Annotated in this window: 50 protein-coding genes and 2 pseudogenes; 34 read left to right on the top strand and 18 right to left on the bottom strand. The window is 75.6% G+C overall.

Going from position 1 to position 56,514, the window contains the following annotated elements:
• From LY71_RS24325 to LY71_RS21065, 10 genes and pseudogenes are all read left to right on the top strand, one after another.
• Positions 1–174 (top strand): annotated as a pseudogene (locus LY71_RS24325) (methyl-accepting chemotaxis protein); the annotation flags it as partial.
• Positions 175–333: 159 nt separating this feature from the next.
• Entirely contained in the window at positions 334–2,700 is a 2,367-nt protein-coding gene (locus LY71_RS21105) for a chemotaxis protein CheA (RefSeq protein ID WP_106281460.1), read from the top strand.
• 1 nt (position 2,701) lies between these two features.
• On the top strand, positions 2,702–3,154 hold the full coding sequence (locus tag LY71_RS21100; RefSeq protein WP_211297463.1) for a chemotaxis protein CheW: 453 nt from the start codon (positions 2,702–2,704) through the stop codon (positions 3,152–3,154).
• Between the two features lie 174 nt (positions 3,155–3,328).
• A complete protein-coding gene (locus LY71_RS21095) occupies positions 3,329–4,228 on the top strand; it encodes a hypothetical protein (RefSeq protein ID WP_106281458.1) in 900 nt (299 codons plus the stop codon).
• 296 nt (positions 4,229–4,524) lie between these two features.
• Positions 4,525–5,643, top strand: a complete 1,119-nt coding sequence (locus tag LY71_RS21090; RefSeq protein WP_106281456.1) for a protein-glutamate methylesterase/protein-glutamine glutaminase — start codon at positions 4,525–4,527, stop codon at positions 5,641–5,643.
• On the top strand, positions 5,640–6,464 hold the full coding sequence (locus LY71_RS21085) for a CheR family methyltransferase (protein WP_106281453.1): 825 nt from the start codon (positions 5,640–5,642) through the stop codon (positions 6,462–6,464). Before LY71_RS21090 ends, LY71_RS21085 begins: the two co-directional genes overlap by 4 nt.
• The gene (locus tag LY71_RS21080; protein WP_281261628.1) at positions 6,461–6,850 is read left to right on the top strand and encodes a response regulator; all 390 of its coding nucleotides are present in this window, start codon (positions 6,461–6,463) and stop codon (positions 6,848–6,850) included. Before LY71_RS21085 ends, LY71_RS21080 begins: the two co-directional genes overlap by 4 nt.
• The gene (locus LY71_RS21075; protein ID WP_245888168.1) at positions 6,847–7,371 is read left to right on the top strand and encodes a chemotaxis protein CheX; all 525 of its coding nucleotides are present in this window, start codon (positions 6,847–6,849) and stop codon (positions 7,369–7,371) included. The genes LY71_RS21080 and LY71_RS21075 overlap by 4 nt, the downstream gene beginning before the upstream one ends.
• Positions 7,368–7,730: a response regulator gene (locus LY71_RS21070; RefSeq protein ID WP_091116089.1), complete on the top strand. Its 363-nt coding sequence runs from the start codon at positions 7,368–7,370 to the stop codon at positions 7,728–7,730. Before LY71_RS21075 ends, LY71_RS21070 begins: the two co-directional genes overlap by 4 nt.
• The gene (locus tag LY71_RS21065) at positions 7,727–8,218 is read left to right on the top strand and encodes a hypothetical protein (protein WP_106281450.1); all 492 of its coding nucleotides are present in this window, start codon (positions 7,727–7,729) and stop codon (positions 8,216–8,218) included. Before LY71_RS21070 ends, LY71_RS21065 begins: the two co-directional genes overlap by 4 nt.
• A 113-nt stretch (positions 8,219–8,331) precedes the next feature.
• On the opposite strand, the gene LY71_RS21060 is transcribed toward LY71_RS21065, so the two are convergent.
• Positions 8,332–8,787: an ATP-binding protein gene (locus LY71_RS21060; protein ID WP_106281448.1), complete on the bottom strand. Its 456-nt coding sequence runs from the start codon at positions 8,785–8,787 to the stop codon at positions 8,332–8,334.
• Positions 8,788–8,960: 173 nt separating this feature from the next.
• On the opposite strand from LY71_RS21060, the gene LY71_RS21055 reads away from it, so the two are divergent.
• Positions 8,961–10,721 (top strand): SpoIIE family protein phosphatase, encoded by a 1,761-nt coding sequence (locus tag LY71_RS21055; RefSeq protein ID WP_106281446.1) that lies wholly within the window; start codon positions 8,961–8,963, stop codon positions 10,719–10,721.
• On the opposite strand, the gene LY71_RS21050 is transcribed toward LY71_RS21055, so the two are convergent.
• From LY71_RS21050 to LY71_RS21035, 4 genes are all read right to left on the bottom strand, one after another.
• Positions 10,718–11,641: an alpha/beta fold hydrolase gene (locus LY71_RS21050; protein ID WP_106281444.1), complete on the bottom strand. Its 924-nt coding sequence runs from the start codon at positions 11,639–11,641 to the stop codon at positions 10,718–10,720. The genes LY71_RS21055 and LY71_RS21050 overlap by 4 nt on opposite strands.
• Before the next feature lie 17 nt (positions 11,642–11,658).
• Positions 11,659–12,426, bottom strand: a complete 768-nt coding sequence (locus LY71_RS21045) for a ZIP family metal transporter (RefSeq protein ID WP_106281442.1) — start codon at positions 12,424–12,426, stop codon at positions 11,659–11,661.
• 148 nt (positions 12,427–12,574) lie between these two features.
• Positions 12,575–13,762 (bottom strand): ATP-binding protein, encoded by a 1,188-nt coding sequence (locus LY71_RS21040; RefSeq protein ID WP_106281490.1) that lies wholly within the window; start codon positions 13,760–13,762, stop codon positions 12,575–12,577.
• Positions 13,763–13,816: 54 nt separating this feature from the next.
• Positions 13,817–14,416 carry a TetR/AcrR family transcriptional regulator gene (locus tag LY71_RS21035; protein WP_106281440.1) on the bottom strand — a complete coding sequence of 200 codons (600 nt, stop codon included), beginning with the start codon at positions 14,414–14,416 and terminating at the stop codon, positions 13,817–13,819.
• 69 nt (positions 14,417–14,485) lie between these two features.
• Between LY71_RS21035 and LY71_RS21030 the strand changes: the two genes are divergently transcribed.
• From LY71_RS21030 to ppk2, 7 genes are all read left to right on the top strand, one after another.
• The gene (locus tag LY71_RS21030; protein ID WP_106281438.1) at positions 14,486–15,223 is read left to right on the top strand and encodes a GAP family protein; all 738 of its coding nucleotides are present in this window, start codon (positions 14,486–14,488) and stop codon (positions 15,221–15,223) included.
• 39 nt (positions 15,224–15,262) lie between these two features.
• A complete protein-coding gene (locus tag LY71_RS21025; protein ID WP_211297462.1) occupies positions 15,263–15,643 on the top strand; it encodes a nuclear transport factor 2 family protein in 381 nt (126 codons plus the stop codon).
• 92 nt (positions 15,644–15,735) lie between these two features.
• Positions 15,736–16,104: a phage holin family protein gene (locus LY71_RS21020; RefSeq protein ID WP_106281436.1), complete on the top strand. Its 369-nt coding sequence runs from the start codon at positions 15,736–15,738 to the stop codon at positions 16,102–16,104.
• Positions 16,105–16,178: 74 nt separating this feature from the next.
• Complete coding sequence (locus LY71_RS21015; protein WP_211297461.1) at positions 16,179–21,089, top strand: NAD-glutamate dehydrogenase; 4,911 nt, start codon at positions 16,179–16,181, stop codon at positions 21,087–21,089.
• A gap of 211 nt (positions 21,090–21,300) precedes the next feature.
• Positions 21,301–22,641 carry an alkaline phosphatase gene (locus LY71_RS21010; RefSeq protein ID WP_106281434.1) on the top strand — a complete coding sequence of 447 codons (1,341 nt, stop codon included), beginning with the start codon at positions 21,301–21,303 and terminating at the stop codon, positions 22,639–22,641.
• A 144-nt stretch (positions 22,642–22,785) separates the two neighbouring features.
• Complete coding sequence (locus LY71_RS21005; RefSeq protein WP_106281432.1) at positions 22,786–23,502, top strand: lysophospholipid acyltransferase family protein; 717 nt, start codon at positions 22,786–22,788, stop codon at positions 23,500–23,502.
• 20 nt (positions 23,503–23,522) lie between these two features.
• A complete protein-coding gene (gene ppk2 / locus LY71_RS21000) occupies positions 23,523–24,545 on the top strand; it encodes a polyphosphate kinase 2 (protein WP_245888167.1) in 1,023 nt (340 codons plus the stop codon).
• 48 nt (positions 24,546–24,593) lie between these two features.
• On the opposite strand, the gene LY71_RS20995 is transcribed toward ppk2, so the two are convergent.
• Positions 24,594–26,027, bottom strand: a complete 1,434-nt coding sequence (locus LY71_RS20995) for an amidase (protein ID WP_245888165.1) — start codon at positions 26,025–26,027, stop codon at positions 24,594–24,596.
• 167 nt (positions 26,028–26,194) lie between these two features.
• Between LY71_RS20995 and LY71_RS20990 the strand changes: the two genes are divergently transcribed.
• From LY71_RS20990 to LY71_RS20980, 3 genes are all read left to right on the top strand, one after another.
• A complete protein-coding gene (locus LY71_RS20990; RefSeq protein ID WP_106281430.1) occupies positions 26,195–27,967 on the top strand; it encodes a DEAD/DEAH box helicase in 1,773 nt (590 codons plus the stop codon).
• A gap of 135 nt (positions 27,968–28,102) precedes the next feature.
• On the top strand, positions 28,103–29,056 hold the full coding sequence (locus tag LY71_RS20985) for a cyclase family protein (RefSeq protein WP_106281428.1): 954 nt from the start codon (positions 28,103–28,105) through the stop codon (positions 29,054–29,056).
• Between the two features lie 19 nt (positions 29,057–29,075).
• On the top strand, positions 29,076–30,734 hold the full coding sequence (locus LY71_RS20980; protein WP_106281426.1) for an AMP-binding protein: 1,659 nt from the start codon (positions 29,076–29,078) through the stop codon (positions 30,732–30,734).
• A gap of 61 nt (positions 30,735–30,795) precedes the next feature.
• Here LY71_RS20980 and LY71_RS20975 read toward each other — a convergent pair whose 3' ends face one another.
• A complete protein-coding gene (locus LY71_RS20975; RefSeq protein ID WP_245888163.1) occupies positions 30,796–33,399 on the bottom strand; it encodes a SpoIIE family protein phosphatase in 2,604 nt (867 codons plus the stop codon).
• Positions 33,400–33,558: 159 nt separating this feature from the next.
• Positions 33,559–34,305 carry a peroxide stress protein YaaA gene (gene yaaA, locus LY71_RS20970; protein WP_106281422.1) on the bottom strand — a complete coding sequence of 249 codons (747 nt, stop codon included), beginning with the start codon at positions 34,303–34,305 and terminating at the stop codon, positions 33,559–33,561.
• A 205-nt stretch (positions 34,306–34,510) separates the two neighbouring features.
• On the opposite strand from yaaA, the gene fdhA reads away from it, so the two are divergent.
• The gene (gene fdhA / locus LY71_RS20965; protein ID WP_106281420.1) at positions 34,511–35,728 is read left to right on the top strand and encodes a formaldehyde dehydrogenase, glutathione-independent; all 1,218 of its coding nucleotides are present in this window, start codon (positions 34,511–34,513) and stop codon (positions 35,726–35,728) included.
• Between the two features lie 84 nt (positions 35,729–35,812).
• Here the strand turns inward: fdhA and LY71_RS20960 are convergent, their stop codons facing one another.
• On the bottom strand, positions 35,813–36,964 hold the full coding sequence (locus tag LY71_RS20960; RefSeq protein ID WP_170121428.1) for an SPL family radical SAM protein: 1,152 nt from the start codon (positions 36,962–36,964) through the stop codon (positions 35,813–35,815).
• Here LY71_RS20960 and LY71_RS20955 point away from each other — a divergent pair.
• Together LY71_RS20955 and LY71_RS20950 are read left to right on the top strand one after the other, a co-directional pair.
• A complete protein-coding gene (locus LY71_RS20955) occupies positions 36,915–37,781 on the top strand; it encodes a TSUP family transporter (protein WP_106281416.1) in 867 nt (288 codons plus the stop codon). The genes LY71_RS20960 and LY71_RS20955 overlap by 50 nt on opposite strands.
• A 62-nt stretch (positions 37,782–37,843) precedes the next feature.
• Entirely contained in the window at positions 37,844–38,845 is a 1,002-nt protein-coding gene (locus tag LY71_RS20950; RefSeq protein WP_106281414.1) for an NAD-dependent epimerase/dehydratase family protein, read from the top strand.
• Between the two features lie 10 nt (positions 38,846–38,855).
• Here the strand turns inward: LY71_RS20950 and LY71_RS20945 are convergent, their stop codons facing one another.
• Positions 38,856–41,366: an EAL domain-containing protein gene (locus LY71_RS20945; RefSeq protein WP_106281412.1), complete on the bottom strand. Its 2,511-nt coding sequence runs from the start codon at positions 41,364–41,366 to the stop codon at positions 38,856–38,858.
• A gap of 280 nt (positions 41,367–41,646) precedes the next feature.
• Between LY71_RS20945 and LY71_RS24760 the strand changes: the two genes are divergently transcribed.
• The 5 genes from LY71_RS24760 to LY71_RS20925 all read left to right on the top strand — a co-directional run bounded on the left by LY71_RS24760 (position 41,647) and on the right by LY71_RS20925 (position 45,930).
• Positions 41,647–41,736, top strand: coding sequence for a putative leader peptide (locus tag LY71_RS24760; protein ID WP_425433037.1), 90 nt, complete (start codon positions 41,647–41,649; stop codon positions 41,734–41,736).
• A gap of 46 nt (positions 41,737–41,782) precedes the next feature.
• Positions 41,783–42,676 (top strand): TauD/TfdA dioxygenase family protein, encoded by an 894-nt coding sequence (locus tag LY71_RS20940; protein ID WP_106281410.1) that lies wholly within the window; start codon positions 41,783–41,785, stop codon positions 42,674–42,676.
• Between the two features lie 178 nt (positions 42,677–42,854).
• On the top strand, positions 42,855–43,787 hold the full coding sequence (locus tag LY71_RS20935; RefSeq protein ID WP_245888161.1) for a glycine betaine ABC transporter substrate-binding protein: 933 nt from the start codon (positions 42,855–42,857) through the stop codon (positions 43,785–43,787).
• A 14-nt stretch (positions 43,788–43,801) separates the two neighbouring features.
• Entirely contained in the window at positions 43,802–44,998 is a 1,197-nt protein-coding gene (locus tag LY71_RS20930) for a quaternary amine ABC transporter ATP-binding protein (RefSeq protein WP_245888159.1), read from the top strand.
• Positions 44,995–45,930: an ABC transporter permease gene (locus tag LY71_RS20925; protein WP_106281404.1), complete on the top strand. Its 936-nt coding sequence runs from the start codon at positions 44,995–44,997 to the stop codon at positions 45,928–45,930. The genes LY71_RS20930 and LY71_RS20925 overlap by 4 nt, the downstream gene beginning before the upstream one ends.
• A 39-nt stretch (positions 45,931–45,969) precedes the next feature.
• Here LY71_RS20925 and LY71_RS20920 read toward each other — a convergent pair whose 3' ends face one another.
• Positions 45,970–46,317: an ArsR/SmtB family transcription factor gene (locus LY71_RS20920; RefSeq protein ID WP_245888157.1), complete on the bottom strand. Its 348-nt coding sequence runs from the start codon at positions 46,315–46,317 to the stop codon at positions 45,970–45,972.
• A 104-nt stretch (positions 46,318–46,421) separates the two neighbouring features.
• Here LY71_RS20920 and arsM point away from each other — a divergent pair, with 104 nt between their 5' ends.
• Both arsM and LY71_RS20910 read left to right on the top strand, forming a co-directional pair.
• Positions 46,422–47,192, top strand: a complete 771-nt coding sequence (arsM, locus tag LY71_RS20915) for an arsenite methyltransferase (RefSeq protein ID WP_106281400.1) — start codon at positions 46,422–46,424, stop codon at positions 47,190–47,192.
• Between the two features lie 29 nt (positions 47,193–47,221).
• Positions 47,222–47,629, top strand: coding sequence for an arsenate reductase ArsC (locus LY71_RS20910; protein WP_106281398.1), 408 nt, complete (start codon positions 47,222–47,224; stop codon positions 47,627–47,629).
• A gap of 1,012 nt (positions 47,630–48,641) precedes the next feature.
• Here the strand turns inward: LY71_RS20910 and LY71_RS20900 are convergent.
• The 3 genes and pseudogenes from LY71_RS20900 to LY71_RS20890 form a co-directional block, all read right to left on the bottom strand.
• On the bottom strand, positions 48,642–49,622 hold the full coding sequence (locus tag LY71_RS20900) for a helix-turn-helix domain-containing protein (RefSeq protein WP_245888174.1): 981 nt from the start codon (positions 49,620–49,622) through the stop codon (positions 48,642–48,644).
• Between the two features lie 121 nt (positions 49,623–49,743).
• Positions 49,744–49,953, bottom strand: a pseudogene (locus tag LY71_RS24580) (STAS domain-containing protein); the annotation flags it as partial.
• 26 nt (positions 49,954–49,979) lie between these two features.
• Positions 49,980–50,789 carry an exodeoxyribonuclease III gene (locus LY71_RS20890; RefSeq protein ID WP_106281392.1) on the bottom strand — a complete coding sequence of 270 codons (810 nt, stop codon included), beginning with the start codon at positions 50,787–50,789 and terminating at the stop codon, positions 49,980–49,982.
• A gap of 188 nt (positions 50,790–50,977) precedes the next feature.
• Between LY71_RS20890 and LY71_RS20885 the strand changes: the two genes are divergently transcribed.
• Positions 50,978–52,564 (top strand): LCP family protein, encoded by a 1,587-nt coding sequence (locus tag LY71_RS20885; RefSeq protein WP_106281390.1) that lies wholly within the window; start codon positions 50,978–50,980, stop codon positions 52,562–52,564.
• Positions 52,565–52,574: 10 nt separating this feature from the next.
• On the opposite strand, the gene LY71_RS20880 is transcribed toward LY71_RS20885, so the two are convergent.
• Together LY71_RS20880 and LY71_RS20875 are read right to left on the bottom strand one after the other, a co-directional pair.
• Positions 52,575–52,958 carry a VOC family protein gene (locus LY71_RS20880; RefSeq protein WP_106281388.1) on the bottom strand — a complete coding sequence of 128 codons (384 nt, stop codon included), beginning with the start codon at positions 52,956–52,958 and terminating at the stop codon, positions 52,575–52,577.
• Entirely contained in the window at positions 52,943–53,239 is a 297-nt protein-coding gene (locus LY71_RS20875; RefSeq protein ID WP_106281384.1) for an ArsR/SmtB family transcription factor, read from the bottom strand. The genes LY71_RS20880 and LY71_RS20875 overlap by 16 nt, the downstream gene beginning before the upstream one ends.
• A gap of 114 nt (positions 53,240–53,353) precedes the next feature.
• Between LY71_RS20875 and LY71_RS20870 the strand changes: the two genes are divergently transcribed.
• Positions 53,354–53,548, top strand: coding sequence for a hypothetical protein (locus LY71_RS20870; RefSeq protein WP_106281382.1), 195 nt, complete (start codon positions 53,354–53,356; stop codon positions 53,546–53,548).
• Positions 53,549–53,597: 49 nt separating this feature from the next.
• Here the strand turns inward: LY71_RS20870 and LY71_RS20865 are convergent, their stop codons facing one another.
• Positions 53,598–54,809 carry a fibronectin type III domain-containing protein gene (locus tag LY71_RS20865; RefSeq protein ID WP_146146197.1) on the bottom strand — a complete coding sequence of 404 codons (1,212 nt, stop codon included), beginning with the start codon at positions 54,807–54,809 and terminating at the stop codon, positions 53,598–53,600.
• Positions 54,810–55,032: 223 nt separating this feature from the next.
• Here LY71_RS20865 and LY71_RS20860 point away from each other — a divergent pair, with 223 nt between their 5' ends.
• The gene (locus LY71_RS20860) at positions 55,033–55,233 is read left to right on the top strand and encodes a hypothetical protein (RefSeq protein WP_106281378.1); all 201 of its coding nucleotides are present in this window, start codon (positions 55,033–55,035) and stop codon (positions 55,231–55,233) included.
• Between the two features lie 69 nt (positions 55,234–55,302).
• Here LY71_RS20860 and LY71_RS20855 read toward each other — a convergent pair whose 3' ends face one another.
• On the bottom strand, positions 55,303–56,514 hold the full coding sequence (locus LY71_RS20855) for an acyl-CoA dehydrogenase family protein (RefSeq protein WP_106281376.1): 1,212 nt from the start codon (positions 56,512–56,514) through the stop codon (positions 55,303–55,305).

The raw sequence follows: 56,514 nt of genomic DNA, 5'->3' as shown, positions 1-56,514 counted from the left end.
CGCTCGGTGCAGGAGGCCGCGCAGGGCTCCGGCCAGATCGCCGACAACATCTCCGGGGTCTCCACCGCCGCGGACTCCACCACCCAGGCCCTCACCCAGACCCGGACGGCCGTGGACGAGCTCGCCCGGATGGCCGCCGGCCTGCGCACCAGCGTCGCCCGCTTCACCTACTAGCCCACGCCCGGGGCCGGCCGACGGTCGGCTCCGGGTGCGGGACTGCCGATGACAGATCCCGACGACCGGCGCCGCCCGGGGTTCGCCTCAACACGGACCGGGCTCGCGTCGAAGACCCAGCGGGGTGCCCCACCCCGGACAGCGAGAGAGAAGGCAGCGGTGGACGGTCTGGACGACATCGTCGAGGAGTTCCTCGTCGAGAGCCACGAGAACCTCGACCAGCTCGACACGGACCTGGTGGCCCTGGAGCAGGAGCCGGACTCGCGGGAGCGGCTCTCGAGCATCTTCCGCACGATCCACACGATCAAGGGCACCAGCGGCTTCCTGGCCTTCAACCGGCTGGAGGAGGTCACCCACGTCGGGGAGAACATGCTGTCCCGGCTGCGGGACGGCGTGCTGTCCCTGACCCCCGAGCGCACCAGCGTGCTGCTGCTCATGGTCGACACGGTCCGCTCGCTGCTGACCTCCATCGAGACCACCGGCGGCGAGGGCTCGGTCGACGTCTCCGCCGTCGTGGCCGCCATCAGCGCCGCCATGGAGGACACCCCGGCGCCGGTCGCCCCTGCCCCGGTGCCCGCCGCCGCCGCGGAGCCCGCCGCCGCCGCGGAGCCCACCGCCCCGGCCGCGGCCGTGGTCGAGGCCGTGGTCGAGGCCGCCGTCGAGGTCGCCGTCGAGGACGTGCCCGACCTGTACGACGAGACCCACGACGACGTCCACCACGAGGACGCCCACGACGACGCGCACGAGGACGCCCACGGGGAGGCGCCCGCCGCCGGGGCCCCCGTCGCCGGCGCCGGTGCTCCCCGGTCCGACGCCCAGGGCGGTGCGCAGCGCCGCGCCGTCGCCGACTCGACCATCCGCGTCGACGTCGACCTGCTCGACTCCCTGATGCTGCTGGTCGGCGAGCTCGTGCTGACCCGCAACCAGATCGTCCAGTACGTCGGCCGCTCGACCGACACCGACCTGGTGCGCGCCTCGCAGCGGCTCAACCTCATCGCCAGCGAGCTGCAGGAGGGCGTCATGAAGACGCGCATGCAGCCGATCGACCACATCTGGTCCAAGCTGCCGCGCGTCGTCCGCGACCTCGGCATCCAGTGCGGCAAGACCGTGCGCCTGGAGATGGAGGGCAAGGACACCGAGCTCGACAAGACGCTGCTCGAGGCGGTGAAGGACCCGCTGACCCACCTGGTCCGCAACGGCGTCGACCACGGCATCGAGTCCCCCGAGCGCCGCCGCGCCGCCGGCAAGAACGCCGAGGGCGTGCTGACCCTGCGCGCCAAGCACGAGAGCGGCCAGGTCGTGGTCGAGGTCGCCGACGACGGCGCCGGGATCGACGCGGGCCGGCTCGGCGCCAAGGCCGTCGAGCGCGGCCTGGTCACCGCCGAGCAGCTGAGCCGGATGGGCCCGCAGGACGTCCTGCAGATGATCTTCCTGCCCGGGTTCTCGACCGCCGCCGCGGTCACCAACGTCTCCGGCCGCGGCGTCGGCATGGACGTCGTCAAGACCAACATCGAGGCCATCGGCGGCACCATCGAGGTCGAGTCCGAGCCCGGCCGGGGCACCGTCTGCCGGCTGCGGATCCCGCTGACCCTGGCCATCGTCCCGGCGCTCACCGTCGAGTGCGCCGGCGACCGCTACGCCATCCCGCAGATCAGCCTGCAGGAGCTGGTCAGCCTGGACGCCGAGAAGGCCGCCAACGCCGTCGAGGAGGTCGGCGGGGCGCCGGTCTACCGGCTGCGCGGCGAGCTGCTGCCGCTGGTCCGGCTCACCGACGTCCTCGGGCTGACCTCCGACCGGCACGACGGCCACGTCGTCATCGCGGTGCTGCGCTCCGAGGGCCGGCGCTTCGGCCTGGTCGTCGACCGGGTCATCAACACCGAGGAGATCGTGGTCAAGGCCGTCGGCGGCCAGCTCAAGGCGATCGGCCTCTACTCCGGCGCGACCGTCCTCGGCGACGGCACCGTGGCCCTCATCCTCGACGTGCAGGCCCTCGCCCGCCGCGCGCTGCGGACCGAGACCGCCGAGCGGCAGGAGTCCCGCGAGGCCGCGGCCGCCCGCAGCGTCGCCGCCGAGGGCGAGCGGCAGCGGATGCTGCTGGCCGCCATCGGCGAGGGCCGGCGCGTGGCCATCCCGCTGGACACCGTCACCCGCCTCGAGCAGGTGCGCGCCGAGTCCGTCGAGCGGGTCGGCAACCGGGAGGTCGTGCAGTACCGCGGCGCGATCCTGCCGATCGTGAGGCTCGACCGGCACCTGGGCGCCTACGGCACCAGCGACCGCGAGGTCCTCGAGGTGATCGTCTACAGCGACCACGGCCGCAGCGTGGCGATCGTGGTGGAGGAGATCCTCGACATCGTCGACGGCGGCGCCGCCGTCCGCAGCGACATCGACGACCTGGGCCTGCTCGGCTCCGCCGTCCTCGGCGACAGGGTGACCGAGCTGCTCGACGTCCGCGCGGCCATCCTCGCCGCCGACCCGGCGTTCTACGCCGCCGACCACACCCCCGCGTCCTCGCTGCTGGAGGTCTGACGTGACGACCCCGACCGACACCCCTCCCCGGGCCACCAGCGGCCAGCTGGCCACGTTCCGGCTCGACGGCGACCTCTACGGCGTCGAGGTCGAGCACGTGCAGGAGGTGCTGCGCAGCCAGGGCCTGACCCGGGTGCCGCTGGCGCCGCCGGCCGTCGCCGGCCTGATCAACCTGCGCGGCCAGGTGGTCACCGCCATCGAGCTGCGCGAGCGGCTGGGCCGCCCGCCGCGGCCGGCCGGCACCGACGCCGTCGTCATCGTCGTGCGCCTGCACGGGGAGGCGGTGAGCCTGCTGGTCGACTCGATCGCCGACGTCGTGGACGTCGACGCCGGTGACTTCGAGACCCCACCGGACACCCTCGACGGGCAGGCCCGCGAGCTCATCCGCGGCGCCTACAAGCTCGACGGGCAGCTGCTGCTCGCCCTCGACGTCCAGAAGGCCGTCGGCGCCTAGCGACCTCCCGGCGGTGACGCTCCGTCACTTCCAGGTCACCTGAACGGTCCCGCCACGCGGCCGTCGCCCTCCGCCCCTCCGGCGATCGGGTGACCGCCGCGTGGCGTTGCGCCGTGATCACCCCCAGCATGGACGGACCGCCACTTCCCGGGCGGTGCCGTCGGAGGGGGAGACGTGCCGTACTCGCTGGTCAGTGCCGCGACGCTGGGGTTCGACCTGGTGCGCCTACCCGCCGGCCGCGCCGTCGCCGACGTGCTGCTCACCGGCCTGGTCGCCGGGCCCCAGGAGGTCGGCGCGCTCGCCCGCGCCGCGCGCACCCACGGCGCCGACCGCGAGCAGCGCACCGTGCTCGCCGTCCGCACGCGGCGGGCCCGGGAGCTGGCCGCCGCCGTCCCGCAGCTGCGGTCGGGATCGCCCGCGCAGGGCGAGGACCGCACCGCCGTGCTCGTGGCCCAGCTCGAGCGGGGCACCATCGGCAGCACCGCCGCCCTCGAGCGGCTGCTCCGCGAGGACGTGCTCGGGCCGGAGCACGCCGCGCTGTCGCGGGTCGCCCCGGACGTGCGCGAGCAGGCCGCCGACGTGCTGGCCGACGCCGCGGTGGGCGCCTGGGCGGCCGACGTGCTGCCGCCGCTGGTCCGCCGCGAGCTGGTGCTGCCGTTCGCCGGCGTGGTCCGCGACGCGACCACCCGCGGCGCCGACGCCGACCTCGGCCCGGCCACGCCCGAGCTGCGGTCCCTGCTCGCCGTCGTCGCCGGCTTCGACGCCCGTGGCCGGGAGCGCTGGCGCGCCGCCGTCGAGGACGGCCGCGCCGGGCAGCGTCCCTGGGCCGCCGCGATGCACGAGGCCTCGTGGGCCGCCCACGTCGCCGGCCGCACCCGCACCCTGGCCACCGCCCAGCTGCTCGCCGTCCGCGCGTTCGTCGACGGCGGCTTCTCCGCGCACGACGGCGCGGTGGGCTCGTGGAACGCCCTCGCCGGCGTCGTCCAGGCGATGACCATGGGCGACCTGCTCGACAGCAGCGCCACCGGCGTCCTGCGCGCCCCCTGGACCCGCCTCACCGCTCCGCCCCGCTGAGGCCGGGTCCGCCCCTCCTGCTCCGGCCGAGGCGGGACCCGCCGCCCGGCGTGCGGGTCGGGCGGGTCGACATGTGCCCGCCGGTGCCCCGGTCACCCGACCTTCCGTAACGGTTCTCCCGCCGGGGTCAAGGCCGCCCGCCTCCCGGCCGACAACCTCCCTGTCAGGCAACGCCGCGCCCGGACCGACCCCGGGGCGCGGACGACCGGATTGCGCTCAACACGACGTCGCCCGGTGCCGAGACCCGAGGTGCGACCCCGCCCGGGGTGCAGCGCGCGGCAGCAGCAGGAGGACGTGTGGACCCGATCCGGGTGTTGGTGGTCGACGACTCCGTCGTCGTCCGCAAGATCGTGACCGACGTGTTGTCCGCGGACCCGGACATCCAGGTGGTCGGGACCGCGGTGAACGGCAAGCTGGCCCTCGGCAAGCTCGAGGCGCTCAAGCCCGACCTGGTCACCATGGACATCGAGATGCCGGAGATGAACGGCATCGAGGCCGTCCGCGCGATCCGCGCCGGCCGCAACCGCGTCCCGATCGTCATGTTCAGCACGCTCACCGAGCGCGGCGCCTCGGCGACCCTCGACGCGCTGTCGGCCGGCGCCAACGACTACGTCACCAAGCCGGCCAACGTCGGCAGCGTGGCGCAGTCGATGGAGAGCGTGCGCGAGCAGCTCATCCCGAAGATCAAGGCCCTCACCGGCCGCCCGGTCGCCGGGCTGCCGCGCCCGGTCGCCGCCCCCGTCGCCGCCCGGCCGCCGGCGCCGCGCACCGCGCCGCACAAGGCGCCCGCCGTCCTGGTCGTCGGCTCCTCGACCGGCGGCCCCGAGGCGCTGGCCAAGGTGCTCCCGACGCTGCCGGCGAGCCTGCCCGTGCCGGTGCTGCTCACCCAGCACATGCCGCCGGTGTTCACCCGCCAGTTCGCCCAGCGCCTGGACCGGCTCTGCGCCCTGCGGGTGGTCGAGGCCTCCGACGGCGCGCCGCTGCTGCCGGGCACCGTGCACCTGGCGCCCGGCGACTTCCACCTCACCGTCCGCGGCACCGGCCGCGGCGCCACCACGATGCTGTCGCAGGGCCCGCCGGAGAACTTCTGCCGGCCCGCGGTCGACCCGCTGTTCCGCTCCGCGGTCGCCGCCTACGACGGGGCCGTGCTCGCCGTCGTGCTCACCGGCATGGGCGCCGACGGCCGCGCCGGGGCCTCCGCGGTCCGCGACGCCGGCGGCACGGTCGTCGTCCAGGACCAGGCCACCTCCGTCGTCTGGGGCATGCCGGGCGCCGTCGCCTCGGCCGGCCTCGCCGACGAGGTGCTGCCGCTCGACCGCGTCGCCGAGGCCATCACCCGCCACCTCGCCCGCGCCACCCCCGGCACCCCGCCGCAGCCCGCCCACCTGACCCTCGCGACGGGAGCCCGACGATGACGCTCACCGCCACCCGGTTCGACTGGGTGCGCCAGCTGGTGCACCGGGAGAGCGCCATCGTGCTCGCCCCCGGCAAGGAGTACCTGGTCGAGGCCCGGCTGCTGCCCGTGGCCCGCAAGATGGGCCTCACCGACGTCGACCAGCTCGTCGACCAGGTGCGCACCCGGCCCCGGCCGGACGACACCCGGCAGATCGTCGAGGCGCTGACCACCAACGAGACGTCGTGGTTCCGCGACGGCGACCCGTTCACCGCGCTCACCTCGACCGTGCTGCCGGCGCTGCAGTCGGCCCGCGGCCCGGCCGAGCGGCTGCAGATCTGGTCGGCGGCCTGCTCCAGCGGACAGGAGCCCTACACGATCGCGATGCTGCTCGAGGACGCGATGCCCCACGCCGCGACGCGGGTCTCCATCACCGCCACCGACCTCTCCCGCGAGATGGTCGAGCGCACCCGCGCCGGCCGGTTCACCCAGCTCGAGGTCAACCGCGGGCTGCCGGCGCCGATGCTGGTCCGCCACTTCCAGCGGGCCGGCAGCGAGTGGGAGGTCTCGCCCACCCTGCGCCGGATGGTCGGCGCCCGCGAGTGCAACCTCGCCGCCCCGCTGCCGCGGATGGGCCCGTTCGACGTCGTGTACCTGCGCAACGTCCTCATCTACTTCGACCTGCCCACCAAGCAGGCGATCCTCCGCCGGGTGCGCGAGCTCATGCGCCCCGACGGCTGGCTGTTCCTCGGTGCTGCCGAGACCACTCTCGGCGTCGACGACTCCTGGAGCCGGGTCGTCGTCGGCCGCACCTCCGTCTACCGCCCGCTGAAGGGGGCATGACCGTGCGTGCACTGGTGATCGACGACTCACGCGCCATGAGGCGCATCGTGAGCGGGACCCTGGAGGGGTTCGGCTACGAGACGCGGCAGGCCGGCCACGGCCAGGAGGCGCTCGACGTCCTCCACGAGGGCTGGGTGCCCGACCTGTGCACCATCGACTGGAACATGCCGGTGATGGACGGCCTGCAGTTCGTCAACGCCGTCCGCGCCAACCCGGCCTGGCGCCCGGTGACCCTGATGATGGTCACCTCCGAGAGCGAGCACGGCCAGATCGTGCGCGCGCTGGCCGCCGGCGCCCACGAGTACGTCATCAAGCCGTTCACCGCCGACGCCATCCGCGACAAGCTCGCCCTGCTCGGCCTGCTGCCGCAGGAGGTCTCGCTGTGAGCGACCTCAGCGACGCGGGCCTGCGCCGCCGGGCCGGCGACCTGCCGCCGGCGACCGCCGAGCTGGTCGACGAGGCCACGGTCTGCGAGATCACCGAGCAGGCCTGGCTGGCCCTCGTCGGCGAGGACGAGGTGCTCGTCCCGCTGCCGGCCCCGCTGCCGGCCGAGACGCTGAGCTCCTGGGTCGAGATCGTCGGTCCCTGGACCGGCGCGGTCGTGCTCACCTGCGGCCGCGACACCGCCCTCGACCTCACCCGGGCGCTGCTCGGCGAGCACGCGCCCCAGGAGGTCGAGCAGGAGGACGTCGACGACGCCCTCGGTGAGCTCGCCAACGTCGTCGGCGGGAACGTCAAGGCCGTCCTCCCCGGCCCGTCGGTCCTCGGCCTGCCCGAGGTCGGCACCACCCCGCCGTCCGGCCGCGAGGCCGACTCCGTCCGCGTCGCCGTCCTGTGGCGCGGCTCCCCCCTCACCGTCCGCGTGCAGTCCGTGCTCGCCGAGCGAGAGAACGAGGTGCCCCTGTGAAGATCCTGGTCGCCGACGACAGCCGCGTGATGCGGCAGATCGTCATCCGCACCCTGCGGCAGGCCGGCTACGACGACCACGACATCGTCGAGGCCGAGGACGGCCGCGACGCCTACGAGAAGGTGCGCTCCGAGGGACCGGACCTGGTCCTGTCCGACTGGAACATGCCGAACATGACCGGCCTGGAGTGCCTGCAGGCGCTGCGGGGCTCGGGGTCGACCGTCCCGTTCGGGTTCGTCACCTCGGAGGGCTCGGCCGAGATGCGGGAGAAGGCCGCCGACGCCGGCGCGCTGTTCCTCATCGCCAAGCCGTTCACCGCCGACACCTTCACCGAGCACCTCGAGGGGGTGCTGGCGTGACCGCGCCGCTCACCGTGGTCCTGCCCGACGCCAAGGCCGTCAAGGACATGCTGTCGGGCCTCGTGGGCAAGCCGGTCGCCGTCACGCCGGGCAGCCCGGTGACGCCGACCCCGAAGGCCCCGGTCTCGGTCGCCGTCTACGTCAGCCCCACCATGGCCGTCAACGCGCTGTGCGTGATGGACCTGCCGCTGGCGGCCTGGACCGGCGGCGCGCTGGCCCTGCTGCCCCCCGGTGGCGTCCAGGACGCCGTCGAGGAGGACGGCGAGCTGACGGCGATGCTGACCGAGGCGCTGCACGAGGTCGTCAACGTGCTGTCGGCGCTGTTCAACGTGCCCGGCGCCCCGCACTCGAAGCTGCACGCCTCCTACGCGCCCGGCGACGACCTGCCCGGCGACGTGGCCGGCATGCTCGCCGCGTTCAACCGGCTCGACCTCAACGTCGAGGTCCCCGGCTACGGCAAGGGCCGCCTCTCCCTCGTCGCGCCCTGAGGAAGGACCCCGGGGCGGCGCAGGGACCCTGGTCCCCGCCGCCCCGGGCGCACCCACCAGCAGCCGCCCCGTGCCACCGGCCGGGGCGGCTGCTGCCCGTCCGGGGCCGGCTGTCAGGCGGGCGCCGCCGCGTGCTCCTCGATCGCCGAGGGCAGGCAGGCCCACACGTGCTTGCACCCGTCGTCGACGTACCAGCCGTGCGCGACCGACAGGCGGGCCACCAGGTAGAGCCCGAGGCCGCCCTGGGAGGGGTCCCGGTCGACGGCCGGCGCGGGCATGGTCTCGGCGTCACGGTCGCTGACGTCGAGCAGCCAGCCGCCGGTCCCGGCGACCACGGTGGCCACGACCGGGCACAGCCCGTGCCGCAGCGCGTTGGACGCCAGCTCGTCGAAGGCCAGGACCAGCCGGTCGGTCGCCGGGTCCTCGCCCTGGGGGAAGCCGATCGAGCCGAGGTGGTCCCGCAGTCCGGCGCGGGCGGCGGGCAGCTCGGCGATCCCGCCGAGGTCCCAGCGCCACAGCTCACCGCGGCCGTCGGGCAGCGGCCGCAGCGGCCACGTCAGTCGACCCATGTCCTCTCTCCGTCGCCGTCCCGTTGCTCGGACGACGTCGGGGTGCCCAGTCGGCCCGGAGCCCAACCGTGCGATCCGGGAATCCGGACGGAACCGGACCGGATCACTCGCTGGGGTGCCGGGGACGTGCCGCCGCACCGGGGCCCGCCGGCGGTGCGGCAGCATGGGGCCCCATGACCCCGGACGGCGCCACCCCGCCGCCCCACGAGCTCCTCGCGCAGGCCGTGGAGGGCATGGACCGGCCCCTGTTCGTGCTGGACGAGGACTGGCGCTTCCGCTACATCAACCCCGCCGGCGCGGCCGTGCTGGAGCGCACCGCCCCGGACCTCACCGGCCGGGTCGTGTGGGAGGAGTTCCCGGAGGCCGTCGACGGCCCGTTCGACCAGCTGTACCGCCGGGTCCGCGCCACCGGGGCGTCCGGGTCGACCGAGGCCTGGTTCGCCCCGCTGGGCAGGTGGTTCCGGGCCGACGCCTTCCTCACCCCGGCCGGCCTGGTCGTCACCTACGACGACGTCACGCTGCGGCGCCGGGTCGAGGAGGAGCGCGCCGCCGCCGTCGTGGCCCGGGAGGAGGCCGCCGCGCACGCCGCCGAGGCCGCGGCCCGGGCCGAGACGGCGGCCCGGCACCTGGTGCTGCTCGGCGACATCAGCCAGGCGATGACCGCCACCACCGACGTCGACGAGGCCGTCGCCCGCCTGGCCGGGCTGGTCGTCCCCCTGCTGGCCGACTGGTGCCTGGTCAGCGTGGTCGACCCCGACGGCAGCCGGCGCGACGTCGGCCGGGCGCACCGCGACCCGGCGATGGTCGCGGCGATGCACCGCTACGCCGACCTGCGGGTGCGCACCAACCGGGCGAACGCGCCGGTGCCGACGGCGCTGGCCAGCGGCCGCCCGGTGGTCATCCCGCACCTCACCGACGCCGACGTGCTCGCCATGACCGCCGACGAGGAGAGCCGGGCCGCCCTCGCGCCGCTGCGGCCCTCGGCGGTGGCCACCTTCCCGCTGCTCGCCCGCGGGGAGCTCTTCGGCGCCTTCACGCTCGTCAACGGCCCCGGCCGCGGCCCGCACACCGACGACGAGCTGCGCACCGCCGAGATCGCCTCCCGCCGGGCGGCGCTGGCGCTGGACAACGCCCGCCTGGCCAGCGCCGCCGCGCAGGTGGCCGAGCGGATGCAGCGCAGCCTGCTCTCGCCGCCGGTGCAGCCCGACCACCTCGAGCTCGCCGTCCGCTACCGGCCGGCCACCCGCGGGATCTCCATCGGCGGCGACTGGTACGACGCCTTCCTCCAGCCCGACGGCGACACCGTGCTGGTCATCGGGGACGTGATGGGCCACGACGTCGAGGCCGCCGCGGCGATGGGCCAGGTCAAGACGCTGGTGCGCGGCATCGCCTTCGACCGGCTCGAGGAGCCCGCCGGCGTGCTGCGCCGGGTCGACCACGCCCTCGTCGGCCTGGCCGTGCCCGCGATGGCCACCGCGCTCGTCTGCCGGGTCGAGCAGGACGCGGCCGACCGGGCCGCCGGCCTGCGCCGGCTGCGCTGGTCGTCGGCCGGCCACCCCGACCCGGTGCTCGTGCTGCCCGACGGGACGGTGCGCGACCTCTCCGCGCCGGTGGGGCCGCCGCTGGGCATCGGCTGGCGCGGACCGCGCGCCGACGGTCGGGTCGCCGTCCCGGAGGGCGCCACGCTGCTGCTGTTCACCGACGGGCTCTTCGAGCGGCGTGGCGTCCCCCTCGACGACGGGCGGGCGCAGGTGCGCGGGCTGCTGGCGGGGGCCGCGGACCGGCCGCTGCAGCAGCTGTGCGACGACCTGCTCGAGCAGATGCTCGGCGAGGGCGTCGAGGACGACGTCGCGGTGCTCGCCGTCCGCGCCCACCCGGTCCACGGCGAGCGGCCCGGGGAGGCCGGGCCCGAGGTGCTGCCGCCGGCTCCCTAGCCGCGGGAGGCGGCCGCGCGCACCGCCTCGGCGACGGCGGCGATGCCCTGGTCGGCCCACAGCACCGAGTAGTGGTTGGTGTCGGGCACCTCGCGCGCGGTGATCCCCGACCGCTCCAGGCCCAGGCCGGCCAGGCGCACCTCGTCGTAGAGCCCCGGGACCTGGTCGAGCAGGCCGCGGCGGGCCCACAGCAGCGTCGTCGGCACCGGCAGGTCGGTGGTGGCCTCCAGCACCCGCTCGTTGAGCAGCACGTCGCCGCCGTCGACCCGGACCGCCTCGAGCACGCACGCACTGCGCAGCGGCGGCCCGCCGGGCGCGAGGTCACGGGCCAGGTAGGCGGCCACGGAGGGGACGTCGACCCACGGCCCCACCGCGGGGTGCCGCGCCCAGAACGCCCGGACGGCGGCCAGGTCGGGGAACGTCGTCGACAGCCGGTCCAGCGACGGGCCGAGGACGGCGGCGAGCACCGCGTCGACGTCGGCGCCGGGCGGCTGGGGGTAGGCCGGGCCGCCGTCGATGAGCACGAGCCCGTGGACGGCGTCGCGCGCGGGCCCGGCCGCGGCCAGCGCGGCCACGAAGGCGCCCATGGAGTGGCCCACCAGCACGGTGGCGTCGGCGCCGGTGTCGCCGTCGGCACCGAAGCGGTCGAGCACGGCGGCGACGTCGGCCGCGTGCCGCTCGAGGCCGTAGGGACCGGGCAGGCCCGCCGAGCCGGCGCGCCCGCGCAGGTCGGGGGCGACCACCTCGAACTCGCCGGCCAGCGCGGCCGCGACACGGGCCCAGGCCATCGCGTTCGCGGTGATGCCGTGGACGAGCACGGCGATGGGGGAGCCGGGGGCGTCGGCCGCCCAGTGCAGGGCCGACAGCTCGCCGCCGTCGACCGGGACGCCGATCTGGACGGGGTCGCGCACCTCGGTCACGGACCCACCCTGCCCGCTCACGCGCCGAGCCGCTCGATCGCGAACGCGGCCAGGAACCCGACGGTGGTGATCAGGCCCGTCCAGGTGCGGGTGCGCTCGAACGCCTCCGGGATCATGGTGTCGGCCACCATGGTGAGGATGGCGCCGGCCGCGACGGCGGTGATGACGGCGACCGCCTCGGGCGGCGCGCTCCCCAGCAGGGCGTAGCCGACCAGGGCCGACAGTCCGCTGGCCACCGCGATGCCGCCCCAGACGCCGAAGACGTAGCGCGCCGAGCGGCCGTTGGCCTTCATGCCCGCGGCGCTGGACAGGCCCTCGGGGACGTTGGAGATGACGACGGCGGCCAGCACCGGGGCGCTGACCGACCCGCCGCCGAGCAGGCCCAGGCCGAGCACCACCGACTCGGGGACGCCGTCGAGCAGCGCCCCGACCGCGATGGCCGCGCCGCTGCCGGACTGCTCGTCCTCGGAGGGCTGCTGCTCGGGACCCTCGCCGCCCGAGCGCTTGCGGTGCCGGGCGCCGCGTCGCGCCAGCAGCGCGTTGGCCGCCAGGTAGGCCGCCGCGCCGCCGAGGAAGCCGACCGCCGTCGGCCCGAGCCCGCCGGTGTCGGCCGCCTCGGCCACCAGGTCGAACGCGACGGCGGAGATGAGCACGCCCGAGCCGAAGGCCATGACCGAGGCGATGACCGTGCGGGGCACGCGCACGAACCAGGCGACCAGCGCCCCCAGCACGAGGGCGGCCCCGCCCAGCAACCCCCACAGCCCCGCCTGCAGCACCTCCGGCACGGCCCGCTCGGTGCCCGCTGTTGCGCTCCCCAACCGTCCGGGACGGCCGGGCCATGATCAGGTCACCTGGTCGTGGAGCGTCCTACCGGACCGTGGGACGTCGGGTGGGACGCGCGGGGATCAGGTCACCTGATCATCGCGCGGGCCCTCAGTCGGGGTGGCGGAGCAGGTAGCGGCCGAAGTGCGGGACGGTGAAGGCGATCTGGCCGCGCTCGGCGGAGTAGACCAGCCCCTTCTTGATCAGCGAGTCCCGGGCGGGGGACAGCGACGCCGGCTTGCGCCCCAGGGTGGCCGCGACCTCCGCCGTCGCCACGGGCGCACCGGCCGGGCCGCCCAGCTCGGCCATCGCGTGCATGTACTCGCGCTCGGCGGGCGTGGCCCGGTCGTAGCGGGAGCCGAAGAAGCCCACGGCCAGCTCGGCCTCGGCCACCGGGGCGGCCATCGCCACGTCGGCGGCGGTGATGGGGGAGGCGGCCGCGACGTCCCAGGTGACCTTGCCGTAGGCCTGCACGAAGTAGGGGTAGCCGTCGGCGGCGTCGTAGAGGGCGTCGAGGGCGGCGGGCTCGAACGCGACCTCCTCCCGCTCGGCCGGGGCCAGCAGCGCCCGGTCGGCGGCGGGCCGGTCCAGCCGGTCGATGCGCAGGTAGCGGAACAGCCGCTCGGAGTAGCTCTTGGACGCCGACAGCACCGCCGGCAGGTGGGGGAGCCCCGCGCCGACGACGATCAGCGGCGCGCCCTGCTGGGACAGCTCGTGGCAGGCCGCGCAGATCGCCGAGACGTCGGGCGCCTGCACGTCCTGCATCTCGTCGACGAACAGCGCGATGCCCCTGCCGACGTCGGCGGCCAGCCCCGCGGCGTCACTGAGCAGCTCGACGAGGTCGATCTCCATGTCGCCGGAGTCGGCCCGCCCGGTCGACGCCGCGACGTCGATGCCCGGCTGCCAGCGGTCGCGCAGCTTGGCGTCGGCCGGCGTCAGCCGCTGCGCGAAGGCCTTGAGCGTCCCGAGGACGGCGTCCATCGACTCCTGGTCGGGGTGGCGCAGCTCCCGCAGCGCCATGTGCAGCGCCGAGGACACCGGCCGGCGCAGCGACTGGTCCGGCCGCGCCTCGATCTTCCCGGTGCCCCAGCCGCGGCTGATCGCCGCCGAGCGCAGCTGGTTGAGCAGCACGGTCTTGCCGACCCCGCGGAGCCCGGTGAGCACCAGCGAGCGCTCGGGCCGGCCGCGGGCGATCCGCTCGAGGACGACGTCGAAGGCCGACAGCTCGTCGTCGCGGCCGGCCAGCTCCGGCGGGCGCTGGCCGGCGCCCGGGGCGTAGGGGTTCCGCACGGGGTCCACGTCGAGCACCGTATGGCCTCGTCTAGTCCCGGGGATAGAGATCGGTAGAGGTGGCTAGCCCGTGTCGCGCAGGGAGTCGAGGTGCGCGGCGAGGACCTGGCGCGCCCGGTCGGCCGGCAGGGCGGTGGGCCGGCTCACGGCGTGCACGGCCAGCCCGTCCAGGACGGCGTACAGCCGCTCGGCCTCCAGGTCGAGGTCCAGGCCGGAGCGGGCCTCGCCGGCCTCGGTCAGGACCCGCACGACGTCGCCGCAGAAGGCGTGCAGCTCGGCGGCCGACCGGTCGCGCAGCTCGGCCAGCCGGGGGTCGACCAGGGCCCGCGCCGTCAGCGCCAGCCAGACCTCGGTCTCGGCCTGCCGCTCGTCGTCCAGCGGGAGGGTCTCCTCGAGCACCCGCAGCAGGCGCGCCACCAGCGGGCCGCCGGCCGACGCGGCCGCCTCCCCCCGTGCCCGCGCGCGCTCCACCACGAGCGTCATCGCGAAGTGCAGGAGCTCGTCCTGGGTGGCGAACCAGTGCCGCAGCGACCCCATCGACGTGCCGGCCTCCCGGGCGACGGCGCGCACCGACGCGCCGGGGACGCCGTCACGCCGGATGACGCGCCACACCGCCTCGGCGATCTGCCGGCGGCGTTCCGCGGCGTCCACGGTCCTGGGCACGCCCCTTCCTAGCACGATTGTGCTACTTTCTTGACAGCACAGTCGTGCTAATACGGCACCGGAGGACCAGTGGACCTCGCACTCCTGCTCCCGCTCACCGGACTGGCCCTCGTCGACAGCACCAGCATCGGCACGCTGGGGCTGCCGCTGTGGCTCGTGCTCGCCCCGGGCCGCGTCCGCGCCGGCCGGGTGGTGCTCTTCCTCGGCACCGTGGCGGGTGCCTACCTGCTGCTGGGGGTCGTGCTCGCGCTCGGCGCCGCCGAACTGCTCGGCCCGCTGCGGACCGCCCTCGCCGGCACCGCCGGGCAGGTCGTGCTGCTCGTCGCCGGCCTCGTCCTGGTGGTCCTGGGGCTGACCGTCGAGCCGTGGACGAGGGCGGGCAAGGAGCGGCGGCGTGCCGCGCGGGCCGCCCGGGGGCCGGGCCGGCTGGCCCGGTGGCGGGAGCGGGCCGGCGGGGACGCGCCGCCCGGGGCGGTGGTGGCCCTCGCGGCGACCGTCGTGGGCGTCGAGGCGGCGACCATGCTCCCGTACCTGGCCGCCATCGCCCTGCTGGCCACGGCCGGCACCGGGACCGGTACCACCGTCGCCCTCCTGGCCGGCTACTGCCTGCTCATGGTCCTGCCCGCCCTCGTGCTGCTGGCCCTCCGCACGGTCCTGCACGACCGGCTCACCCCGCTGCTCGCCCGGTTCGAGGCGCTGCTGTCCCGCAACGCCGGGGAGGCCACGGCGTGGGTGCTGTTCCTGCTCGGCCTGTACCTGGTCGCCGAGGGCCTGCCGGTGGTCGTCGAGGTCCTGCCGCCGGGCTGACGCGCCGGGGCGTGGTGCCGGCGGCGCGAGGAGGCCAGGGTGGCGTGCGTGGCGGACACGACGGCGGAGGAGCTGCTCGCCCTGGAGCGGGCCGGCTGGGACGCGCTGTGCCGGGCGACCGGCGCGGACTTCTACGGCGAGGTGATGACCGGCGACGGGCTGATGGTGCTGGCCGACGGCTCGGTGCTGGGCCGCGACGCCGTCGTGGCCGCCCTCGGCTCGGCCCCGCCGTGGCACCGCTACGAGCTCGCCGACGTCCGCGTCGTGGGTGCCGGGGACGGCGCCGCGGCCCTGGTCTACACCGGCCGGGCCTGGCGGGACGAGGACGGCGAGCCGTTCACCGGGGCGATGACCAGCCTCTACGTCCGCGACGACGCCCGCTGGCGGCTGGCCCTCTACACCCAGACGCCGGTCCCGTGAGGTCCGTCTGCGGCCGTCTGGCGCTGACGCGAGAGAGCGCTAGACGAGCGCAGACACAGGGTGCTCCCAGGGACCGGCACTAGCGTGGGCCCGTGATCAGGTTCGCGCTCAAGGTCGTCGTCATGGCCGTGGCGTTCTACTTCCTCGCCCAGTACCTGCCGGGGATCGACGTCATCGGCAACGAGGACGCGCCCCTCGGCGTCACCGGGACCTTCCTGTGGGTCGCGCTGCTGTTCGCCGTGGTCAACGCGGTGGTGGGGCCGATCCTGCGGTTCCTCTCCTTCCCCGCCGTCCTGCTGACGCTCGGGCTGTTCCTCCTCCTGGTCAACGCCGCGCTGCTGGGCCTGACGGCGGCGCTGTCCGACCGGCTCGACGTCGACGGCTTCGGCACCGCGGTGGTCGGCGGGCTGGTGCTCGCGGTGGTCGGCTGGCTGGCCGACACCGTCCTCGAGCGGAACTGACGGGGTCCTCCGCGGCGCGCCGGGCGGATCGCTCGCGGTGACGCGCACCACGCGGCGCACTAGCGTGGACTGTCGTGGTCAGCACGTCCGAGGCCGGTCCGGTCCCCGCACCCCAGGAGAACGGCGCCTCCGACCTGCCGCCGGAGCTGGCCGCCCTCGAGGCGGCCAACGACGAGAAGCGCGCCCTGCTCGCCGAGGCCGCCCGCGCCGCGGCCGGGGACCCGGCCGGTGACCTGCCCGCGGGCTGCGGAGCGGGCGACCTGCCCGCCCTGCTGACGCGCTACTACTGGAGCGAGCCGGCCGCCGAGGTCCTGGGCCACGAGCCCGCCGACCTGGCGGGCCTGGCGCTGCGCCACCTGCGGGTGGCCGCCGTCCGCCCGCAGGGCTCGGCCACCGTCGCCGTCGAGCGGGTGGCCGACGGCCGCGGCCTGCTGCTCGTGGTCACCGACGACATGCCCTTCCTCGTCGACTCGGTCACCGCGGAGGTCGTCCGCCAGGGCGTGGGCCTGCAGCACGTCGTGCACCCGGTGGTCGTCGTCCGCCGCGACGTCACCGGGGCGCTGCGCGCGTTCTGCGACAGCGGGCTGACCGAGGTGGGCTCGTGCGGCCCCGACGCGCTGGCCGAGTCGTGGATCGCCGCGGTGCTCGACGGCCCGCTGGACGACGAGGCCGCCGCCGACCTGGTGGCCGGGCTGCGGACCGTGCTCGCCGACGTCCGCGCCGTCGACGAGGACGCCCCGCGCACCGCCGCCCGGGCCCTCGAGCTGGCCACCCGCCTGGAGGAGCGCGGCAGCGCCGACGTCGCCGACCCCGCCGACGACCCCGCCGAGGCCGCCGCGCTGCTGCGCTGGCTCGCCGACGGCAACTTCGTGTTCCTCGGCGCCCGCGACGTCGAGGTGGGGACGGCGGTGCGCGCGGTCCCCGGCAGCGGCCTGGGCGTGCTGCGCAGCGACGCGGCCCCGGCGCTGCCCGAGGCGCCCGGCGCGCTCGGCCCGGCGCTGCTCACGGTCACCAAGGCCGACACCCGCTCCACGGTGCACCGTCGCGCCTGGCTGGACCTGGTCGCCGTCACCCTGCCCGCCGACGGCGACCGCCCGGCCCGCCAGCACCGCCTGGTCGGGCTGTTCCCCACCGCCGCGGCCGCCGCCGGGGTCCGCGACGTCCCGCTGGTGCGCCGCCGCGTCGCCGAGGTGGTCGCCCGGTCGGGCGTGCCGGCCGACAGCCACACCGGCAAGACGCTGGTCGACGTCCTGGAGACCCTCCCGCGCGACGAGCTGTTCCAGGCCTCCTCCGGCGAGCTGCTGCCGGTCGCCCTGTCCGTGCTCTACCTGCAGGAGCGCCGGCTCACCCGGCTGTTCCTGCGCCGCGACCCGTGGGGCCGGTTCTGGTCGGCGCTGGTCTACCTGCCCCGCGACCGGTACACGACCGAGGTCCGGCTGGCGATGCAGCAGCTGCTGCTGACCCGTCTGGGCGGGCGCGACATCGAGTTCACCGCGCGCTCCACCGAGTCGGTGCTGGCCCGGCTGCACTTCGTCGTGCGGGTGCCGGTGGGCCGCGACGGCGTCCCGACGCCGGGCGGGGTCGACGTCGAGGCGCTGCAGCGCGAGCTCTCCGCCGTCGCCCGCAGCTGGACCGACGACCTCTCCGACGCCCTCGCCGAGCGGTACGGCACCGAGGCGGAGCAGGTGCTCGCGCGCGTCGCCGACGCCTTCCCGTCCGTCTACCAGGAGGACTTCCCGGCGGCGACGGCCGTCGAGGACCTCGCCCGCCTCGACGCGCTGGCCCCCGGCGAGCTGGGCCTGCGGCTGCGCCGCCCCCGCGGCGCCGGTGCCGCCGAGCCGCGGCTGACCGTCTACCGGGTGGGGGAGAGGCTGTTGCTCTCCGACGTGCTGCCGGTGCTGCAGCACATGGGCGTCGACGTCGTCGACGAGCGGCCCTACGAGATCGACCGGATCGGCGCCCCGCCGGCGTGGATCTACGACTTCGGGCTCACCGCGCCCGGCGGGGAGCTGCCCTTCCCCGGCTCGCTGCCCGAGCGGTTCACCGAGGCGGTGGCCGCGGTGTGGCGCGGCGAGGCCGAGGACGACGGCCTGGGCGCGCTGGTGCTGCTCGCCGGGCTCAACTGGCGCCAGGTGACCGTGGTGCGCGCCTACGTGCAGTGGCTGCGCCAGGCCGGGCTGCCCTTCGGCCAGCGGTACGTCGAGGGGGTGCTGGCCGCGCACCCCGACGTCGTCGCCCGCCTCGTCGCGCTGTTCGAGACCCGCTTCTCCCCGGGCCGCGAGGCCGGCCGCGCCACCCGCCAGCAGGCGCTGGCCGACTCGCTGCGGGAGGCCATCGGGCGGGTGGAGTCCCTGGACGCCGACCGGGTGCTCACCAGCCTGCTGGCCGCGGTCACCGCCACCCAGCGCACCACCTACTTCGCCCCCGCGGCCACCCGGCCCGCGCCCCTGGCGATCAAGCTCGACCCGCACGCCGTCCCCGACCTGCCCGAGCCGCGCCCGGCCCGCGAGGTGTTCGTCAGCTCGCCGCGGGTGATGGGCGTGCACCTGCGCTTCGGCGCGGTCGCCCGGGGCGGGCTGCGCTGGTCCGACCGGCGCGAGGACCTGCGCACCGAGGTGCTGGGCCTGGTCAAGGCGCAGATGGTGAAGAACACCGTCATCGTGCCGACCGGCGCCAAGGGCGGCTTCGTCGTCCGCCGGCCGCTGCCCGACGGCGCCTCCCGCGAGGAGGTGCTCGCCGAGGGGCAGGCCTGCTACCGGGTCTTCATCGGGGCCCTGCTGTCGCTCACCGACAACCTCGTGGGCGGGACGGTGGTGCCGCCGGAGCGGGTGGTCCGGCACGACGGCGACGACGCCTACCTCGTCGTCGCCGCCGACAAGGGCACGGCGACCTTCTCCGACCTGGCCAACTCCGTCGCGCTCGAGCGCGGGTTCTGGCTGGGCGACGCCTTCGCCTCCGGCGGGTCGGTCGGCTACGACCACAAGGCCATGGGCATCACCGCCCGCGGCGCGTGGGAGTCGGTGACCCGGCACTTCCGCGAGCTCGACGTCGACGTGCAGAGCCAGGAGTTCACCGTCGTCGGCGTCGGCGACATGTCCGGCGACGTGTTCGGCAACGGGATGCTGCTCTCCGAGCACATCCGCCTGGTGGCCGCCTTCGACCACCGGCACGTCTTCGTCGACCCCACGCCGGACGCGGCCGCCTCCTTCGCCGAGCGGCGCCGGCTGTTCGACCTGCCCCGCTCCTCGTGGGCCGACTACGACCCCGCGCTGATCAGTGCCGGCGGCGGCGTCTGGCCGCGGACGGCGAAGGCGATCCCGGTCAGCGAGCCGATGCGCGCCGCGCTCGGCCTGCCCGAGGACGTCGAGACCCTCTCGCCGGTCGAGCTCATCCGGGCGGTGCTGCTCGCGCCGGTGGACCTGCTGTTCAACGGCGGCATCGGCACCTACGTCAAGGCCGCCGGCGAGAGCCACCTCGACGTGGGGGACAAGGCCAACGACGCCGTCCGGGTCGACGGCGGGCAGCTGCGCGTGCGCGTGGTGGGGGAGGGCGGCAACCTCGGGCTGACCCAGCGCGGCCGCGTGGAGTACGCGCTGGCCGGCGGCCGGGTCAACACCGACGCGATCGACAACTCCGCCGGCGTGGACACCTCCGACCACGAGGTGAACATCAAGATCGCGCTCAACGGGGTGGTGGACGCCGGCGAGCTCGACGCCGAGGGCCGCGCCGCGCTGCTGGCCGACATGACCGACGAGGTCGCCGCCGCCGTCCTCACCGACAACCACGCGCAGAACGCCACGCTGGCCGCCGAGGTGAGCTCCGCGCGCAGCCTGCTCGACGCGCACGAGCGGTTCCTCCGGCACCTGGAGCGCTCGGGACGGCTGGCGCGCGCCGTCGAGGCGCTGCCCGACGAGCGCGCGCTGGCCCAGCGGCGGCGCGACGGACAGGCGCTGACCAGCCCGGAGCTGTCGGTGCTGCTGGCCTACGCCAAGCTCGAGGTGAGCGACGCCGTCCTGCACTCCGACCTGCCCGACGACCCGGCGCTGGCCGGCCTGCTCACCGACTACTTCCCGCAGGCGCTGCGCGAGCGCTTCCCCGAGGCGGTCGCGGCGCACCCGCTGCGGCGGGAGATCGTGGCCACCGCGCTGACCAACCGGGCGGTCAACACCGCCGGGATCACGGGCCTGTTCCGGCTGGCCGAGGAGACCGGCGTCGACCTCGTCGGCGTGGTGCGGGCGCACGCGGCGGCGCGCGCGGTGTTCGGCGTCGACCGGCTGTGGGACGCCGTCCGGCCGCTGGACAACCGGGTGCCCGCACCGGTGCAGGTGGAGCTGCGCACCGAGGCGACGCGGCTGGCCGAGCGCGCCACCCGCTGGCTGCTGCGGCTGCCGGAGCTCGTCGGCGGCGCGGCGGTGCCCGTCGGCGACGTGACCGACCGGTTCGCCGCGCCCGTGGCGGCGGTGCGGGCGGGCCTGCCCGGGTGGCTGCTGGGTGACGAGGCGGCGGCCTACGCCGAGCGGTCGGCGCACCTGCAGCGGGCGGGCGTGCCGGCGGCCCTGGCGGGGGAGGTGGCCGCCGCGCCGCTGCTGCCGGTCGCGCTGGACCTGGCCGTCGTCGCCGAGCGGACCGGCGCGCCGATCGAGCTGGCCGGGCGGGTGACGCAGGAGCTGGCCGAGCGGCTGGCGCTGGTGCCGCTGCGCGAGCTGGTCATCGCGCTGCCCCGCGACCGGCGCTGGCCGTCGATGGCGCGGGCCTCGCTGCGCGACGACCTGGCCGCCGAGCAGGCCGAGCTCACCGCGGAGGTGCTCGCCGGTCGCGGCGGGCAGACCGACGCCGCCGCGCTGGTGGCGGCCTGGGCGGCGTCGTGGGACGCCGGCCAGCGCCGTGCCGCCGCGCAGCTGGCCGACCTCGCGGCGGGGGACCGGCACGAGCTGCCCGAGCTGCTGGTGGCCGTCCGGACGCTGCGCGGCCTGCGCCGCCGCTGAGGAGGGGTGCCGCCGGTGCCGCCGTCCGCCGCCGCGCCGGCTGTGCGGTGACTGTGAGGGTACGGTCCGTCACGACCTGACCCGACCGGCCACCGGTGCCCCGCGCGTCCGGCCCGGCACCCGACGGCCCGGCGCCCCGTCCCGGACGGTGTGACCCGTACCACTCGGAACCGGGCCGGGCGGGTGTCCCGGCCGGAGGAGGGACGGGGCCATGAGCGAGTCGAGGACGGGACGCCGCTGGCGGACCGCGGGCGTGGTGGCGATCGCGGGCGGGACGCTGGCGCTGCTGCCGCTGACCGGTGCCCTCGCCGGGGGAGAGGACCCCGCGGACGGCGACGGCGCTGGTGGCGGCCAGGGCCACCCGCGCAGCGTCATCTTCGTCAACGGCGACGGGATGGGCGCCGCCCACCGGGAGGCCGCCCGCCTCGAGCAGGAGGGCTTCGACGGGCAGCTGGCCATGGACCAGCTGCCCGTCGCCGGGCTGCAGACCACCGACGCGCGGGACCCGGAGGACACGGTCACCGACTCCGCGGCCGCGGCGTCGGCGTGGGCCACCGGGGTGAAGACGTACAACGGCGCGATCAGCGTCGACGTCGGCGGCGACCCCCTGCTCACCATCGGGCAGCAGGCCGAGGCGGCGGGTCTGGCCGGTGGCATCGTGACCACCGCGCAGGTCACCGACGCCTCGCCCGCCGCGTTCTTCGCCAACAGCGCCGACCGCTCGGCGCAGGACGACATCGCCCGCCAGTACCTCGAGGTCAGCCGGCCGGAGGTCGTCCTGGGCGGCGGCGAGGACTGGTGGCTGCCCGCCGGCGACGAGGGCACCCACCCGCCGCGCACCGGCGACACCGAGGACCCGGAGGTGTCCCGCAGCACCCAGGGCGACCTGGTCGCGCAGGCCGAGGCGCAGGGCTACGAGTACGTGAGCACCGCCGAGGAGTTCGCCGCCGCCGACTCCGACCGGCTGCTGGGTCTCTTCAGCAACGAGGAGATGTTCCAGCAGCGTCCCGAGGGTCAGGGTGACGAGTTCGACCCGGTCGTGTCCCTCGCCGACATGACCACCACCGCGCTCGACGTGCTCTCCCAGGACGAGGACGGGTTCTTCCTCCTGGTCGAGGAGGAGGCGGTCGACGAGATGAGCCACGACAACAACGCCGCGCGGATGCTGGAGGCGATGCGCTCCCTCGAGGCGGCCGTCGACGTCGCCCGGGCGTACGTGGCCGAGCACCCCGACACGCTGCTCGTCGTCACCGGCGACCACGAGTGCGGCGGGCTCACCATCGAGGACGTCGACGCCGAGGACGAGAGCGGCCCCGGCGGCACCCTGCCGCAGGAGACCGCGGTCGAGGGCGGGACGGAGTCCGGTGAGGACGGCCCGTTCGTCGTCGCCGGCACCGACGGTGCGTACGACTTCGCGCTGGACTGGACGACGACCGGGCACACCGGCGTGCCCACCGTCGTCACCGCCGAGGGGCCGGGCAGCGAGGAGCTGACCGGTCACTACCCCAACACGCACCTGTACGACGTCGTGTCCTCGGTGCTGTTCGACTGATCCCGGGCGGGCGGCACCCTGGGGGACTCCCGGCGCGGGAAGTCCCCCAGGGTGTCGCCGGCCCTCGCCCGGACGTCACCCGGCGGACACCTCGGCGGCCCAGGCTGGGCGCGACCGCGCACCGGCCCACCCCGGGAGGCCCCGATGCACGCCCCGACCCCCGCGCCGACCCCCGCGCTGACCCCTGTCCTGACCCCTGTCCTGGCCCGCACCGCCGCCCGCACCGCCGTCCGTGCCGCGACCGCCTCCTGGGGCGGGGAGCGACGGCGGCAGCGCCTGCGGGTGTGCACCTCCGCGGAACTGCTCACCGCGCTCGGGCTGCGCGTGCGGGTGGTCAGCTCGCCGGTCGGCTGGCCGCGCGGCCCGCGCCTCGTGGTGGCCGACGCCGCCGGCTGGCTCGACGTGCTCGCGCTGGCCACCGTCGTCCCGGGCACGCCGGTGGTCGACGCCGCCCTGGCCGGTACGCCGCTGGCCCGGGTGCTGGCCCGACGCGGCGGCCTGCTGGTCGACGACGGGTCGGCTGCCACCCGGGCCGCGGTCACCGCGCTGCTCCGCCGCGGGGACACCGTGGTCACCTCGCCCGGCGGGACGACCGGCGGCGGGCCGGGCCGCTTCCGCCCCGACGCCCTCGCCCCCGCCGTCGACGCGCAGGCCGCGGTGTGCCCGGTCGCCGTCCGGCCCGCCGCGGGGGACGTCGTCGAGGTGCACCTGCTGCCCGCCCTGGAGCCCGGACGGGCGGCCCGCCCGCTCGCGGCGCTCGCCGGGTACGCGGTCGCGCACGTACCGGAGTCGGACGTGCCGCTTCCTGCCCGCGCCGCGCGTGCCCGCCCCGAGCCGGGGTACCGCCGCACCGGACCCTGACCCGTCCGGAGGGAGCCCCCGTGCAGCCCGACACGCTCGTCGACCGCGACACCGCCGACCCGGCGACGGGTGACCCTCCCCCCACCACGGAGGCCCCGCGGGAGGCCGAGGTCCTCGACCTGTCGCGCTGGCGGCTCAACGCCCTGCCCGACGAGGACAGCGACGAGGACTGGGACGACGACCGGCAGCTCTTCGGCCCCGACGGCGCCCTGGTCGAGACCTGGCGCGAGGGCTATCCCTACACCGAGCGCATGCAGCGCCGGGAGTACGAGATCGAGAAGCGGCGGCTGCAGATCGAGCTGCTCAAGCTGCAGGGCTGGGTGAAGGACACCGGCCAGAAGCTGGTCATCGTCTTCGAGGGCCGCGACGCCGCAGGCAAGGGCGGCACGATCAAGCGCTTCACCGAGCACCTCAACCCCCGCGGCGCCCGCGTGGTCGCGCTGGACAAGCCCAGCGAGCGCGAGCAGGCGCAGTGGTACTTCCAGCGCTACGTGCAGCACCTGCCCGCGTCCGGCGAGATCGTGCTGTTCGACCGGTCCTGGTACAACCGCGCCGGCGTCGAGCGGGTCATGGGCTACTGCACCGACGAGCAGTACGAGCAGTTCATGCAGGACGCGCCCGAGCTCGAGCGGATGCTCGTCGACAGCGGCATCCGGCTGTTCAAGCTGTGGTTCTCGGTCTCCCGCGGGGAGCAGCGGACCCGCTTCGTCGTCCGGCAGATCGACCCGGTGCGGCAGTGGAAGCTCTCGCCCACCGACCTCGCCAGCCTCGGCAAGTGGGACGCCTACACCCAGGCCAAGGAGGCGATGTTCCTGCACACCGACACGAGGCACGCGCCGTGGACGGTGATCAAGAGCAACGACAAGAAGCGCGCCCGGCTCGAGGCCATGCGGCACGTGCTGTGCCGGCTGGACTACGAGGGCAAGGACTGCGACGTCGTCGGCGACCCCGACCCGCTCATCGTCGGCTCGGCCGCCGACGTCCTGGAGGAGTCCTCCGACACCCCGGTCGCCCCGCCGCCGCCCCGCGCCGGCCGTCGCTGACCTCGTCTGCGGCTCTCTAGCCGGACGGCTAGAGAGCCGCAGACGGCCTCAGAGAGGCGGACGGCGGCGCCCGTGGCCGGTGGCCTGCTCGATCGCGTGCGCGACCTCCAGTAGCTGCCGGTCGGCGCGCGGTGCGGCGACGAGCTGCAGGCCGACCGGCAGGCCGTCGGGGGTGAACCCGGCGGGCAGCGACAGCGCCGGGCAGCCGGTGGCCGAGACCAGCGTGCAGGAGCGCATCCAGCCCAGGTAGTCCGGCTGGGGCACCCCGGCGACCTCGGTGGGGTACTCGAGCTCCACCGGGAACGGCAGCACCTGCGTGGTGGGTGCCAGCAGCACGTCGAAGCGGCCGAAGAAGCCGACCACCTCCTCGTACAGCCGGGTGTGCGCGAGCTCCGCGCGGGCGACGTCGGCCCCGCTCAGCGCCGCGCCGGCCGCCGCGTTCCAGCGGATGGTCTCCTTGACCGCGTCCGGCGAGCCGCGGACGACGTCACCGAAGGTCGCGTCGAACAGCCAGGCGCGCAGCGTGCCGAACACCTCGTCGGCCTCGCGCAGGTCGGGGCAGGCCTCCTCGACCGTGGCGCCCAGCGACTCGACCACCGGCAGCACCCCGCGCAGCACCGCCGTGATCGCCGGGTCCACCGGCACCAGGCCCCCGAGGTCGGGCGCCCAGGCCACCCGCAGGCCGCGCAGGTCGCCGTCCAGGGGTGCGGCGAAGCCCGCGGGGTCGTCGGACAGCGACAGCGGCGCCCGCGGGTCGGGCCCGGCGATCGCGGAGAGCACCAGGGCGACGTCGCCCACCGTGCGGCCCAGCGGCCCGTCCACCGACAGCGTCGACCAGCCCATCGCCGCCGGCCAGGTCGGCACCCGGCCGGGTGTGGGCCGCAGGCCGACGACGTTGCAGAACGCCGCCGGGTTGCGCAGCGACCCGCCCATGTCGCTGCCCTCGGCCACCGGCACCAGCCCGGCGGCGAGCGCCGCGGCCGCGCCGCCGCTGGACCCGCCGGCCGACAGCCCGTGCCGGTAGGGGTTGTGCGTGACCCCGAACAGCTGGTTGACCGTGTGCGAGCCGGCGGCGAACTCGGGCACGTTGGTCTTGCCCACCCGGACCGCGCCCGCGCGGCGCAGCCGCTCGACCACCAGCTCGTCGTGCAGCGGCACGGTCTCCGCGTGCAGCGGCGAGCCCCAGGTGGTGCGCATGCCGCCGGTGCGGTGGTTGTCCTTGTGCGCCACCGGCAGCCCGTGCAGCGGCCCGACCTCCTCGCCGGCGGCCAGCGCCGCGTCCGCGGCGTCCGCGGCGGCCCGGGCGCCCTCGGCGTCGAGCGTGACGATGGCGTTCACCTGCGGGTCCACCCGCTCGATGCGCGCCAGGTGCGCCTCCAGCAGCTCCCGCGCCGACACCTCCCGCTCGCGCACGAGGGCGGCCAGCTCGGTGGCCGGCCGGAGGCAGAGGTCGCTGTCGTCGGCAGCGTCGATCGCGGTCACCGGGGGAGGGTGCCACGCGCCGCCCTCCCCCGGGGACCGCAGGCCCGGGGCCGTGGGGCCGGCGCGCGTGCAGGCGCGCGCGGGGAGTCCTCGACCGGGACGGCGACCGCCTCGGCGCCGACCACCCCGGCGGCGAGGCCGACGCCCCGGGCGGGGACGATCGGGACATGACCAGCGAGGCGGGGACCGGGACCGCACCGGGGACGGCACCGGACGGCGGGACGGCGCCGCCGCCCGACGACGGCGCCGTGCCCCCGGCCGACGACGGCGCCACCTTCGCCGACCTGGGGCTGCGGCCCGAGCTGCTGGCGGCGCTGTCCCGCCTCGGCTACGAGGAGCCCACCCCGATCCAGCGCGAGGCCGTGCCGCCGATGGTCGAGGGCCGCGACCTGCTCGGCCAGGCCGCCACCGGCACCGGCAAGACGGCCGCCTACGCGCTGCCGGTGCTGCAGCGGCTGCCCGACGACCGGCCGGGCGGGGACCCGCTGGCGCTGGTCCTCGTGCCCACCCGCGAGCTGTGCATCCAGGTGTCGGAGGCGCTGCACCGCTACGGCCGCGACCTCGGCGCCCGGGTGGTGCCGGTCTACGGCGGGCAGCCGATCCCGCGGCAGCTGCGGGCGCTGGAGGCCGGCGTCGACGTCGTCGTCGCCACCCCCGGGCGGGCGCTGGACCTGCTGCAGCGCGGCAGCCTGCACCTGGGCGGCGTGGCCACGGTGGTGCTCGACGAGGCCGACGAGATGCTCGACATGGGCTTCGCCGAGGACCTCGAGGCGCTGCTCGACGAGGTGCCCGAGCAGCGGCAGACGGTGCTGTTCAGCGCCACCATGCCGCGCCGCCTCGACGCCATGGCCCGCCGCCACCTGCGCGACCCGCTGCGCATCCAGGTGGCCCGCGAGGTGCCGGTCGAGGGCGAGGCCCCGCGGGTGCGCCAGACGGCCTTCGTCGTCGCCCGGGCCGCCAAGCCCGCGGCGCTGGGCCGGGTGCTCGACGTCGAGAGCCCGACGGCGGCCATCGTCTTCTGCCGCACCCGCGACGAGGTCGACGACCTCACCGAGACGCTCAACGGCCGCGGCTACCGCGCGGAGGCGCTGCACGGCGGGATGAGCCAGGAGCAGCGCGACCGGGTGATGAACCGGCTGCGCAGCGGTACGGCGGAGCTCCTGGTGGCCACCGACGTCGCCGCCCGCGGCCTCGACGTCGAACAGCTCACCCACGTCGTCAACTACGACGTCCCGGCGGCGGCGGAGACGTACGTGCACCGCATCGGCCGGGTGGGCCGCGCGGGGCGCGAGGGCGTGGCGATCACCCTGGTCGAGCCGCGGGCGCACCGGATGCTCAAGACGATCGAGCGGGTCACCGGCGCGCCCATCCACGTCGAGCGGGTGCCCACGGTCGCCGACCTGCGCGCCCGCCGGCTCGAGCTCACCCGCGCCGCGCTGCGGGAGAGCCTGCTCGGCGACGACCTCGAGCGCTTCCGCTCCGTCGTCGACTCGCTCACCGACGAGTTCGACGTCGTCGAGGTGGCGCTGGCGGCGGTCAAGCTCGCCCACGAGGCCACCACCGGCCCGGACGACGACGAGGAGATCCCGGAGGTCACCCTGCGTCCCGAGCGCCCGCGGCGCGACGGCGACCGGGGTGACCGCGGCGACCGGGGTGACCGGGGCCAGGGGCGGCCGCCGCGCGCCCGCTCCGTCGGCGGGGACACCGAGCGGCTGTTCATCGGCGCCGGCCGCAGCGCCGGGGTGCGCCCGGGCGACCTGGTCGGCGCGATCGCGGGGGAGACGGAGCTGCGTGGCCGCGACGTCGGCGCCATCGAGATCGCCGAGCGGTTCAGCCTCGTCGAGGTGCCGGCGGCCGCCGCCGAGGACGTCATCACGGCGCTGCGGGGGAGCACGATCAAGGGCCGGAAGGTGACCGTCCGCCGCGAGCGGCCGCGCTGACCGGCGGGGGACCGCCGGCCTGCGGAACGGCCGGGTCCGCTCCACGTTGACACCGTCGTTACCCGTTTGTGACGCTGGCCACCTTCTCGCCCCGGAGGACGCGCTGGTCCGGGGCCCGACTGATGGGAGACGACGGTGGCCGATGCCCCGGACATGACCGAGGTCCTCGCCGACGCACCGACGAACTGGGGCAAGTGGGGCGACGACGACGAGGTCGGGGCGCTGAACTACCTGACCGCCGACGAGGTCCTGCGCGGCGTCCGGCACGTGCGGCAGGGGAAGGTCTTCACCCTGCAGCGGCTGATCGGCGACCCGAAGGGCGACCCGGTCTGGCCGGGGCGCGCGCCGGCCGAGCGGACGATGATCCTCGACGAGTCCTCGTGGGACTCCCCGGACGCCCCGCAGTTCCCCGGCGGCCTGCACTACGCGGACGACAAGATCGACGCGTTCCTCCAGGGCTCCACGCAGTACGACGCGCTGGGTCACGTCTGGTACGGCGGCCAGATCTGGAACGGCTACGACGCGCGCAGCACCGTCGGCGGGCTCGACCGGGCCAGCGTCGAGCCGATCGCGCGCAAGGGCGTCGTCGGCCGCGGGATCCTGCTCGACATGGCCCGCTTCCGCGGCAAGCCGTACCTCGACAAGGGCGAGACGTTCACCCACGAGGACCTCGTGGCCTGCGCCGAGGCCCAGGGCACCCCGATCGAGAAGCGCGACGTCCTGCTGATCCGCACCAACTTCCTGCAGCTGTTCTTCGAGCAGGGCCAGGCCTTCTACGAGGGCTTCAACGAGCCCGGCCTGGTCTACAGCCCCGAGCTGGTGCGGTGGTTCCAGGACATGGAGATCCCCAACCTGACCACCGACACGATCGCCAACGAGGTCACCTACGACCCCAACAACGGGACGGCGCTGCCGCTGCACTGCGCGCTGATGCGCAACCTCGGGGTGACCCTCAGCGAGATCGCCGACCTCGAGGAGCTCGCCGAGGACTGCGCCGGAGACGGTCAGTACACCTTCCTCTACGCCGCGGCGCCGCTGAAGATCCACCAGGCGACGGGCTCCCCGGTCAACCCGCTCGCCGTCAAGTGACCAGCAGGAGGGGACGACGATGAGCGTCTACACCGACCGGCCGTGGCTGTCCCTCTACGGCGAGGGCCAGCCGGCCGACATCACCCCCGAGCACGACACGCTGCTCGACGTCTTCCGCGCGTCGCTGGCGGCCGCGCCGGACACCGTGGCGATCCGCTACTTCGACGGCGTGCTCACCCTGGCCGACCTCGACGCCGCCTCGGACGCCCTCGCCGTCGCGCTCGCCGAGAGCGGGTTCGCCCCCGGTGACCGGATGGGCGTCTACGTGCAGAACGACCCGGCGTTCGTCATCGGGCTGCTCGGCGCGTGGAAGGCCGGCGGCGCCGCGGTGGCGATCAACCCGATGAACAAGGCCGGCGAGCTCACCTACCTGCTCAGCGACTCCGGGGCGACGGCGCTGCTGTGCCTCGAGCAGCTCTACGAGTCGGTGGCGCGCGACGTCGTGGCCAGCGGCGAGACCAAGGTGCAGACCGTGGTCACCTGCTCGCCGCTGGACCACCAGTCCCGCGACGACGCCCGCGTGCTCGGCGACGCCGTCCGGTCGCGGCAGGAGGACACCCTCGACCTGGCCGAGCTGCTGGAGACGCACGCCGGGCGCACGCCGGCGCCGGTGGCGCTCTCCGGGGACGACGTGGCGATCCTGACCTACACGTCGGGGACCACCGGCCGGCCCAAGGGCGCCATGAACACCCACGCGACGATGGTGTTCAACGCCTGCACCTACCGGGAGTGGATGCGGCTGACGCCCGACGACGTCGTCCTCGGCGTCGCGCCGCTGTTCCACATCACCGGGCTGATCGGGCACGTCGCGCTCGCGCTGCTGCTGCCCTGCCCGCTGGTGCTGGCCCACCGGTTCCACCCCGAGGTGGTGCTCGACGCCATCCGGGAGCACCGGCCGACGTTCACCGTCGGGGCGATCACGGTGTTCATCTCCCTGTCGGGCGTGGAGGGCGTGGGCCGGGAGGACTTCGCCTCGCTGCGCACCATCTACTCCGGCGGTGCCCCGATCGCGCCCGCGATCACCGACGCGTTCGAGGAGAAGACCGGCCGCTACATCCACAACATCTACGGCCTGACGGAGACCAACTCGCCGTCGCACGCCGTCCCGATGGGCGTCAGGGCGCCGGTGGACCCGAACTCCGGGGCGCTGTCGGTGGGCGTGCCGGTCTACAACACCGTCGTGCGGATCCTGGGCGAGGACGGCCAGGAGCTGCCGCCGGGCGAGGTGGGGGAGATCGCCACCTCGGGGCCGCAGGTCGTGCCCGGCTACTGGGGCCGGCCGGAGGCGACGGCGGAGTCGCTGCCGGGCGGGGAGCTGCGCACCGGCGACGTCGGGTTCATGGACGAGCAGGGCTGGTTCTACCTGGTCGACCGCAAGAAGGACATGATCAACGCGGCCGGCTACAAGGTGTGGCCCCGCGAGGTCGAGGACGTCCTCTACGGCCACCCGGCGGTGCGCGAGGTCGCCGTGGTCGGGGTGCCCGACCCCTACCGCGGCGAGACGGTGAAGGCCTTCGTTTCGCTCAAGCCCGGCTCCTCGGTCACCGCCGAGGAGGTCGTCGCCTGGGCGAAGGAGCGGATGGCGGCCTACAAGTACCCGCGGTCGGTGGAGTTCGTCGACGAGCTGCCCAAGACCACCACCGGCAAGATCCTCCGCCGGGAGCTGCGGGACAGCTGACGGGACGACCCTCCCGCAGGACCCCGGAGCTCGCGAGCGCCGGGCCCTGCGGGAGGGTCCCTCAGGGGGTGGCCGGGTCGTCGGGGACGACGTCGGGGACGCGGTTGGGGCCGGCGACCAGCGGCCGCGGCCGGTCCTGGCGGTGCAGGCGCACCGCGACCAGGGCGACGTCGTCCTCCGGCCGGCCGTCGACCAGCCGCTCGAGCACCTCGTCGAGCATCTCCTGCAGCGGCCGTGCGGCCAGCTCGCGCAGCGCCTCGCGCAGCCGGCTCATGCCCGCGTCGAGGTCGGCGTCGCGCCGCTCGATGAGGCCGTCGGTGAACAGCAGCACGGTCGCGCCGCGGTCGAGGGTCACCACCGACTCCTCGCGGGTCGCCCGGGGGTCGACGCCGAGGAGCAGGTCGCCGCGCCAGGAGGCCAGTTCGGCCACGCTGCCGTCGGGGTTGACCACCAGCGGCGGCAGGTGCCCGGCGTTGGCCCAGCGCATCCGGGTGACCCCGCGCCGCAGCTCGTCGTCGGTCTGCTCGAAGCGGGCCACCGTCGCCGTGGCCAGCACCCGGGTCTGCAGCAGGGCCATGGACGCGTCCAGACCGCGCAGCACCTCACCGGGGCCGGCGTCGCTGTAGGTGGCGATGCCGCGCAGCAGCCCGCGCAGCTGGCCCATGGCCGCCGCGGCCTCGGTGTCGTGCCCGACGACGTCGCCGATCACCAGGGTCGTCGCCCCGCCCGGCTGCAGGAACGCGTCGTACCAGTCGCCGCCGACCCGGGCGGCCTCGGCGGCGGGCAGGTACCGGACGGCGATCTCGGCGTGGTCGGGCTCGGGCGGCTCGGTGAGGAGGCTGCGCTGCAGGCCCTCGGCCAGGGCCCGCTGCTGCCCGTAGAGGCGGGCGTTGTCCAGCGCGAGGCCGGCCCGGTCGGCGACGTCCTGCGCGGTGGCGAGGTCCTCCTCGCGCGGGGCCCAGCCGCGCCGGAAGTACAGCGTCATCACGCCCAGCGTGCGGTCGCGGCCCCGGAGGGGAAGACAGACCCCCGACTCGGGGGCCAGCGCGGAGACCAGGTCGCGGGCCTCGCCGTCGGGCAGCAGGCCGCGGACGACGTCGGAGGCCTCCATGACCGGTTCCCCGGTGAGCAGCGCCCGCATGAGCGGTGACGTGGCCGGCATCGCGTCGAGCCGGACGGCGGCGTAGCGCTCGACCAGCGCGCGGGCGGCGGGGTCGACGTGCCACTGCCCGACGTCGCGCGGGCGGCCGTCGGGGTCGACGACGGTCACGATGCACCAGTCGGCGAGCGCGGGGACCACCAGCCGCGGCAGGTGGGCGGTCGCCGACTGGGCGTCCAGCGCACCGGCCAGCTCCGCGCTGACCTGGGCGAGCAGCGCCAGCCGCTGGGCGCCGCGCTCGGCGCGGTCCTGCACCCGGCGGCGCTCGGTGACCTCGAGGAAGTAGACCGAGAGGCCCTCCGGGCTGGGCCAGGCCCGCAGCTCGTACCAGCCGTTGAGCGGGGCCGGGTAGTGCGCGTCGAAGTGCACCGGCCTCCCGGTGCGGACGGCGGCGCGGTAGCTCTCCTCGAAGACGCTGTTGATCGCGGCCGGGAACGCCGTCCACAGCACCTGGCCGAGCAGCTCGTCGCGGCTGCGCCCCAGCAGCCGCTCGGCCTCGGCGTTGACGTGGGTGAACCGCCACTCACGGTCGAGGGAGTAGAAGCCGGCGGGCATGGCCTCGAGCACCCGCGCCACCCGCACGCCGGCGGCCCGCTCGGCGGTGGTGTCGTAGGCGGCGCCCAGGACGCGGGCCGCCGACCCGGTCTCGTCGCTGAGCGTGCGGCCGCGGGCCTGCACCCAGCGGGTCTCCCCGTCGGGCCACACGACGCGGTACTCGGCCTCGTAGTCACCGCAGGCGGCGATGCTGGCCTGCAGCGCGTCGGTGACCCGCGCCAGGTCGTCGGGGTGCAGCCGCTCGTTGAACGCCTCGATGGTGCCGTCGAAGGTCTCGGCCGTGTAGCCGAACATCTCGATGACCCGCGCGTCCCAGGTCAGCTCTCCGGTGCGCAGGTCCCAGTCGAACGTGCCGATGCCGGCGGCGTCGATGGCCAGCCCCCACCGCAGCCGCTCGCTCTCGTAGGCGGTGGTGAGCGCCGCGAGCTCCAGTTCGGTGACCGCGGCGTCGGCGAGCTGCCGCAGCGTGGCGACGTCGGTGTCCGACCACGGACGCGGCACGGGGCAGACCACGCACAGCACACCGACGGTGTGGCCCTGGGAGTCGACCAGCGGCGCGCCCAGGTAGGCGCCGACGGCCCCGGCGGCCACCGGCGCCAGCTCGCCCACCACCGGGTCGGCCTGCGCGTCCGGGACGGCGTAGGGAGTCCGGTCGGCGGCGGCCACCGCGCAGGCGGAGGTCTCCAGCGGGGTCTCGCTGCCCACGGTGCCCGCGGGCAGGCCGACCGCGGACACGACGACCTGGACGTCGTCGAGCAGGGAGACCTGCGCGATCGGGGCGCCGAGGAGCCGGGCGGCCAGCTCGGCGATCCGGTCGAGGGCGGCGCTGGCATCGCGCAGCCGCAGCCGCCGGGCGGCGTCGGACCGGGGCCGGTCGGCCTGCAGGGCCTCGGCGGCCGTGCGCAGGTCAGTGACCGGACCCCCGGGATGGGGCCGCGACGTGTCGTCCACCGAACCTCTCATGTCCGGCTCGGAGCCGACTCGATGCGGGCAGTGGGACCGGCCGCTGTTCGAACGGGCTGCCGCAGAGCATCGTAGGCGACCCGGGTTGCGGCCAACAGGTCTGACCGCTCACACTCCGCGCCCTGACGCTCGGTGACGACCGGCTGCTCAGGACGGCGGGAGGACCAGGGTGAGCGCCGTCCCACCGTCGTGTTCCACGTGCAACCCGGCGCGGCGCAGCAGCGCCCGCACCCGCACCGCGCCGTCCGGCTCGGCCGTGGTGGTGGCCAGCAGGCGGGCCACCCGCCCCTTGTGGGCCTTGTTGGCGTGGCTGACCACCGTGCGCGAGCCGTCGGGCCGCTCGCTGAGGACGTCGACGGTGACCGCGCCCGGTACCGGGGCCAGCGCCTGGTACTCGCCGCTGCGCAGGTCGACGACGAGCTCGCCGGTGGCGGCGAGCAGGGCGCCGAGCGCCGGCCGCCACAGCGTCCGCAGGGTCGGCAGCCCGGGCAGCTGGGCGCCGGCGGAGAGCCGGTAGGCGGGGATGGGGTCCGTCGCCCGGGCCAGGCCGAACAGCGCCGAGCCGACGGCCAGCCGCCGGTCGGCCCGCGCCCGCTGCGCGCGGGTCATCGAGCGCACGTCGAGGGCGTCGTAGAGGACGCCGGTGTAGCGCTGGACCGCCGGCGTGGTGGGGCTGTCGCGCAGGGCGGCGTTGCGGCCGATCTCGGCGTCCTGGCCGGGGGAGAGGCCCAGCGCCGCCCGGGCGGCGGGCGGGTCGGCGGCCAGGGTGACCAGCGCGTCGACCAGCGTCTCGCGGACCGGCGTCAGCTCGGGGGACCCGAGCGCGCGGAGGTCGAGCGGAGCGCCGTCCCCGTCCGGGGACTTGGTCTCCGACGGTGGCAGCAGCACGAGCACGGGGACCCAGGGGAGGTGCCCGGTCGCCCTCCGCCGTCCGGGGCGGGCGGACGACGGCAGAGGTTGCCGGACGTCACCCGGTGGTGTGACATGGACCACCCCGTCGAGGGGACCACGAGCGGGCGGGGACACCCGCGCCGACCGGCGCGGACAGGGCACGGGGGCGGGCGGCGGCCCGTTCCCGGACGAGAGTCAGGGGACGCCGGTGGCTGGCAACAAGGCCGTGATGTACATGGGTCCGGGCAAGGTCGAGGTGGCCGACCTCGACTACCCCGGGCTCGAGCTCAAGGAGGGGCCAGGGGTCAACCCGGCCAACGTCGGCCGCAAGACCCCCCACGGGGTCATCCTGCGGACGGTGGCCACGAACATCTGCGGCAGCGACCAGCACATGGTCCGCGGGCGCACGACGGCGCCCGAACGCCTGGTGCTCGGCCACGAGATCACCGGCGAGATCGTCGAGAAGGGCTCCGACGTCGAGTTCCTCCAGGTCGGCGACATCGTCAGCGTGCCGTTCAACATCGCCTGCGGACGCTGTCGCAACTGCAAGGAGGGCAAGACCGGCATCTGCCTGAACGTCAACCCCGATCGGCCGGGCTCGGCCTACGGGTACGTGGACATGGGCGGCTGGACCGGCGGCCAGGCGGAGTACGTGATGGTCCCGTACGCCGACTGGAACTGCCTGAAGTTCCCCGACCGCGACCAGGCGCTGGCCAAGATCCGCGACCTGACGATGCTGTCGGACATCTTCCCGACCGGCTACCACGGCTGCGTGACCGCCGGCGTCGGCACCGGCTCGACGGTCTACATCGCCGGGGCCGGCCCGGTCGGGCTCGCGGCCGCGGCCTCCGCCCACTTGCTCGGCGCTGCGGTCGTCATCGTGGGCGACCTCAACGCCGACCGGCTCGCCCAGGCGCGCAGCTTCGGGTGCGAGACCGTCGACGTCTCGAAGGGCGACCCGAAGGACCAGATCGCGGAGATCCTGGGCGAGCCCGAGGTGGACTGCGGCGTCGACGCCGTCGGCTTCGAGGCCCGCGGACACGGCAAGGACGCCGAACGCGAGGCGCCGGCGACGGTGCTCAACTCGCTGATGGACATCACGCGGGCCGGCGGCGCGCTCGGCATCCCCGGCCTCTACGTGACCGGGGACCCGGGTGCGGCCGACGAGGCGGCGAAGACCGGGTCGCTGTCCATCCGGCTGGGGCTGGGCTGGGCCAAGTCGCACGCGTTCACCACCGGCCAGTGCCCGGTCATGCGCTACCACCGCCAGCTGATGATGGCGATCCTGCACGACCGGGTGCAGATCGCGAAGGCGGTCAACGCCGAGGTGATCCCGCTGGAGGACGCCCCGCGCGGCTACCAGGAGTTCGACCAGGGCGCGGCGAAGAAGTACGTGCTGAACCCGAACGGCCTGATCCCCGCCTGAGAGAGGACCCGTGAGGCATAGGAGGCTCTCCGCACGTCCCGGCGCGCTGGACGTGCGCATCGCCTCCTATGCCTCGGTCCTTCTTCAGGTCCAGTACAGGAGACGGGCCTGGGGCAGCCGCTCGGCGACCTCGCGCTCGAACCAGCCGCGCAGCTCGGCCATCGTGTCCTTCGGGTACACGTGCTTGATCGAGCCGAACTTGCCCCGCTTGGTGGTGCGGCGGGACTCGTCCATCTCCAGCCTGGTGCGCGGGTACCAGTCGAGCAGCGTCTCCTTGCTGCCCGGCGTGAACCGGTGGGTGATGCACTCGACGGTGAGGTCGTGCCCGGCCGGGACGGCGGCGGCGATGCCGTCGAGCAGCTCGGCGTACTGCTCGCGCCAGCCCTCCACCGGCATGATCGGCGCGATGGTGACGCCGACCGGGTACCCGGCGGCGGCCACCGCGGACAGCGCGCGCAGCCGGGCGGGCACCTTCGCCGTCGCGCCCTCGAAGCGGCGGTCGACCGACGTCGCGTTGACCGAGAAGCGCAGCCGCGTCCGCCCGCCGTGGGGGAGGGCGAGCAGGGCGGCGACGTCGTCGAACTTGGTGGTGGCCCGCAGCTGCACGGGGCCGGCCCAGTCGTGGGTGCCGAAGTGCTCGACCATCCGCGCCAGGCCGCCGGTCAGGTGCTCGATGGCCAGCGGGTCGGTGTAGCAGGACGCCTCGAACGTCGTCCCCTCGCCACCGCGCTCGAGCGTGCCGGAGGTGATCGTCCCCCGGCCGACGTAGTCGTCGAGGCCCTCGAGGACCTCGTCGAGGTCGGCCCACACCCGGGTGATCGGCGGACCGCCCAGCGAGCCGGCGAGGTAGCAGTACTGGCAGTGCGCGGGGCAGCCCTCGGCCAGGTCGAGCCGGAAGTCGGCCGACGGCGGGATGGGCTGCAGCTTCCGCTTGGACGGCGGCGGCACGACGAGGGCCATCGTGTCCTTGGCGGCCATGAAGGCGGCGCGGTCGTCGTCGCCGGTCAGCGAGGGCAGTCGGTCGCCGCGGAGCAGCTCGACGGCGTCGACTCCGGCGGCCTCCAGGCGGGCGAGGACGCGCTGCCCGTGCGGGCGCTCGGCCGCCGAGCGGGTGACCAGGACCCGCTGGGGGGTCCACAGCCGGGACGGGGCGGGGACGTCGGGGGAGGAGGTGGCGGCGGGCGGGGTGAGCAGCGCGGTCATCGCCTGGTGCAACACCCGGCGGGTGCTGCTCATGCCCAGCTCGGCAGCCGGATCCGGGGTGTCCCGGGTCGCCGGGGACCCCGCCGTCGGCGAGGGTCGGGGGGTGTCCGGCGCCTGGCTGCCCACCCTGGGCCTCGCGGCCGCCGTCGCCGCCGGGGCGGTGACGCAGCGGGTCACCGGCCTGGGCTTCAGCCTCGTCGCGGCGCCCTTCCTCGTGCTGCTCGCCGGGCCGGTCACCGGCGTCCTCGTCGCCAACGCGCTCGGCGTCGCGGTCGCGCTGCTGGTGCTGGGACAGGTGTACCGCCACGTCGACCTGCGCCGCGGCGTGCTGCTGCTGGTGCCCGCCCTGGCTGCCGTCGTCCCGGGTGCCCTCCTCGCCCGGGTGGTCCCGGCCGCCGTGCTGCAGGTGCTGGTCGGCGGCACCGTCGTCCTGTCGCTGCTGGCGGTCCTGGCCCTGGGCCGCTGGGTCGCGGGCGGGCCGCCGGGGCCGGCGCGTCCCGGGACGACCGTGGTCGCCGGCGCCGCCACCGGCTTCCTCACCGCGACCGCGGGCGTCGGCGGTCCCGCGCTGACGGCGTACGCGGTGGCCACCCGGTGGCCGCAGCTCGCCTTCGCCGCGACCGCCCAGCTGTGCTTCGCCGCCGTCGGCGCCACGGCGGTGGCGGTCCGGGGGCTGCCCGTGCTGCCGGCGACGACGTGGGCCGCCGCGGCCGCCGCGCTCGCCGCCGGCGTGGTCGGCGGGACGGCGCTGTCCCCCCGGGTGCCGCCCGCCGTCGCCCGCACCGGCGCGCTGGCGGTCGCCCTGGCCGGCGGCCTGGCGACCGTGGTCGACGGCCTGCTGGGCGGCTGAGCGCCGCTGCGCCGGGAGCGGACACGCGCGCGGCGGGCGGCGCGGCCCGGCACGCTGGGCACGTGGACGTGCTGGTGCTCGGCGGGACGGCGTGGCTGGGCCGGGAGGTGTCGCGGCAGGCGCTGGCACGGGGCCACGCGGTCACCTGCCTGGCCCGCGGGCAGTCCGGCGGGGTGGCCGACGGCGCGCGGCTGGTGCTCGCCGACCGCGAGCGGCCCGGCGCCTACGACGCGGTCGCCGACCAGGAGTGGGACGCCGTGGTGGAGGTGTCCTGGCAACCGGCGTCCGTCCGCGAGGCGCTGGCGGCGCTGGGCGCCCGCGCCCGGCACTGGGCGTACGTCTCCTCGGTCAGCGTCTACGCCTCCCGGACGGTCCCCGGCGGCGACGAGACCGACCCCCTGGGCCGGTCCACCGCCGAGCCCCGTGTGGACCGGGAGCTGTACGGGCCGGCGAAGGTCGCCTGCGAGGAGCTGTCCCGCGCCGCGGTGGGGGACCGTCTGCTCGTGGCCCGCGCCGGCCTGATCGGTGGCCCCGGTGACCACACCGGCCGCTCCGGCGCCTGGGTCGCCCGTGCCGCGCGCGACCCGCACGGGCCGCTGCTGGTGCCCGACACCCCCGACCTGCCCACCCAGGTCGTCGACGTCCGCGACCTCGCCGGCTGGCTGGTCGGGTGCGCGGAGCGGTCCGTCACCGGTGTGTTCGACGCCGTCGGCCCGGTCGTCCCGTTCGACGGGTGGGTGACCGCCTCCCGCGCGGTGGCCGGGCACACGGGTCCGGTGGTGTCCGCGCCCTCCGACTGGCTGCTCGAGCGGGGCGTCGGGCCCTGGGCGGGTCCGGACTCGCTGGCCCTGTGGCTGCCGGCGCCCGAGGACCGCGGCTGGTCGGCCCGCTCCGGGGCGCGCGCGGCGGCTGCGGGGCTGCGCCACCGCCCGCGGGAGGAGCTGCTCGCCGACGTGCTCGCGTGGGAGCGCACCCAGGGGCTCGACCGGCCGCGGGGAGCCGGGCTGAGCGCCGCCCGGGAGGCCGAGCTGCTCGCCGCGCTGCTGGCCGGGCCGGGCCGCTGACCGGCCCGGCTCACCCCTCCGGCGGAACGCCGGGGACGTCGCCGCGGAGCGCCACGACGTGGGCGAACACGTGCGCGGGCCGCTGCGCGCGGTCGACGACGACGGCGGCGTGGACCTGGGCCAGGAAGGCGGTGCCGTCGGCGCGCAGGTAGCGCTTGGTCACCAGGTGGCCGTCGACTGTCCCCGTGCGGACCTGCGCGAGGTTCGCGTCGTCCTGGGCGAGGTCCTCGGGGTGGGTGACGTCGGCGACGGTCATGGCGGCGAGCTCCTCCGGCGTCCGCCCGACCAGGCGGGCGTAGGCCTTGTTCACGCGGATGAAGCGGCCGTCGAGGTCGGTGAGGGCCATGCCGATCGGCGCGTCGTCGAAGGCGTGCCGGAACATCGACTCGCTCTCGGCCAGCGCCTCCTGGGCCGCCACCGCCGCCGTCACGTCGCGCGACACGGTGACGACCTCGCGCAGGGCGCCCGAGGCGTCGGTCAGCCGCTGCACGGAGGTGCGCAGCCAGCGCACGCTGCCGTCGCGGTGCAGGGCGCGGTGCACGGTGCCCGCGGGGCCGCCGTCGCGCGCGACCGGCAGCCCGGCCACCACGCGGCCGACGTCCTCCGGGTGCAGCAGCGTGAGCACCGACGCGCCGAGCAGCTCCTGCGGCAGCCACCCGAGCACCGGGCCGGCGGTGGCCGACGCGTAGGTGATGACGCGGCCAGGGGTGGAGACGACGACCACCTCGTCGCTGCCGGCCAGGGGCAGCGGCGCCGGGCCGGACACCGAGTCCGGCTCGGCCCGGGCGGGCGGGACGGCGAGGGCGGGGACGTCGGCCGGGCGGCCGAACAGCCAGCCCTGCGCCGAGTCGCAGCCCAGCGCCACCAGCTGCCGCGCCTGGTCCGGCGTCTCCACGCCCTCCGCGCACACCTTCCGGCCCAGCCCGTGCGCCGCCTCGACGACCAGGCGCACCAGGACGGCGTCGGCGGTGTCGGTGGTGACCCGCTCCACGAAGGACCGGTCGATCTTCACCAGGTCCACCGGCAGGTGCCGCAGCAGGGACAGCGCGGAGTGGCCGGCGCCGAAGTCGTCCAGGGCCAGGCGCACACCCAGGCCGCGCAGCTCCTCGAGCCGCGCCGCCGTGGCGGCCAGGTCGGTGATGGCCGCGGTCTCGGTGATCTCCAGGCACAGCCGGTCGGGCGCCAGTCCGGAGTCGGTCAGTGCCGCCACGACCTCGTCGACGAACCCGCGCTGCACCAGCTGCACCGGGGACACGTTGACCGCCACGGTCGGGGCCGACCCCGACGCGGGGACCGGCCAGCCCGCTGCCTCCCGGCAGGCCGTCCGCAGCACCCAGCGGCCGAGGTCGACGATCAGGCCGGTGTCCTCGGCGAGCGGCACGAACCGGTCCGGTGCGACCCAGCCCAGCTCCGCGTCGTGCCAGCGGGCCAGCGCCTCGACGCCGGTGGTCTGGCCGGAGGGCAGCGCCACCACGGGCTGGTACTGCACGCTGAGCCCACCGCGGTCCACCGCCGCGCGCAGCCGGCGCTCGAGCAGGTGCCGCGCCCGCACCGCCTCGCCGTGCTCGCGGTCCTCGAGCAGCTCGGGCGCGAAGTGGGCGCAGCGGCCGCGGCCCAGGGTCTTGGCCCGGTACATCGCCGTGTCGGCCTGGGTGACGAGCCGGTCGAGCACGTCCGGACCCGTGGGCCCGTCCCCGGCCGGGCCGTGCGCGATGCCCACGCTCGCGCCGATGGTGACCAGCTCCTCGGTGCCGTCCGCCCCGCGCACGACCACCGGTGCGTCGGCGGACAGCAGGATGCGCTGGGCCAGCGCGTCGGCCTCCTCCCGGCCGAGCCGGTCGGCGGTGACCAGCACGAACTCGTCGCCGCTGAGCCGGGCGACCAGGTCGCCGGCGCGGGCCAGCGAGCGCAGCCGCCGGGCGAACTGGGTCAGCACCTCGTCGCCGGCGGCGTGGCCGAAGTGGTCGTTGACGTCCTTGAAGCGGTCGAGGTCGACGAAGAACAGCGTCCCGGGCCGGAATCCGCCGGGTGGCTGCACCTGGTCCTCGAGGAACAACCGGTTGGGCAGGCCGGTGAGCGGGTCGTGCACGGCCCGGTAGGCGTAGTGGTGCGCGAGCTGCTCGAACAGCGTGGCGACGGGGACGACGCCGGTCCCGTCGGGGCAGACCACCACGATCGCCTCGGGGACGTCCTCCCCGTGGCGCCGGCGCTCGGCCAGCAGGCTCGCGGCCTCGCCGACGGTGGAGTCGGCCGGGACGACGAGGGTGCCACGCGGTGCCACCTCCTCGACGCGCCGCGACGCGAGCGGCGGACCGCCGTCGTCCGGCCCGGCCCGGAGCGCCTCCAGCCAGCCGCGGCCGAGCAGCACCGGGCCCTCCGCCCCCTGCACCACCAGCCACGGCGTGCCCGCCGGACGGTGCTGCAGGAGCGTCTCGACGGTGCCGACGGACGTGTCGGGCCCGACCACCCGGACCGCACGCGCCAGGTCGCCCAGGGTCTGGTCCCCGGCCGGAGGCGACATGGCCCCAGACGGTGCCACAGACGCACCGCGCCGCGACAGGTCCGCGACCGACGCACCCGACCCCACCGCCCGCACCGCCACCCGTCCCCCTCCCGTCCTGACCGACACCTCCTGTCTCGGCAGGTGAGGCGGCCGACCGGCCCCCGCGGGTCGCCCGGTCACCCGGAGGGAGGACGGCGCGGAGGACGGCGGCGGTGGTCGGCGGCGGTGGTCGGCTCCGGCGGCCGCGGCACGGGGACCCGTGGTCCCGGGAGGCGGGACATCCGCTACGGTAATCCGCATGCATTCGGTCGGGTTTGTGCGGATTGCGCTCGTCGAGCGCCGGCACGTCGACCTGCTGCGGTGCGCGAGCGCGCTCTGTCGGGCCTGAGCCCCGACCGACCCGCTCATCCCGCACCCACCCCCGGAGACCTCGCATGACCCTGCTCGCTGCCGCCCCGACCGCCCCCGTCGACGTCGACGGCGCCGTCCTCGACCTCGAGCGCCTCGAGCCGACCATCGGCGCCCGTGTCCACGGCGTCGACCTCGCCCGCGCCACCGACGCCCAGGTCCGCGCCATCCGGGCCGCCCTCGCCGAGTACAAGGTGCTGTTCTTCGCCGGCCAGCACGACCTGCACCCCGACGGCCAGGTCGCCCTGGGCCGCCGCCTCGGCGAGGTCACCGAGTCGCACCCGGTCGTCCCCGGTGTCGACGAGGGGCACCCCGAGATCTACGCGCTCGACAGCTCCACCGGCGGCTTCGCCGACGTCTGGCACACCGACGTCACCTTCGTGCGGCGCCCGCCGCTGGGCTCCGTGCTGCGGGCCGTCGTCCTCCCGCCCACGGGCGGCGACACCCAGTGGGCCGACCTGGAGCTGGCCTACCGCTCGCTCAGCGAGCCGGTCCAGCGCCTGGCCGACCAGCTCGTGGCCGTGCACGACGGCACCCGGGAGTTCGGCTACTACCTCGCCCAGCGCGAGGAGCGCACCAAGTGGGAGGGCGAGGAGTTCCGCGCCCTGGTCCCGGTCGCGCACCCGGTCGTGCGCGTGCACCCGGAGACCGGCCGCAAGGGGCTGTTCGTCAACCCCGGCTTCGTCTCCCACATCGAGGGCGTGTCCGACGCCGAGAGCCGCCACCTGCTCGACCTGTTCTACGCCCACATCACCAAGCCGGAGCACGTCGTCCGGCACCGCTGGTCGGTCGGCGACGTCGCGATGTGGGACAACCGCTCGACGGTGCACTACGCCAACCGGGACTATGGCGACCAGCGCCGCGTCATGCACCGCATCACCCTCCGCGGGGATGCACCGGTCGGGCCGGCGGCCCGCTGACCTGCGGGCCGCCGGCCCGACCGCAGTCCTCCCCAGCGCGCGACGAGGCGCAGGCCCCCCACCCGGGGTCTGCGCCTCGTGGCACGCTTCCCACCCCCGTCGCACCCGTCCGGGTCCGGCGCCCCCACGGAAGAAGAGCCCCATGCAGCGCACCACTCTCCGGCCCCGTGCCTCAGCGGTGGCCCTGACCGCCCTGCTCGCCGCCACCCTCGCCGGGTGCACCAGCGAGGAGGCCGGGTCGGGCGGCGGCAGCGGAGGAGGCGGCGGCGGCGGCATCACCGTGCAGACGGCGCAGTTCAGCTGGACCGCTGCGGGGCTGACCAACGGGATCCTCGGCGAGATCGCCGCCGACCACCCCGACCTGGGCGTGGCCTCCCTGGCGACCACGCAGCTGGACCCGGCCGCGGCCTGGGCCGGGGCGCAGCGCGGGGACATCGACCTGCTCACCGAGGTCGCCCTGCCCAACCAGCAGGAGCTGGCCGACTCGGCGAGCGACCGGGTGGAGATCGTGTCGGAGACCTACGGCGAGGCGGCGCAGGGCTGGTTCGTGCCGGCCTACGCGGTCGAGCCCGGCGGGCCGCTGGAGGGCCTGACCAGCGTCACGCAGCTCAACGAGTACGCCGACCAGCTGGGCAACAAGTTCTACGACGCCGACCCCGGCTACATCACCACCGAGCAGAACGCCAAGCGGCTCGAGGGGTACGGCATCACCCTGGAGCACGTGGTCTCCAGCGAGGCGGCCGAGCTGGCGCAGCTGGAGAACAGCTACAGCCGTGAGGAGCCGATCGTGCTGTACCTCTACCACCCGCACGCGGTGTTCGCGCAGTACGACATGGTCCAGCTCGAGGAGCCCACGCCCTACACCGAGGGCTGCCTCACCGAGGGCGACGGCGCCTGCGCGATGCCCTCCTACAGCGCCAACATCGCCGCGAGCGACGAGCTGGCCGAGCAGGCCCCCGGGTTCGTCGACCTGCTGACCGACCTGCGCATCTCCGTCGAGGAGATGGAGGAGATGCAGAAGCGGGTCGACGTCGACGGCGAGGAGGTCGCGACCGTCGCCCGCGGCTGGGTCGACGACCACGCCGACCAGATCGACGAGTGGATCGGCTGACCGTGGCGCCGCCGGTGCTGCGCGTCACGGGCCTGACGAAGGTCTTCGGAGCGCGGGAGCAGGAGGCGCTGCGGCTGGCCGGCGAGGGTCACGGGCGCGACGAGATCCTGCGGCGGACCGGGGCCACGCTCGCGGTCCACGACGTCAGCTTCGCCGTCGAGCGTGGTGAGCTGTTCGTCGTCATGGGCCTGTCGGGCTCCGGCAAGTCGACGCTGGTCCGGCTGCTCAACCGGCTGATCGAGCCGAGCGCCGGCACCGTCGAGGTCGACGGCCGCGACCTGCGGGCGCTCGACGACGCCACGCTGCGCACCGTGCGCAACCAGAAGATCAGCATGGTGTTCCAGCACTTCGCGCTGCTGCCGCACCGCACGGTGCGCGAGAACGCCGCCTACGCGCTGAAGGTCCGCGGCGCCTCCGCGGCCGAGCAGCGGCAGCGGGCGGACTGGGCGCTGGAGACCGTGGGGCTCCTCGAGCGGGCCGACGCCCGCCCCGACGAGCTCTCCGGGGGCATGCGCCAGCGCGTGGGCCTGGCCCGCGCGCTGGCCGCCGACTCGGAGGTCCTGCTGATGGACGAGCCGTTCTCCGCGCTCGACCCGCTGATCCGCCGCGACATGCAGGACCTGCTCGAGCGGCTGCAGTCGGAGCTGGCCAAGACGATCGTGTTCATCACCCACGACCTCAACGAGGCCATGCGGCTGGGTGACCGGATCCTCATGCTCAAGGACGGCTGCACCGTACAGCTGGGCACCGGCCCGGAGATCATCTCCGCGCCCGCGGACGACTACGTCGCCGACTTCACCTCCGACGTCGACCGGACCCGGGTGCTCACCGCCGGCGACCTGCTCCGCGAGCCGCGGCTGACCGCCCGGGTCGGGGACCGGCCCGGGGACGTGCTGCGGGCGCTGGGCGCCGCGGAGGCCAACGGCGTCTACGTACTCGACGGCGACCAGGTCGTCGCCGGCGTCGCCCGCGACGACCTGCTCGCACGCGCGGTGCAGGAGGGCAGGACGGCGATCGGCCCGCGCGAGCTGGTCCCCGACTACGCGACCATCGCGGCCGACCGGCCGGTCGTCGACTTCGTGCACCTGGTCGGGCAGCACCCCGTGCCGCTCGGCGTCCTCGACGAGGCCGGGCGGCTGCTCGGCGTCGTCCCGCGGGCCGCGGTGCTCGACGCGCTGTCGGCCGTCCCGGTCCGGGGGAGGCGCTCGTGATCCCGCACGTCCCGCTCGGCCAGTGGGTCTCCGACCTCATCGACTGGCTGCTCGACGCGGTGCCCTGGCTGTTCGACGCGATCTCCGCGGTCATGCAGGTCCTCGTCGACGGGCTGACCGACGCGCTGGTCTCCCCGCCGCCGGTGGTCTGGATCGTGGTCTTCACCGTGCTCGCGCTGCTGCTGCGCGGGCCGTGGCTGGCGCTCTACACGCTGCTGGCGTTCCTGCTGGTGGTGTCGCTGGAGCTGTGGGTCGAGACCATGCAGACCCTCGCGCTGGTGCTCGTGGCCGCGGTGATCGCCGCGGCGATCTCGGTCCCGCTGGGCGTCCTCGCGGCGCGGCACCGGGCGGTCAGCGTCGTCGTCCGGCCGGTCCTGGACTCCATGCAGACCACGCCCGTGTTCGTCTACCTGATCCCCGCGGTGTTCTTCTTCGGGGTGGGCGTCGTGCCGGGCGTCGTGGCCACGATCCTGTTCGCCATCCCGCCCGGCGTGCGGCTCACCGAGCTCGGCATCCGGCAGGTCGACCGCGAGGTGGTCGAGGCCGCGCAGGCCTTCGGCGCCCGGCCCGGGCAGGTGCTGCGCGAGGTGCAGCTGCCGCTGGCGCTGCCGGCGATCATGGCCGGCGTCAACCAGGTGATCATGCTGGCGCTGTCGATGGTGGTGACGGCGGGCCTGCTCGGCGCCGCCGGCCTGGGCGCGGTGGTGGTGCGCGCCGTGACGCAGCTCGACGTCGCCAGCGGCTTCGAGGGCGGCCTGGCGGTCGTCCTGCTCGCCGTCTTCCTCGACCGCCTGACCGGCGCCTTCGGGCAGCGGTCGGTGCTGTCGCGGCTCCGTCAGGCCCGGGTGCGCCGCGGCCGGCAGCAGGACGCGCCGGTGGCGGACACCCGGGTCGGGGCGGCGTCACCGGTCGGCGCCCGGTCGGTCGGCTGACCGCCCCGCCGGCCGGTTCGCCCGGGCGGGCACCCGGCGTCAGGAGCCGGTGGTGACCAGGACTGACGCGATCGAGTCGAGGGCTCCGGGGACGAGGGTGAAGTAGGCCCACACCCCGCGCTTCTCCCGGGTGAGCAGGCCGGCGTCGACGAGGACCTTGAGGTGGTGCGACACCGTCGGCTGGGACAGGCCCAGCGGTTCCACCAGGTCGCACACGCAGGCCTCGCCCCCCTCGTGGGCGGCCACCAGCGACAGCAGGCGCAGCCGGGCGGGGTCGGCGATCGCCCTGAGTGTGCCGGCCAGCCGGGTGGCGTCCTCGGCGCCGAGCGGTGCGCGGACCAGCGGCGCACAGCAGGCGCCGGTGGCGACCGGCAGCGTCGTGGTCACGGCCCGAGTGTGCCACCGGAGATCGACGGCCGTCGATGTTGACGTCCGTCGACGCGTCGTGGCACCGTCAGGCATCGACGACGATCGATACCCGAGGAGGGGTCATGACCGACGTGCGCGAGCAGGTGCGGGCGCGCTACGCCGCGGCTGCCCGGGCGGTCACCGGCGGAGCGGGAGCGGCCTGCTGCGGCCCGGCCGCGCAGGCCGTCGAGGTCGACGAGCGCTTCGGTGCCGGCCGCTACGACGCGGCCACCACCGAGGACCTGCCCGAGGAGGCCGTGCTGGCCTCCCTCGGCTGCGGCAACCCGATCGCCGTGGCCGACCTGCGCGAGGGCGAGCGGGTGCTCGACCTCGGCTCCGGCGGTGGGATCGACGTGCTGCTCTCGGCCCGCCGCGTGGGGCCCACCGGCTTCGTCCACGGCGTGGACATGACCGACGAGATGCTCGACCTGGCGCGGGCCAACGCCGCCCGGGCCGGGGTGACCAACGTCGAGTTCCGCAAGGGCACCATCGAGGACCTGCCCCTGGACGACGCGACCGTCGACGTCGTCATCTCCAACTGCGTGGTGAACCTGTCGACCGACAAGCCCGCGGTGCTGGCCGAGACCTCCCGCGTGCTGGTCCTCGGCGGGCGCATCGGCATCTCCGACGTCGTCGCCGAGGACGACGTGACCCCGGCCCAGCGCGCCGAGCGCGGCTCCTACGTCGGCTGCATCGCCGGTGCCCTGTCGCGCGCGGAGTACCTCGAGGGCCTGGCGGCGGCCGGCTTCACCGACGCCTCGGTCACCTTCACCCACGAGGTCGCCCCCGGCCTGCACGGCGCGATCGTCCGGGCGACCAAGCCCCGTGGGCCGGGCGGAGCTCCTCCCCGGTGACCCCACCGTCCCGACCCGAGAGGCAGCCCGTGTCCGGCGAGCCCAGCGTCCTGTTCGTCTGCGTGCACAACGCCGGCCGCTCCCAGATGGCCGCCGGCTGGCTGCGCTCCCTCGCCGGAGACGCCGTCGAGGTGCGCTCGGCCGGTTCCCTCCCGGCCGACCGGGTCAACCCCGCGGCCGTCGAGGCCATGGCGGAGGTCGGCATCGACATCACCGGCCAGCGGCCGAGGGTGCTCACCCCCGACGCCGTCGAGGCCTCCGACGTCGTGATCACCATGGGGTGCGGTGACGTGTGCCCGGTCTTCCCGGGCACGCGCTACCTCGACTGGGAGCTCGAGGACCCCGCCGGGAAGGGCGTCGAGTCGGTGCGCCCCATCCGCGACGAGATCGAGCGCCGGGTCCGCGGCCTGCTCGCCGAGCTGTCGACCGCCGGGTAGCCGGTCGGCGGACCGTCCTGCCCGTGTCGGGGGAAGGCGGCGTCCGCGGCGGACGCCGTGGGGACCGCCGACCCGGCGGTGCCGCCCCGGGGACGGGCGGACCGGGCGCGCGAGCGGGCGGCCGAGGAGCGGGCCCGGGCGATCCGTGCGTGGTCCCGGGCGGCTGCCCTGGAGTCCGCCGGGCGCTGACGTGCCCCCGCCGGGCGCACCGACACCCCCACGACACGCAGCGGCGGGGTCCGTCGAGGTGCCGTGGGCCAGGTCGACGCCTTGGCTGAGTCTCGGGTGCCGCGCGCGGTCGGCACTGCGACGAGCGGTCCTGCTGAGCCCAGGCGGATCGCCTCCCGCACTCGGCGCCCGTCGACCGGCGGGACCTCGAGATCGCGGAGAACGCAGTGACCGGCACGTTCCACGCCGTGGGACCGGAGCCGGGACGCCGTCCCGGGTCAGTCGTCGACGGCGCCCGCCCGGACCGCGCTCTCCTGGACGAGGTCCGGCGGACCGCGCGCGAGCTCGCCCACAACGCGGAGGTCTTCCGAGCACGGGCGCAGGCCCTCCACCGGCAGCTGGAGGTCCGTCGGACGTGGCTGGCCTCCGACCTCGCGTCGAGCGCGCGGTGTCTGGCTGGGCAGCGCGCCGTGGGCCGCGCGGTACCGCCCGGTGGACGGGCTGGGGGTGGAGCGCCACCGGGCCGAGACCGCGGTGACGGTGGTGCCGTCACCGGGCGTGGCGTCGCCGAGCTGCTCGTGGGCCCGACGGAGCCGGAGCTGTCGCAGGTGGGCCAGCGGCGTGGTGTCCAGGTGCCGCCGGAACGCCGGCCGCGCCGCCCGCGGGGTGACGGAGACGGCGCGGGCGATGTCGGCGAGGGGGACGTCCCGTGCGCAGTCGGCCTCGATTGAGCGCGGTCCGGGAAGGCGCGGGCCTCGACGGGATCGGAGGTCGCCGAGGACACGCGGCGGGGCGCCGCCGACCCGGTGGGCACGCTCCTCGTCGATCGAGCAGTCGTTGCCGCTCAGGTGCGCAGGGTGTGGCTCGGTGAGACGCCGTGTGCGGTGCGGTAGGCGGCAGCGAAGCGGTCCGGCTTGGCGAAGCCCCAGCGCCGCGCGACGGCGGCGACGGTGTCGCCGCGCGTCGGGTCGGCGCGTTGCAGGTCCCGTCGCGCGCCCTCGAGCCGCACGCGCCGCAGGTACCCGGTGGGCGTCGTGTCGAGGTGCCGCCGGAAGCCGTACTGCAGGGCGCGGGCACTGGTCCCCGCCGCTGCCGCGATCTCGCCCAGCTGCACGGGCAGGTGGGCATGGGCCTCGATGTAGGCGACGGCGCGGCGGACCGCTGCCGGTGCGACGGCGCCCGGGCCGGGCACGTGCTGACGGCTCAGCGTCGTGTTCGGGAAGACGTGCAGTGCGGCGGTGGCGACGGTGCGTGCCATCTCCTCGGCGAGCAGGGGTGAGTCCAAGGGGGACACGGGGTCCATCAGAGCCCCGCTGACCAGGCCGACCAGGGACCGCCAGTAGCGGCGCATCGACGGCGAGACCGGCGTGATGCCGGAGAACCGCAGGTCCGGGCCGGTCACCCCCGTCGTGTCCTCGGCGACCCTCGCCATCCGCTCGGCCGGCAGCCGCACGGTGGTCACGTCGAAACCGTGCATGGCGAAGTCGATCGGGACCCCGAGCGGGTAGAAGGCGACGTCCCCGCCCGACGCCACCGCCTCGGCGCTGCGGCCGTCCACCTCCACGCTGCCGGCGTGCACGACGAAGAAGACGTAGTCGGAGAAGCCCTCGCCGGAGGTGCCGCTGTAGTCGATGGACGTGCGCACGCGGTCCGCGCCGACCACGGGCGTGTCGCTGGTGAGCGCCGAGAACTGCGCGCCGTTCCTGATCGGCGCGAAGCGTGACGTGTTCTCGGCGTACATCCGGCGGATGAACTCGGTGATCGCCGCCTCGTCGCTGGAGGAGAACGAGGACCGCTGCACGAGACCCGGCTGCGCCTGCGGCATGGACACACGGCCTCCTGGAGTGCGGAGGGTACGGGCCGACGGCCGGTCCTCGCCCCAGATTACGCAGCCGTGACCCGCTGGGCGAAGCCCCGCGCGCCCGGCCGGTGGCCCGGCGGCACCGTCAGCGGGACTGCGCTGGGACGAGATCTGCCGAGGACCGGTCGACGAGTGGGGGCAGGCCGACCAGGCCCAGCAGCTGGACCAGGAAGGGCCGGGCGCCGGTCAGGACGAGCGCCCGGCCCTGCCTGCGGGCGAGGGACTCGGCCCGGGCCAGGACACGCAGGCCCTCGGCGTCGCAGGAGGTGGTCCTCCCGACGTCCACGAGCCAGGTGGCCTGGTCGGGGACCTCCCTGGTCCCTACGGCTGGTCGGACAGCTCGACCACCACGGGGGCGTGGTCGCTGGCGCCCTTCCCCTTGCGCTCCTCGCGGTCGATCAGGGCGTTCGTGACCCGGCCGGCCAGCGCCGGCGTCCCGAGCACGAAGTCGATCCGCATGCCCTCGCGGCGCGGGAAGCGCAGCTGCGTGTAGTCCCAGTAGGTGTAGACGCCGGGGCCGGGCGCGAGCGGCCGGACCACGTCGGCGTACCCGGTCTCGACGACGGCCCGGAACGCCGCGCGCTCGGGCTCGGTGACGTGCGTGGAGTGCGCGAAGACGCTCATGTCCCAGACGTCGTCGTCCTGCGGGGCGATGTTCCAGTCGCCGACCAGCGCCACCTGCGCGGCGGCGTCGGCGGCCAGCCAGCCGCCGGCCGCGGTGCGCAGCGCGGCCAGCCACTCGAGCTTGTAGTCGTAGTGCGGGTCGCCCAGCGCCCGGCCGTTGGGCACGTACAGGCTCCACACCCGCACCCCCCCGCAGGTGGCGCCCAGCGCGCGGGCCTCCGCGGTCGGGTCGGCGCCCTCCTTGGCCGCCCACGTGGGCATCCCCGGGAAGCCGACCTCGACGTCGCTCAGGCCGACCCGGGACAGGACGGCGACGCCGTTCCACTGCGAGTGGCCCACGTGCGCCACCTCGTAGCCCAGGTCCCGGAAGCGCGCCTCCGGGAACTGGTCGTCGCGGCACTTGGTCTCCTGCAGCGCCAGGACGTCGACGTCGCGACGCTGCAGCCAGGCGGCCACCCGGTCGGCGCGGGTGCGGATGGAGTTGACGTTCCACGTCGCGAGGCGCACGGCCTCCGACCCTATGGGGCGGAGTCCGCGGCGTCCGGCGCGGGTGGGGACCGGCGTTCCGTCCCGCCGGGTGACCTGCGCTTTCGCGGGGTACGCAGCCCCGGTGACTGCCAGGGACCAGTGGGAGGATGACCGGGTGACCACCGTCCGGACGACGCGATGACCGGCACCCCCCGACGGGTGCGCCGGTGAGCGACGACCTCACCCGCCCGATCGGCGACGCCCCGGCCCTGCCACCGGTGCCCGCCGCGGGAGGGGACCGGTCGGGCCGTCGCCGTGGCGAGCGTCCCGAGCGGCGGTCGCTGGCCGCCGTCCTGGGTCTGACGGTGGTCAACGCCGTCGTCCCCGGTACCGCCTTCCTGGCCTCGGGCCGGCGGCGGCTGGGCGCGGCCGTCCTGGTGGTCTTCCTGCTGCTCCTGGCCGGGGGCGTCTGGCTGGCCACGTCCGGGCAGCGCACCGCCGCCCGGCTGGCCGTCGACCCCACCCGGCTGACCTGGGTGCTGGTCGCCCTCGTCGTGCTGGCGCTGGCGTGGGCCGCCGTCGTCGTCACCGGGTACCGCTCGCTGCTGCCGCGGCGCAGCAGCCGGCCCCGCCTGGCCGTCGGCGCGCTGCTGGTGGCCGCCCTGGTCGCCGGCGTCGCCTACCCCGCCTTCCGCGTCGGCGAGGCCGCGGTGGCCCAGCAGGGCCTGCTCGACGGCCTGTTCGCCGACGACCGCCAGTCGGCCACCGTCGACGACACCGTCGACCCGTTCGGCACCAAGGAGCGAGTCAACGTGCTGCTGCTCGGCGGCGACGGCGGCGAGGGTCGCGAGGGCGTGCGCACCGACACGGTGATCGTGGCCAGCATCGACACCGACACCGGCGCGACGACGCTGTTCAGCCTGCCCCGCAACCTCGAGGACCTGCCGTTCCCGGCCGACAGCCCGCTGGCGGAGCTCTACCCCGACGGCTTCGACGCCGGCAGCGAGAGCGAGAGCCTGCTCAACTCCGTCTACCGCAACGGCCCGGCGGCGCACCCCGACGTCCTCGGCCCCACCGACGACCCCGGCGCGGACTGGCTCAAGCTCGGCGTCGGCGAGGCCCTGGGCCTGGACCTCGACTACTTCGTGCTGGTCAACCTCGACGGGTTCAGCCGCCTGGTCGACGCCCTCGGCGGGATCACGGTCAACGTCAACTACTACGTGCCGATCAACGGCATCACCGGGCAGGAGCTGCCGGACGACTACATCGCGCCGGGCCCGGACCAGCACATGGACGGCTACACGGCCCTGCAGTTCGCCCGCGGGCGCTTCGGGCTGACCGACTACGACCGGATGGACCGGCAGCGCTGCACCATCTCGGCGATCATCGACGAGGCCGACCCGATCACCCTGCTCGACCAGTACCAGGAGCTCGCCGCGACGACGCAGGACATCGTCAGCACCGACATCCCGCGGGCCGCGCTCGACGACTTCGTCGACCTGGCGTTCCTGGTCAAGGACGCGGAGATCCGCAGCGTCGTGTTCGACGACAGCGTGATCGACCCGGCCTACCCCGACTACGACCGCATCCGGCAGATCGTGCAGGACTCGATCGCCCCGGCGGCGCCGGCGTCGTCCGCGCCGCCCGCCGCCCCGGGGGACCAGGCGGCCGGCTCGGAGGGCGACGCCGCAGGGGAGACGCCCGAGCCGCCGCCGGCCGCGCCCGCGACCGACGTCGGCGACGCCTGCGCCTACGACCCGGCCCGCGCCCAGGAGGCCCTGGACGCGGGGGAGCCCCCCTCGAAGGCCGGCTGAGCGGGCCCCGTCAGGCGCTCTGGATCTGCAGCAGGTTGCCGCAGGTGTCGTCGAGGACGGCGGTGGTCACGGGTCCCATGCTGAGCGGCTCCTGGGTGAAGCGGACGCCGAGGGCCTTGAGCCGCGCCACCTCCGCGGGCACGTCGGCCACCGTGAAGGACGTGAACGGGATGCCGTCGGCGACCAGCGCCTCCTTGAACGGCCGGACGGCGGGGTGCCCGTCGGGCTCGAGGACCAGCTCGACGCCGTCGGGCGCCTCGGGGGAGACGACCGTCAGCCACCGGTGCTCGCCCAGCGGGACCTCGGTCTTCTTCACGAAGCCCAGCACCTCGGTGTAGAAGCGCAGCGCCTTGTCCTGGTCGTCGACCAGGACGCTGGTCAGGGTGATCCGCACGGGCCCTCCTCGGGGTCGGTGCGCCATCTCCGGGTGATGGCGCGCAGCGGCGAGGTGTCCAGGTGGTGGAACTTGTAGCGACCCTCCCGCCGGGTCCGGACCAGGCCGGCCTGCTCGAGGACCTCCAGGTGCTGCGAGACGGCCTGCCGCGACGAGCCCACCCCGTGCCGCACGGTCAGCCGGGTGCACAGCTCGAACAGCGTCTGGCCGTCCCGCTCCTGCAGCTCGTCGAGCAGAGCACGCCGGGTCGGGTCGGCGAGGGCCCGGAACACGTCGCCCACGGCGGCACCATACGCAAGTGTCGGCTTGCCTGTCGAGGCCACCGGCTTCCGGGGACGGCCGTCTGGTTGGCTCGTCGGCAGCCGGGGACCGGTCCCGGCGGGAGCGGAGGCGGCATGGGCACCCCACGGGACGCGCGGCGCGAGCGGCTGGTGGCGCTGCTGGTGCTGGGCATCGGCGCGGTGCTGCTGGTCAGCTCGCCGACCTGGTTCGGCAGCGGGCGGGCGGGGGTCGGGGCCGGCCAGCTCGTGCTGGCCGCCGCGCTGCTCGGCGCGGGCGCGATGCTGCTGCGCCGGTCCCGCGCCCGCTGAGCGCCGGCCGGCCGCCCGGCCGGCGCGTCCGCGGGTGCCGCGGCGGACGTCAGAAGGGCGCCTCGGTGAACCAGGCGTCGTCGATCTCGTCCTGCGTGTGGCCCTCCCAGGCCACGTAGATGCCGTAGAGCGACCGGTCCTCGGCGTAGAAGGTCAGGTACTTCCAGGCCAGCCCGCCCTCGGGGCTCTCCAGCAGGTCGCCCTCGGCCGGCCCGTCGCCGTAGGCCCAGGTGCCCGGGCCGGTGCTGCCGGCCGCCGCGGCGTCCAGGCGCGCCTGCCACTGCCCGCGGTCGGCGAACTGGCTGATCTCGACGTACACGCCGGTGGGGTAGGTGCAGACGACGAACGCCTGCACGCCCTCGGCCGGCGCCCGGTCGCAGGTGCCGTCCGACCAGCCCAGGCCGCCGGGCTCGGCCGGCAGCAGGTCGGGGAAGGCCGCGGCCAGCGCGTACGCCTCCTGCCAGGGGCCCTGGGTGAAGAACGACGCGCTCCGGATGTCTGCGGTGCTGCCGGCGCCGTCCCGGTCGACCGCGGTGACCTGCCAGGTGTGGTCGCCCAGCGGGACGCCGGCGTCGCGGTAGGAGGCGTCGGGAAGGTCGGTGGCCAGGACGGTGCCGTCCCGGCGGACCTCGTAGGCGTCGGCGCCGGTGACGGGATCCCACTCGACGAGGACGTCGGGGCCGTCGGTGGTCAGCGTGATGGAGGCGGGCGGGGCGACCGGCGTCACCACCGGGTCCTGGGCCGGCACCGGCTCGGAGCGGTCGCCGTCCTCCAGCGCGGTGACCGAGTAGCGGTACTCGGTGCCGCTGGCGGCCTCGCCGTCCACGTAGCTGGTCCCGCTCGTGGTGCCCAGGACGTCGTCGTCCCGGCGCACCTCGTAGCCCGTGGCGCCCTCGACGGCGTCCCAGCGGACGGCGACGCCGTCGTCCTGCAGCTCGGCGGTCACGCCGGTGGGCGGGTCGACCGGGCGGGTCAGCAGGAAGACGACCACGCCGGCCGCGACGACGAGCGCGAGCAGCGCGGCGCCGAGGCCGATCCACAGCCCGCGGCGCGACCGGCGGGGTGCGGGGGGCGGCACCGCGGTCGGTGCCGCCGGCGGCCACGGCGGCGGCCCGGCGGGGTGCCGGCCCCACGCGGGCGGGGGCTGCTGGCCCCAGGACGGGGGTGCCTGCTGCTGTCCCCACGACGGCGGGGGTTGCTGGCCCCACCCCGGCGTCGCGGGTGGCTGGCCCCAGGGCGGGGCTCCGGGCGGCTGGCTCATGGCGTCCCCCGTCGGACGTGTCGGGCCCGGCCCCGGTGGCCGGAGGGGCCACGGTAGGACCGGGAGGGCCGCCGTGGGGGCCTCCGCGGCGCCGCGGTCGACGCCGTCGGGGGAGGGCGTCGGCGCAGGTCGGCGCGGCGTGTCCGGCGCGATCGTTTGCCCCGGTGGGTGGGCCGCACCACACTCCGGGGGACGGTGGGCCCACGACGGACGGAGGAAGCGCGTGAAGCTCGACAAGCAGGAACTCGTGAAGGTGCTGCGCACCGAGGGCGACAACGACACGGCCGACGCGGTGGAGAGCCGGCTGTCCGACGAGATCGACACCGACCGCGACGCCGACGCGCTGTCGGCCGTCGGCCTCGACCGCACCCAGCTGATGGCCAAGCTGGCCGGCGGCTCCTTCGGGACGACGCTCAGCCCCTGACCGCGCCGCGGACGCGCGACGGGGCCGCCACCCGCGGTGGGTGGCGGCCCCGTCGTCCGTCGTGCCCGGTCAGCCGATCCAGGGGCGCTCGCGGGCGAGCTCCTCCTTGGCCACCCCGCGGACGTGCACGGCGTCGGGGCCGTCGACGATCCGCAGCGTCCGGGCGCTGGCGTAGAAGCGGGCCAGCACGGTGTCGTTGCTGACGCCGGCGCCGCCGTGCACCTGGATGGCCCGGTCGATGACGTCGAGGGCGACCCGCGGCGCGGCGACCTTGATGGCCGAGATCTCGGTGCGGGCGCCCTTGGCGCCGTACTTGTCGATCAGGTCCGCGGTCTTGAGCACGTAGAGCCGGGCCTGGTCGATCTCCATGCGGGACAGCGCGATCGCCTCGCGCACGGTGCCCTGCTCGGCCAGCGGCCGGCCGAAGGCGACCCTCTGCTTGGACCGCTCCACCATGAGCATGAGCGCACGCTCGGCCATGCCGATGGCGCGCATGCAGTGGTGGATGCGGCCGGGGCCGAGCCGGGCCTGGGCGATCATGAAGCCGTCGCCCTCGCCGGCCAGGATGTTCGACACCGGGACGCGGACGTCGGTGAAGCGCAGCTCGGAGTGGCCGTGCTGGTCCTGGTACCCGAACACCGGCAGGTGCCGGATGATCTCCAGGCCGGGGGTGTCGCGGGGGACGAGCACCATCGACTGCTGCCGGTGCGGCGCGCCCTCCGGGTCGGTCTTGCCCATGACGATGAAGACCTGGCACCGCTCGTCGGCGGCACCCGAGGTCCACCACTTGCGGCCGTTGATCACGTACTCGTCACCGTCGCGCACGATCGAGGTCTGGATGTTGCGGGCGTCGGAGGAGGCCACGTCGGGCTCGGTCATCGCGAAGCCGGAGCGGATCTCGCCCTCGAGGAGCGGGTCGAGCCAGCGCTGCTTCTGCTCGGGCGTGCCGAACAGCATGAGCGTCTCCATGTTGCCCGTGTCGGGCGCACCGCAGTTGGTGGCCTCGGGGGCGATGACCGGCGACCAGCCCATGATCTCGGCGACCGAGGCGTACTCGAGGTTGCTCAGGCCGCCGAGCTCGTGGTGGAACAGGTTCCAGAGGCCCCGCGCGCGGGCCTCCTTCTTGAGGTCCTCCAGGACCGGGGGGTGTCCGTGGTCGTCGTGACCGCGTTCGGTGCGCCAGGCGTCGTAGACCGGCTCGGCGGGGAAGACCTGCTCACGCATGAAGTCCCACATCCGGCCGCAGACGTCCTCGGCTCGGGCGGAGAGGGCGAAGTCCAT

This window comes from Geodermatophilus tzadiensis, from assembly GCF_003002915.1.
In the GTDB taxonomy this organism is placed as follows: Bacteria; Actinomycetota; Actinomycetes; order Mycobacteriales; family Geodermatophilaceae; genus Geodermatophilus; species Geodermatophilus tzadiensis.
This window is presented reverse-complemented; position numbering and strand designations above follow the sequence as displayed.

Bases quoted from the DNA above. Each gene is read 5' to 3' on its own strand.
- LY71_RS21085 (WP_106281453.1), top strand. From the start codon at position 5,640: ATGACGCTCACCGCCACCCGGTTCGACTGGGTGCGCCAGCTGGTGCAC.
- LY71_RS21080 (WP_281261628.1), top strand. From the start codon at position 6,461: ATGACCGTGCGTGCACTGGTGATCGACGACTCACGCGCCATGAGGCGC.
- LY71_RS21060 (WP_106281448.1), bottom strand. From the start codon at position 8,787: ATGGGTCGACTGACGTGGCCGCTGCGGCCGCTGCCCGACGGCCGCGGT.
- LY71_RS21055 (WP_106281446.1), top strand. From the start codon at position 8,961: ATGACCCCGGACGGCGCCACCCCGCCGCCCCACGAGCTCCTCGCGCAG.
- LY71_RS21010 (WP_106281434.1), top strand. From the start codon at position 21,301: ATGAGCGAGTCGAGGACGGGACGCCGCTGGCGGACCGCGGGCGTGGTG.
- LY71_RS21005 (WP_106281432.1), top strand. From the start codon at position 22,786: ATGCACGCCCCGACCCCCGCGCCGACCCCCGCGCTGACCCCTGTCCTG.
- LY71_RS20990 (WP_106281430.1), top strand. From the start codon at position 26,195: ATGACCAGCGAGGCGGGGACCGGGACCGCACCGGGGACGGCACCGGAC.
- LY71_RS20980 (WP_106281426.1), top strand. From the start codon at position 29,076: ATGAGCGTCTACACCGACCGGCCGTGGCTGTCCCTCTACGGCGAGGGC.
- LY71_RS20960 (WP_170121428.1), bottom strand. From the start codon at position 36,964: ATGAGCAGCACCCGCCGGGTGTTGCACCAGGCGATGACCGCGCTGCTC.
- LY71_RS20945 (WP_106281412.1), bottom strand. From the start codon at position 41,366: ATGTCGCCTCCGGCCGGGGACCAGACCCTGGGCGACCTGGCGCGTGCG.
- LY71_RS24760 (WP_425433037.1), top strand. From the start codon at position 41,647: ATGCATTCGGTCGGGTTTGTGCGGATTGCGCTCGTCGAGCGCCGGCAC.
- LY71_RS20940 (WP_106281410.1), top strand. From the start codon at position 41,783: ATGACCCTGCTCGCTGCCGCCCCGACCGCCCCCGTCGACGTCGACGGC.
- arsM (WP_106281400.1), top strand. From the start codon at position 46,422: ATGACCGACGTGCGCGAGCAGGTGCGGGCGCGCTACGCCGCGGCTGCC.
- LY71_RS20900 (WP_245888174.1), bottom strand. From the start codon at position 49,622: ATGCCGCAGGCGCAGCCGGGTCTCGTGCAGCGGTCCTCGTTCTCCTCC.
- LY71_RS20870 (WP_106281382.1), top strand. From the start codon at position 53,354: ATGGGCACCCCACGGGACGCGCGGCGCGAGCGGCTGGTGGCGCTGCTG.
- LY71_RS20865 (WP_146146197.1), bottom strand. From the start codon at position 54,809: ATGAGCCAGCCGCCCGGAGCCCCGCCCTGGGGCCAGCCACCCGCGACG.
- LY71_RS20855 (WP_106281376.1), bottom strand. From the start codon at position 56,514: ATGGACTTCGCCCTCTCCGCCCGAGCCGAGGACGTCTGCGGCCGGATG.